Source organism: Paracoccus aminophilus JCM 7686, assembly GCF_000444995.1.
Lineage (GTDB): Bacteria > Pseudomonadota > Alphaproteobacteria > Rhodobacterales > Rhodobacteraceae > Paracoccus > Paracoccus aminophilus.
On the sequence record NC_022041.1, the window covers coordinates 546419 to 600393 of the forward strand.

General features: G+C 64.4%; 59 protein-coding genes (2 of these 59 running past the window's edge). 42 read left to right on the forward strand and 17 right to left on the reverse strand.

Translation table 11 applies throughout. The features are described from left to right. From JCM7686_RS02725 to JCM7686_RS02735, 3 genes are all read right to left on the reverse strand, one after another. Nucleotides 1-776, reverse strand: partial view of an SPFH domain-containing protein gene (locus tag JCM7686_RS02725; protein WP_020949334.1) — the 5' portion only. Its footprint begins 403 nt before the window's first position; 776 of the gene's 1179 nt are visible here — the first part of the coding sequence; the start codon lies at nt 774-776; its stop codon lies beyond the left edge, outside the window. Between the two features lie 90 nt (nt 777-866). Next, nucleotides 867-1973, reverse strand: a complete 1107-nt coding sequence (locus tag JCM7686_RS02730) for a DUF2927 domain-containing protein (protein ID WP_236635865.1) — start codon at nt 1971-1973, stop codon at nt 867-869. After that, nucleotides 1970-3151 carry a toxic anion resistance protein gene (locus JCM7686_RS02735; protein WP_020949336.1) on the reverse strand — a complete coding sequence of 394 codons (1182 nt, stop codon included), beginning with the start codon at nt 3149-3151 and terminating at the stop codon, nt 1970-1972. Before JCM7686_RS02735 ends, JCM7686_RS02730 begins: the two co-directional genes overlap by 4 nt. Before the next feature lie 172 nt (nt 3152-3323). Here JCM7686_RS02735 and fabF point away from each other — a divergent pair, with 172 nt between their 5' ends. The 21 genes from fabF (at nt 3324) to cysE (ending at nt 21719) form a co-directional block, all read left to right on the forward strand. Beyond that, complete coding sequence (gene fabF, locus JCM7686_RS02740; RefSeq protein ID WP_020949337.1) at nt 3324-4586, forward strand: beta-ketoacyl-ACP synthase II; 1263 nt, start codon at nt 3324-3326, stop codon at nt 4584-4586. After that, nucleotides 4586-5767, forward strand: a complete 1182-nt coding sequence (gene mltG / locus JCM7686_RS02745) for an endolytic transglycosylase MltG (RefSeq protein ID WP_020949338.1) — start codon at nt 4586-4588, stop codon at nt 5765-5767. Before fabF ends, mltG begins: the two co-directional genes overlap by 1 nt. Before the next feature lie 352 nt (nt 5768-6119). After that, complete coding sequence (locus tag JCM7686_RS02750; RefSeq protein ID WP_148292567.1) at nt 6120-6485, forward strand: permease; 366 nt, start codon at nt 6120-6122, stop codon at nt 6483-6485. Then, nucleotides 6436-7776 (forward strand): DNA-packaging protein, encoded by a 1341-nt coding sequence (locus JCM7686_RS02755; protein WP_051201504.1) that lies wholly within the window; start codon nt 6436-6438, stop codon nt 7774-7776. Before JCM7686_RS02750 ends, JCM7686_RS02755 begins: the two co-directional genes overlap by 50 nt. Before the next feature lie 143 nt (nt 7777-7919). Continuing rightward, entirely contained in the window at nt 7920-9104 is a 1185-nt protein-coding gene (locus JCM7686_RS02760; protein WP_020949341.1) for a phage portal protein, read from the forward strand. A 3-nt stretch (nt 9105-9107) separates the two neighbouring features. After that, entirely contained in the window at nt 9108-9341 is a 234-nt protein-coding gene (locus JCM7686_RS02765; RefSeq protein WP_020949342.1) for a GTA head formation protein, RCAP_rcc01685 family, read from the forward strand. A 1-nt stretch (nt 9342) separates the two neighbouring features. After that, nucleotides 9343-9876, forward strand: a complete 534-nt coding sequence (locus JCM7686_RS02770; RefSeq protein WP_020949343.1) for an HK97 family phage prohead protease — start codon at nt 9343-9345, stop codon at nt 9874-9876. Between the two features lie 39 nt (nt 9877-9915). Further along, nucleotides 9916-11079 (forward strand): phage major capsid protein, encoded by a 1164-nt coding sequence (locus JCM7686_RS02775; RefSeq protein ID WP_020949344.1) that lies wholly within the window; start codon nt 9916-9918, stop codon nt 11077-11079. Nucleotides 11080-11208: 129 nt separating this feature from the next. After that, nucleotides 11209-11823 carry a head-tail connector protein gene (locus JCM7686_RS02780; protein ID WP_020949345.1) on the forward strand — a complete coding sequence of 205 codons (615 nt, stop codon included), beginning with the start codon at nt 11209-11211 and terminating at the stop codon, nt 11821-11823. Next, nucleotides 11820-12158 (forward strand): head-tail adaptor protein, encoded by a 339-nt coding sequence (locus tag JCM7686_RS02785; protein WP_020949346.1) that lies wholly within the window; start codon nt 11820-11822, stop codon nt 12156-12158. Before JCM7686_RS02780 ends, JCM7686_RS02785 begins: the two co-directional genes overlap by 4 nt. Then, nucleotides 12155-12574, forward strand: coding sequence for a DUF3168 domain-containing protein (locus JCM7686_RS02790; protein ID WP_020949347.1), 420 nt, complete (start codon nt 12155-12157; stop codon nt 12572-12574). Before JCM7686_RS02785 ends, JCM7686_RS02790 begins: the two co-directional genes overlap by 4 nt. 12 nt (nt 12575-12586) lie before the next feature. Then, nucleotides 12587-13000 (forward strand): phage major tail protein, TP901-1 family, encoded by a 414-nt coding sequence (locus tag JCM7686_RS02795; protein WP_020949348.1) that lies wholly within the window; start codon nt 12587-12589, stop codon nt 12998-13000. Beyond that, nucleotides 13000-13317 (forward strand): gene transfer agent family protein, encoded by a 318-nt coding sequence (locus JCM7686_RS02800; protein WP_020949349.1) that lies wholly within the window; start codon nt 13000-13002, stop codon nt 13315-13317. Before JCM7686_RS02795 ends, JCM7686_RS02800 begins: the two co-directional genes overlap by 1 nt. A 5-nt stretch (nt 13318-13322) precedes the next feature. Beyond that, entirely contained in the window at nt 13323-13601 is a 279-nt protein-coding gene (locus JCM7686_RS02805; RefSeq protein WP_407946431.1) for a phage tail assembly chaperone, read from the forward strand. A gap of 13 nt (nt 13602-13614) precedes the next feature. Further along, the gene (locus JCM7686_RS02810; RefSeq protein ID WP_020949351.1) at nt 13615-14280 is read left to right on the forward strand and encodes a phage tail tape measure protein; all 666 of its coding nucleotides are present in this window, start codon (nt 13615-13617) and stop codon (nt 14278-14280) included. A gap of 2 nt (nt 14281-14282) precedes the next feature. Further along, complete coding sequence (locus JCM7686_RS02815) at nt 14283-14915, forward strand: DUF2460 domain-containing protein (protein ID WP_020949352.1); 633 nt, start codon at nt 14283-14285, stop codon at nt 14913-14915. Beyond that, nucleotides 14915-15745 (forward strand): DUF2163 domain-containing protein, encoded by an 831-nt coding sequence (locus tag JCM7686_RS02820; RefSeq protein ID WP_041527541.1) that lies wholly within the window; start codon nt 14915-14917, stop codon nt 15743-15745. Before JCM7686_RS02815 ends, JCM7686_RS02820 begins: the two co-directional genes overlap by 1 nt. Further along, nucleotides 15742-16197, forward strand: a complete 456-nt coding sequence (locus JCM7686_RS02825) for a C40 family peptidase (protein WP_020949354.1) — start codon at nt 15742-15744, stop codon at nt 16195-16197. The genes JCM7686_RS02820 and JCM7686_RS02825 overlap by 4 nt, the downstream gene beginning before the upstream one ends. Before the next feature lie 23 nt (nt 16198-16220). Beyond that, nucleotides 16221-20111, forward strand: a complete 3891-nt coding sequence (locus JCM7686_RS02830) for a baseplate multidomain protein megatron (protein ID WP_020949355.1) — start codon at nt 16221-16223, stop codon at nt 20109-20111. Beyond that, the gene (locus JCM7686_RS02835; protein ID WP_020949356.1) at nt 20104-20817 is read left to right on the forward strand and encodes a DUF2793 domain-containing protein; all 714 of its coding nucleotides are present in this window, start codon (nt 20104-20106) and stop codon (nt 20815-20817) included. Before JCM7686_RS02830 ends, JCM7686_RS02835 begins: the two co-directional genes overlap by 8 nt. Before the next feature lie 65 nt (nt 20818-20882). Then, the gene (gene cysE, locus JCM7686_RS02840; protein WP_020949357.1) at nt 20883-21719 is read left to right on the forward strand and encodes a serine O-acetyltransferase; all 837 of its coding nucleotides are present in this window, start codon (nt 20883-20885) and stop codon (nt 21717-21719) included. 53 nt (nt 21720-21772) lie between these two features. On the opposite strand, the gene JCM7686_RS02845 is transcribed toward cysE, so the two are convergent. Further along, nucleotides 21773-22843: a quinone-dependent dihydroorotate dehydrogenase gene (locus JCM7686_RS02845; RefSeq protein ID WP_020949358.1), complete on the reverse strand. Its 1071-nt coding sequence runs from the start codon at nt 22841-22843 to the stop codon at nt 21773-21775. Continuing rightward, nucleotides 22840-23172 carry a DUF952 domain-containing protein gene (locus JCM7686_RS02850; protein WP_041527085.1) on the reverse strand — a complete coding sequence of 111 codons (333 nt, stop codon included), beginning with the start codon at nt 23170-23172 and terminating at the stop codon, nt 22840-22842. The genes JCM7686_RS02845 and JCM7686_RS02850 overlap by 4 nt, the downstream gene beginning before the upstream one ends. A gap of 245 nt (nt 23173-23417) precedes the next feature. Between JCM7686_RS02850 and JCM7686_RS02855 the strand changes: the two genes are divergently transcribed. Both JCM7686_RS02855 and JCM7686_RS02860 read left to right on the forward strand, forming a co-directional pair. Continuing rightward, a complete protein-coding gene (locus tag JCM7686_RS02855; RefSeq protein WP_020949360.1) occupies nt 23418-24203 on the forward strand; it encodes a prephenate dehydrogenase in 786 nt (261 codons plus the stop codon). 71 nt (nt 24204-24274) lie between these two features. Continuing rightward, nucleotides 24275-25948, forward strand: a complete 1674-nt coding sequence (locus tag JCM7686_RS02860; RefSeq protein ID WP_020949361.1) for a bifunctional metallophosphatase/5'-nucleotidase — start codon at nt 24275-24277, stop codon at nt 25946-25948. A gap of 8 nt (nt 25949-25956) precedes the next feature. Here the strand turns inward: JCM7686_RS02860 and JCM7686_RS23820 are convergent, their stop codons facing one another. Together JCM7686_RS23820 and JCM7686_RS02870 are read right to left on the reverse strand one after the other, a co-directional pair. After that, complete coding sequence (locus tag JCM7686_RS23820) at nt 25957-27093, reverse strand: Hint domain-containing protein (RefSeq protein ID WP_020949362.1); 1137 nt, start codon at nt 27091-27093, stop codon at nt 25957-25959. Nucleotides 27094-27234: 141 nt separating this feature from the next. After that, entirely contained in the window at nt 27235-27612 is a 378-nt protein-coding gene (locus JCM7686_RS02870) for an ArsR/SmtB family transcription factor (protein WP_051201505.1), read from the reverse strand. Nucleotides 27613-27799: 187 nt separating this feature from the next. Between JCM7686_RS02870 and JCM7686_RS02875 the strand changes: the two genes are divergently transcribed. From JCM7686_RS02875 to JCM7686_RS02895, 5 genes are all read left to right on the forward strand, one after another. Then, nucleotides 27800-28144: an AtpZ/AtpI family protein gene (locus JCM7686_RS02875; RefSeq protein WP_020949364.1), complete on the forward strand. Its 345-nt coding sequence runs from the start codon at nt 27800-27802 to the stop codon at nt 28142-28144. 2 nt (nt 28145-28146) lie between these two features. Further along, nucleotides 28147-28896: a F0F1 ATP synthase subunit A gene (locus JCM7686_RS02880; RefSeq protein ID WP_020949365.1), complete on the forward strand. Its 750-nt coding sequence runs from the start codon at nt 28147-28149 to the stop codon at nt 28894-28896. 62 nt (nt 28897-28958) lie between these two features. Then, the gene (locus tag JCM7686_RS02885; RefSeq protein WP_020949366.1) at nt 28959-29192 is read left to right on the forward strand and encodes a F0F1 ATP synthase subunit C; all 234 of its coding nucleotides are present in this window, start codon (nt 28959-28961) and stop codon (nt 29190-29192) included. A 76-nt stretch (nt 29193-29268) separates the two neighbouring features. Continuing rightward, nucleotides 29269-29904, forward strand: a complete 636-nt coding sequence (locus JCM7686_RS02890; protein WP_020949367.1) for a F0F1 ATP synthase subunit B' — start codon at nt 29269-29271, stop codon at nt 29902-29904. Then, nucleotides 29901-30455, forward strand: a complete 555-nt coding sequence (locus JCM7686_RS02895) for a F0F1 ATP synthase subunit B (protein ID WP_020949368.1) — start codon at nt 29901-29903, stop codon at nt 30453-30455. Before JCM7686_RS02890 ends, JCM7686_RS02895 begins: the two co-directional genes overlap by 4 nt. A gap of 57 nt (nt 30456-30512) precedes the next feature. Here JCM7686_RS02895 and JCM7686_RS02900 read toward each other — a convergent pair whose 3' ends face one another. The 3 genes from JCM7686_RS02900 to JCM7686_RS02910 all read right to left on the reverse strand — a co-directional run bounded on the left by JCM7686_RS02900 (nt 30513) and on the right by JCM7686_RS02910 (nt 32459). Then, nucleotides 30513-31004 carry a GNAT family N-acetyltransferase gene (locus tag JCM7686_RS02900; RefSeq protein WP_158442334.1) on the reverse strand — a complete coding sequence of 164 codons (492 nt, stop codon included), beginning with the start codon at nt 31002-31004 and terminating at the stop codon, nt 30513-30515. Nucleotides 31005-31058: 54 nt separating this feature from the next. Beyond that, complete coding sequence (locus JCM7686_RS02905; protein ID WP_020949370.1) at nt 31059-31700, reverse strand: OmpA family protein; 642 nt, start codon at nt 31698-31700, stop codon at nt 31059-31061. A 162-nt stretch (nt 31701-31862) separates the two neighbouring features. Then, on the reverse strand, nt 31863-32459 hold the full coding sequence (locus JCM7686_RS02910) for a methylated-DNA--[protein]-cysteine S-methyltransferase (RefSeq protein ID WP_020949371.1): 597 nt from the start codon (nt 32457-32459) through the stop codon (nt 31863-31865). Between the two features lie 90 nt (nt 32460-32549). Here JCM7686_RS02910 and nth point away from each other — a divergent pair, with 90 nt between their 5' ends. Then, entirely contained in the window at nt 32550-33224 is a 675-nt protein-coding gene (gene nth / locus JCM7686_RS02915; RefSeq protein WP_020949372.1) for an endonuclease III, read from the forward strand. Beyond that, entirely contained in the window at nt 33221-34222 is a 1002-nt protein-coding gene (locus tag JCM7686_RS02920) for an adenosine kinase (RefSeq protein WP_020949373.1), read from the forward strand. Before nth ends, JCM7686_RS02920 begins: the two co-directional genes overlap by 4 nt. 92 nt (nt 34223-34314) lie before the next feature. Here JCM7686_RS02920 and JCM7686_RS02925 read toward each other — a convergent pair whose 3' ends face one another. The 6 genes from JCM7686_RS02925 to JCM7686_RS02950 form a co-directional block, all read right to left on the reverse strand. After that, nucleotides 34315-36501 carry a 3-hydroxyacyl-CoA dehydrogenase NAD-binding domain-containing protein gene (locus tag JCM7686_RS02925; protein WP_020949374.1) on the reverse strand — a complete coding sequence of 729 codons (2187 nt, stop codon included), beginning with the start codon at nt 36499-36501 and terminating at the stop codon, nt 34315-34317. A 14-nt stretch (nt 36502-36515) separates the two neighbouring features. Next, nucleotides 36516-37727 (reverse strand): acetyl-CoA C-acetyltransferase, encoded by a 1212-nt coding sequence (locus JCM7686_RS02930; protein ID WP_020949375.1) that lies wholly within the window; start codon nt 37725-37727, stop codon nt 36516-36518. After that, nucleotides 37724-38365, reverse strand: coding sequence for a glutathione S-transferase family protein (locus tag JCM7686_RS02935; RefSeq protein WP_020949376.1), 642 nt, complete (start codon nt 38363-38365; stop codon nt 37724-37726). Before JCM7686_RS02935 ends, JCM7686_RS02930 begins: the two co-directional genes overlap by 4 nt. A 303-nt stretch (nt 38366-38668) precedes the next feature. After that, on the reverse strand, nt 38669-40447 hold the full coding sequence (locus JCM7686_RS02940; RefSeq protein WP_020949377.1) for an acyl-CoA dehydrogenase C-terminal domain-containing protein: 1779 nt from the start codon (nt 40445-40447) through the stop codon (nt 38669-38671). Beyond that, entirely contained in the window at nt 40444-40860 is a 417-nt protein-coding gene (locus tag JCM7686_RS02945; RefSeq protein ID WP_020949378.1) for a MerR family transcriptional regulator, read from the reverse strand. The genes JCM7686_RS02940 and JCM7686_RS02945 overlap by 4 nt, the downstream gene beginning before the upstream one ends. 103 nt (nt 40861-40963) lie before the next feature. After that, nucleotides 40964-41383 (reverse strand): MerR family transcriptional regulator, encoded by a 420-nt coding sequence (locus tag JCM7686_RS02950; RefSeq protein ID WP_020949379.1) that lies wholly within the window; start codon nt 41381-41383, stop codon nt 40964-40966. A gap of 232 nt (nt 41384-41615) precedes the next feature. Here JCM7686_RS02950 and JCM7686_RS02955 point away from each other — a divergent pair, with 232 nt between their 5' ends. The 3 genes from JCM7686_RS02955 to JCM7686_RS02965 are packed head-to-tail and all read left to right on the forward strand — an operon-like array spanning nt 41616 to nt 43898. Beyond that, on the forward strand, nt 41616-42059 hold the full coding sequence (locus tag JCM7686_RS02955) for a PaaI family thioesterase (protein ID WP_020949380.1): 444 nt from the start codon (nt 41616-41618) through the stop codon (nt 42057-42059). 2 nt (nt 42060-42061) lie between these two features. Further along, nucleotides 42062-42577 carry a PaaI family thioesterase gene (locus tag JCM7686_RS02960; RefSeq protein ID WP_020949381.1) on the forward strand — a complete coding sequence of 172 codons (516 nt, stop codon included), beginning with the start codon at nt 42062-42064 and terminating at the stop codon, nt 42575-42577. 1 nt (nt 42578) lies between these two features. After that, on the forward strand, nt 42579-43898 hold the full coding sequence (locus JCM7686_RS02965; protein ID WP_020949382.1) for an MATE family efflux transporter: 1320 nt from the start codon (nt 42579-42581) through the stop codon (nt 43896-43898). A 109-nt stretch (nt 43899-44007) separates the two neighbouring features. On the opposite strand, the gene JCM7686_RS02970 is transcribed toward JCM7686_RS02965, so the two are convergent. Then, nucleotides 44008-44322, reverse strand: a complete 315-nt coding sequence (locus tag JCM7686_RS02970) for a DUF1476 domain-containing protein (protein ID WP_020949383.1) — start codon at nt 44320-44322, stop codon at nt 44008-44010. Between the two features lie 221 nt (nt 44323-44543). Between JCM7686_RS02970 and purC the strand changes: the two genes are divergently transcribed. From purC to rnr, 9 genes are all read left to right on the forward strand, one after another. Then, nucleotides 44544-45308: a phosphoribosylaminoimidazolesuccinocarboxamide synthase gene (gene purC / locus JCM7686_RS02975; protein WP_020949384.1), complete on the forward strand. Its 765-nt coding sequence runs from the start codon at nt 44544-44546 to the stop codon at nt 45306-45308. Nucleotides 45309-45319: 11 nt separating this feature from the next. Continuing rightward, complete coding sequence (gene purS / locus JCM7686_RS02980; RefSeq protein ID WP_020949385.1) at nt 45320-45559, forward strand: phosphoribosylformylglycinamidine synthase subunit PurS; 240 nt, start codon at nt 45320-45322, stop codon at nt 45557-45559. Between the two features lie 170 nt (nt 45560-45729). Beyond that, nucleotides 45730-46602, forward strand: coding sequence for a LysR family transcriptional regulator (locus JCM7686_RS02985; RefSeq protein ID WP_020949386.1), 873 nt, complete (start codon nt 45730-45732; stop codon nt 46600-46602). A gap of 77 nt (nt 46603-46679) precedes the next feature. Further along, nucleotides 46680-47171, forward strand: coding sequence for a formate dehydrogenase subunit gamma (locus JCM7686_RS02990; protein WP_236635866.1), 492 nt, complete (start codon nt 46680-46682; stop codon nt 47169-47171). After that, the gene (locus tag JCM7686_RS02995) at nt 47168-48730 is read left to right on the forward strand and encodes a formate dehydrogenase beta subunit (RefSeq protein WP_020949388.1); all 1563 of its coding nucleotides are present in this window, start codon (nt 47168-47170) and stop codon (nt 48728-48730) included. Before JCM7686_RS02990 ends, JCM7686_RS02995 begins: the two co-directional genes overlap by 4 nt. Then, nucleotides 48727-51618, forward strand: a complete 2892-nt coding sequence (fdhF, locus tag JCM7686_RS03000) for a formate dehydrogenase subunit alpha (protein WP_020949389.1) — start codon at nt 48727-48729, stop codon at nt 51616-51618. Before JCM7686_RS02995 ends, fdhF begins: the two co-directional genes overlap by 4 nt. Before the next feature lie 6 nt (nt 51619-51624). Continuing rightward, entirely contained in the window at nt 51625-52440 is an 816-nt protein-coding gene (gene fdhD / locus JCM7686_RS03005) for a formate dehydrogenase accessory sulfurtransferase FdhD (protein WP_041527087.1), read from the forward strand. 2 nt (nt 52441-52442) lie between these two features. Further along, nucleotides 52443-52673 (forward strand): formate dehydrogenase subunit delta, encoded by a 231-nt coding sequence (locus JCM7686_RS03010; protein ID WP_020949391.1) that lies wholly within the window; start codon nt 52443-52445, stop codon nt 52671-52673. A gap of 66 nt (nt 52674-52739) precedes the next feature. Beyond that, nucleotides 52740-53975 carry the 5' portion of a ribonuclease R gene (gene rnr, locus JCM7686_RS03015; RefSeq protein ID WP_020949392.1) on the forward strand. It continues 1008 nt past the right edge of the window, so the window shows 1236 of its 2244 coding nt (coding positions 1-1236); its start codon is at nt 52740-52742; its stop codon lies beyond the right edge, outside the window.

Genomic DNA, 53975 nt, shown 5'->3' on the forward strand with positions numbered 1-53975 from the left:
GGCTGGGTCGAGGCGTTCAGCATCGCCTCGGAGGCGGCATATTGGCCAAAGCGGTTCAGATCGCCGACGATGCCCATCGAGGTGCGCTTGTCGAGCATCTTTTCCACCTCATCGGGCAGGCTGATGTTCTCGATATAGAATTCGGGCAGGGTGAGGCCGTATTGGCTGATCGTCGGCGCGATGGCCTTGGCGACCAGACCGCCGAGCTCTTGCGTATTGCCCGCCATGTCGAGCACCGGGATGCCCGAACCTGCGATCATGCGGGAAAACTCTTGCACGATGATGTTGCGCAGCTGGTCGCTGATGTCATCGCTGGTGAAATGGCCGTCGGTGCCCACGATCTCGCGCATGAAGACGGCGGGATCGGTCACGCGCATCGAATAGGTGCCGAAGGCGCGAAGGCGGACCGGGCCGAATTCCGGGTCGCGCAGGATGATCGGATTTTTCGTGCCCCATTTCAGATCGTTGAAGCGGGTGGTGTTGACGAAATAGATTTCCGACTTGAAGGGCGAGCGGAAGCCGTGATCCCAGTGCTGAAGCCGGGTCAGGATCGGCATGTTGTTGGTTTCGAGCATGTAAAGGCCCGGACCGAAGACATCGGCGAGCTGGCCTTCATGGATGAAGACCGCCGCCTGACCTTCGCGCACGGTCAGCTTCGCGCCGTATTTGATCGCATGGCCGACGGTCGGGAAGCGGTAGACCATCGTGTCGCGGGTGTCGTCGGTCCATTCGATGACATCGATGAACTCGCCGGACAGGAAATCGAAAATGGCCATGGGGTCCTCGCAAGGGGCTGGGCGGATGCCCGTCAGACGGATAAGCCTTCCCGGACCTGCGGGGTTCCGTCAAGGTCCGGGGCGCTTGGTTCAGCTTGCGCCAGCCGCGGTGGCGACAAGCGCGGGCGTGTTCTGATATTCGGCGGCAAGCAGCTCTGTGGCGATCTGGGTCAGGACCGGGCGGGCTTCGGCCTCGGACATGCCGGGGCGCAGGCGCGGATCATAGAGCATTTTCAGCAGCAGCTCGTCATGGCGGGTCAGAAGCGCGAATTCCTCGTCATCATTGAAGATCGAGGGGCGCGCGGTCGGGCTGTCATTGGCCAGACCCAGCCCCTGCGACAATTCTTCGTGATAGCACGAGATCCGCATCTTCTGCGGCAGCTCCGAACGGATCAGCGCCACGGCCTGCACATAATGCGCCGATTTGCCGCGCGAATAGGCGAAGACCGTGCAGTAGTTCTGCGGCGCGAGATCGGCCAGGGCCTGCACATCCGCCGCAGGAATGCCCGGCACCAGCGCATTGAGGCGCGGCCCGAAGGCGCGGCGCTCGTCTTCCGAGAGGATCAGGACGTGGAAATTGCCCTGACCTTCGGTGACCGAGACCGGATGGCCCGAGACCTGTTGCAGCCGTGAAGCATAGGCCGCGATATCCTTGCGATCGCGGGCGCGCTGGACCGGGTTGACCGAGGCGCCATAGGTGATGTCCATGCGCACCGGCACTTCCCAGCGGCGCAAGGGCGCGGGGGTGGCGCGGGGGATGAGCTTGCCGCCCTCGCGGCTATATTCGTCGTAAAGCGCGACCTCGACGAAATTGTTGACCAGCTGCTCGACCGTCAGAGGTCCAAGCGCGCTGCCGTCATCGGTGCGCATCTTGCCCTTTTGCAGCAGGGCATCCTGAATATTGGCCAGATAGCCGCGCATGTTCTGGCTGGCCGGGGTGGCCGCAGCCGCTTGGGCGGCGGCATTCGCGGCCTTGGTGTCGGCGGCGCGCTGACGGCGCAAGGCGGCCTTATCGAGCGCGGTCGTATTCGGGCGCGGAGCGGGGGCGGCCGCGGTGATCGGCGCACTGGCCGTCGTCGCGGGATTGTCAGAGCAGGCCGAGACCAGCGCCACGCCAAGGCAGGCGGCGATCAGGGAGGGGCGGAGCCTGCCGGCGCGAACCGGCAGGGCCAAAGGCAGGGAGAGAGTCTGGGTCACGATCGCGAATTGCCCGCGTTTTGAGGGATTTGGCGTGCCTGAGAGGCGGAGAGGGTTTTCTTGAGCTCGGCCTCCATCGCCTGCAGATCCTGCTCGGCGGCGGCGCGGCGGGTCTTGCCTTCATCGGCGATGCGCAGGCTGTCCTCGATCGTCGCGATCAGCTCGGCATTGGCGGTCTTGACCGCTTCGATGTCGAAGACGCCGCGCTCCATCTGGGTGCGGATGGTCTGGTTCGCCTGACGCAGGTTCTTGGCATTGGCGGTCAGCAGATCATTGGTCAGATCGTTGGCCTGTTTCACCGCCTGCGCCGCTTCCGACGACCGCTGGATGGTCACCGCCTGCGCCAGCTGGGTTTCCCACAGCGGCACGGTATTGACCAAGGTCGAGTTGATCTTGGTGACCAGCGACTTGTCGTTTTCCTGAACCAGCCGGATCGAGGGCAGCGATTGCATCGTCACCTGACGGGTCAGCTTGAGATCATGGACGCGGCGTTCCAGATCGTCGCGGGCCGAGCGCAGATCGCGCAGCTCTTGCGCGCCCATCACCTGTTCGTTTTCCGGCAGGGCCTGAATGGCGGCTTCCTTGGCCGGGATCTCGGTCGTGTCGATTTCCTTCAGCTTTTCCTCGCCCGCCGCGATGTAAAGCGCGAGCTCGTCATAGAAGGCCAAGGTGCGGTCATAGAGCACATCAAGCGATTTGATGTCCTTCAAAAGCGTGTGCTGGTGCTGGTCGAGATCCATCGAGATCTTGTCGATCTGGCTTTGCACATTCTCGTAATTGGCAACGAATTTCGCGAAGGGCGCGGCGCGGCCGGTCAGACGCTCCCACCAGCTGCGCTGGCGGCGCACATCGAGTTCCGAGGCGGAAAAGCCGCGGATGGTCGAGACGATGCTGCGCAGGGATTCACCCGCCGGGCCGACATCCTTGTTCTTCACATCGGCGAGCATCGCCTGGCTGATCTCTTGCAGCTCATTTTGCGCGCGCGCGCCGAAATGAATGATCGAGCCGGTGTCCTTCATGTCGAGCTCGGAAATGCGTCTGCGGATTTCCTCGGCAGCGGGTAGATCGGCCTTGGCGAGCGGGACGACCTCGGTCGACGGCTCGGGCAGGATGGTGGCGGTGACGTTCTGGATTTCGTCAAGCGCGGCCTGAGCGTTGCGCTGCGTTTCGGTGGTCATCCGATTGTTCCCTTCTGCCATAAGCGGCCCAAACAATAGGCCGAATCAACGTCAGTTCAACGACAGGGCGCAAGCGAAAAGTTTGGTGTTGCGCTCTTGCCGCCGCCTCGACGTTGCGCGCCCACGGGCTCACGTGTAGAAACTGCGGATCGAACCGCAGGAAGGAACACTAATGCGCAGAGTAGTCGTCACCGGTCTGGGGATGGTCACACCGCTGGCCTCGGGCGTCGAGGAAACCTGGACCAGACTTCTGGCCGGCGAATCCGGGGCGGGTCCGATTACCCGTTTTGACGCGAAAGACGTCGTGACGAAATATGCCTGCGAGATTCCGTATGGCGACGGCACTGAGGGCACGTTCAATCCCGACGATTGGATGGAGCCGAAAGACCGCCGCAAGGTCGATGATTTCATTCTTTACGGCATGGCCGCCGCGACGCAGGCCGTGCGCGATTCCGGCTGGGAGCCCCAGACCGAGGAAGAGAAAGAGCGCACCGGCGTTCTGATCGGCTCGGGCATTGGCGGGCTGAATTCCATCGCGGAAACCGCCGTGCTGATCAAGGAACGCGGCCCGAAGCGGGTGTCGCCCTTCTTCATCCCGGGCGCGCTGATCAACCTCGTCTCGGGCCAGGTTTCGATCCGTTTCGGCTTCAAAGGCCCGAACCATGCAGTTGTGACCGCCTGTTCGACCGGCGCCCATGCGATTGGCGATGCGGCGCGTTTGATCATGTGGGGCGACGCCGATGTCATGGTCGCAGGCGGCACGGAATCGCCGATCTGCGAAATCGGCATCGCGGGTTTCAACGCTTGCAAGGCGCTCTCGACCGCGCGCGGCGACGAGCCGAGCAAAGCCAGCCGCCCCTGGGACGGCGACCGTGACGGGTTCGTCATGGGCGAAGGCGCGGGCGTCGTCGTGCTCGAAGAATACGAGCACGCCAAAGCACGCGGCGCCAAGATCTATGCCGAGGTGCTGGGCTATGGCCTGACGGGCGATGCCTATCACATCACCGCGCCCTCGGATGACGGCGATGGCGGCTTCCGCTCGATGCAGGCGGCGCTGAAGCGTGCCGGGATCGAACCGGGTCAGCTTGACTACATCAACGCGCATGGCACCTCGACCATGGCCGATACGATCGAGCTGGGCGCGGTCGAGCGGATGCTGGGCGATGACGCTAAAAATGTCGTGATGTCGTCGACGAAATCCTCGATCGGCCACCTTCTGGGCGCTGCCGGGGCGGTTGAGGCGATTTTCTGCATTCTCGCGATTCGCGACCAGATCTGCCCGCCGACGATCAACCTCGATGCGCCGGCGCGGGAAACTCCGGTCGATCTGGCCGCGAATGCCGCCGTGCGTCGCAAGGTTGATTATGTGCTCTCGAACAGCTTCGGCTTTGGCGGCACCAATGCCAGCCTTGTCCTTGGCAGGGTTGCAGACTGATGTGGCGTAACCTGGCGTCCAACCTGCTGACCCTTCTGGTCTTGGCGCTCGTCGCCGCGGCCGGAGCGATTGCCTGGGCCAAACATGCGTATGTCGCGGAAGGCCCAAGCAAGATTCAGGCCTGTGTGCAGGTTCCGCCGGGGGCAAGTCTCAGCGCGGTCAGCCAAAGGCTGGCCGAGCAGGGCGTTGTGTCCAATGCCTATATCTTCCGCGCCGGGGCCGATTATTCGGGCAAGGCGCGGGATTTGAAATATGGCTCGTATCTTGTGCCCGCGGGCGTGAGCATGGAGCAGGTCGCGGCGATGATCACCGCAGGCGGGCCGAGCACCTGCGGCACCGAAGTGACCTTGCGCATCGGTGTGCGCGAGAACTCGATCCTTCTGCGCGACATGGACCCGGCGACGGGGCAATATGCCGAGCTGATGAAATACGATCCCGCCACCATGCCCGAGCCGGTGGGCATCGCCAATGCGGTCGAAAAGCCCGACGCCCGTCTGCGCATCACCATCGCCGAGGGCGTGACCAGCTGGCAGATCGTCGAAGGGTTGAAAGCGGCCTCGTTTCTTGCGGGCGATGTTGCGAAGATCCCGGCCGAGGGCTCGCTCGCGCCCGATACCTATGAGGTCAAGAAGGACGACGCTCGGCAGGCTCTGCTGGACGCGATGGCGAACAAGCAGTCGGTGATCTTGCAAAACGCCTGGGACGGCCGCGCGCCGGATCTGCCTTACAAGACGCCCGCCGAGGCTTTGGTCATGGCCTCGATCGTCGAGAAGGAAACCGGGGTCGCCGCCGAGCGTCCGGTCGTCGCCTCGGTTTTCGTGAACCGGCTCAATCAGGGCATGAAGCTCGAGACCGACCCGACGGTGATCTATGGCGTGACCAAGGGGCAGGCGGTGCTTGATCGCGGGCTGCGCCGGTCCGAGCTGCGCACGCGCACGGCCTATAACACCTATGTCATCCAAGGCCTGCCGCCGACGCCGATCGCCAATCCGGGCAAAGCCGCCATCGAGGCGACGCTGCATCCGGCGGCGACGGATTACATCTTCTTCGTGGCTGACGGCACGGGCGGTCATGCCTTTGGCCGCACGCTGGAAGAGCATAACGCCAATGTCGCGCGTTGGCGCGAGATCGAGGCGCAGCAGGGCCAGCCCACCGACAGCCCGGTGCAAGGCGCGAATTGAGGCGGAAACCGGGCTGGTCCCGGTGACTTCGCGATGTCGACAAAGGCCCGGACCCCGTGATGGTCCGGGCCTTTTTTATGCGGATTCGCGGGGTGATTCCCGTGGAACAGGCAGGCTGCGCAACAGCTGGGATGCAGCGCCCGCAAGCAGTGTTGCGTCATTTAGGTATTTGAAATGATGAATAAATACCATGTTGCACCGCCTCGCACCGCTGAAAACTTTGACTTGGCGAACGGTCGAAAGTAGATTTTAGACATGCTGGGAGAAATGGGCGAGCGGCCGGGTCACTGACCTTGGGCCGCTTTTTCATGGCTCGCTCGTGCGGACAGGCACCGAGGGCAGGGCAGCACGCATGACAATGACTTTCGATCCGGGGGCCATGCCCTTGGGAGAACCGGTCGGCCAGAGCGCCGCAACCGGCGAGGCCGCGATGGATGTGGTGAGCATCGCGGATGAGTTGTTCCATTCATTCGCCTCGGATCTGACGCGGCTCAGGCTGCGCATTCAGGCCGGGGCCACTGACGACATCAAGGAAAGCGCCAAGCTTGTCCGCGACCTGCGGGCGGCGACGCAGCTTGTTCTGGAAGAGAGGAACCGCGTTGACAAGTTACGCAAGGACGCTGCCGGAAGCGTCGGGGGCGGGGCTCTCGACCTTGACGCGGCACGAGATGAAATCGGGCGCAGGCTGGCTCGCCTCCGCCGAGCCTCAGGAGGTTGACGCTTTTCTGGGGGGCTTGTCGGACAATGCTCTGGCAAGCCTGCCCTGGCTGTTCGATTTCTGGGCGCTGCCGCATCAGCTGCCGCCCGAGGGGGATTGGAAGAGCTGGGTGATCATGGGCGGGCGCGGTGCGGGCAAGACCCGCGCCGGGTCCGAATGGGTGCGTCGGCAGGTCGAGGGGGCAAGCGCCGACGCACCCGGGCGGGCAAAGCGCGTGGCTTTGGTCGCCGAGACCTTCGATCAGGGCCGCGATGTGATGGTCTTTGGCGATTCCGGGATCATCGCTTGCTCTCCGCCCGATCGTCGTCCGATCTGGGAGGCGGGGCGGCGCCGGTTGGTCTGGCCGAATGGCGCGGTGGCGCAGGTCTTTTCCGCCCATGAGCCCGAGGCATTGCGCGGGCCGCAATTCGATGCGGCCTGGGTCGATGAGCTCGCGAAGTGGAAGAAGGCAGAAGAGACCTGGGACATGCTGCAATTCGCATTGCGTCTGGGCGAGCATCCTCAGCAGGTCATCACGACGACGCCGAAGAATGTCGGCGTCTTGAAGGCGATCTTGCGCAATCCCTCGACGGTCGCGACCCATGCGCCCACTGAAGCGAACCGGGCCTATCTGGCCGAGAGCTTTCTGGCCGAAGTGCAGGCGCGATATGCGGGCACGCGGCTGGGGCGGCAGGAGCTCGAGGGGGTGCTGCTTGAGGATATCGAGGGCGCGCTCTGGACGACGGCGATGATCGAGGGGGCGCGGGTAGAGGCCGCGCCTGCGCTGGATCGGATTGTCGTGGCGGTCGATCCTTCGGTGACGGGCGGCAAGGCGAGCGATGCCTGCGGGATTGTCGTCGCGGGCGTCGTCACGGCGGGCGCGCCGCAGGAGTGGCGGGCCTATGTGCTTGAGGATGCAACGGTGCGGGGCGGGCCTTCGGATTGGGCGCGGGCGGCGATTGCAGCCATGGCGCGGCATGGTGCCGAGCGGCTGGTCGCTGAGGTCAATCAGGGCGGCGATCTGGTTGAGAGTGTCATTCGCCAGATCGATCCTTTGGTGCCCTTCCGCGCCTTGCGCGCGGGCCGCGGCAAGGGGCTGCGCGCCGAGCCGGTTGCGGCTTTGTATGAGCAGGGCCGCGTCCGGCATCTGCGCGGTCTGGGCGCGCTCGAGGATCAGATGTGTCGCATGACCGTGCGGGGCTTTGAGGGCAAGGGCTCTCCTGACCGGGTCGATGCTCTGGTCTGGGCCATCCATGAGCTGATGATCGAGCCTGCGGGCAGTTTCCGGCGACCGCAGGTACGCGGGCTTTAGCTTCGGTCGTTTCGGGAGGCCGGGGGCTGCGCGCCCCCGGACCCTGCGGGATATTTCGGCATGAAAGACGGGGTGGATGTCCGCGGATGTCCCTCGAGGGTCGCGGGTGTCGCGGCCCTTTTTCTTTGCAAGAGGAGGGACGGATGGGATTTTCATGGTTCGGGCGTGGGGCCAAGGCCGCGGGCATTCCCGAGAGCAAGGTGAGCGCCACCGGGCGGATTGTGGCGATGGCAGCGGGATCGGGGCGGGTCGTGTGGTCTCCGCGTGATACGGGCTCGATGGTGCGGCAGGGGTTCATCGGCAATCCGGTCGGCTTTCGCGCGGTCAAGCTGATCGCGGAAGCGGCGGCGGCGGTGCCTTTGCTCTGTCAGGATCGCGAGAGCCGCTATGACACACATCCGGTTCTGGATCTGCTCCGCCGTCCCAATCCGGGGCAAGGGCGGGCGGAGCTGTTCGAGGCCTTGTTCGGTCAGATGCTGCTGAGCGGGAACGGTTATCTTGAGGCAGTGGGCGAGGGCGCGAAGGGGTTGCCTTCGGAGCTGCATGTGCTGCGCTCGGATCGGATGAGCATTGTCGCGGGCGAGGATGGTTGGCCGATTGCCTTTGATTATGCGGTGGGCGGGCGCAAGCATCGTTTTGACATGACGGGGTCTCCGGATCCGATTTGCCATATCCGCAGCTTTCATCCTTTGGACGATCATTATGGGCTGTCGCCGATGCAGGCGGCGGCGGTGGCGGTGGATGTGCATAATTCGGCCTCGAGCTGGTCGAAGGCGCTTTTGGACAATGCCGCGCGGCCCTCGGGAGCGATTGTCTATAAGGGCGCGGATGGGCAGGGGAGTCTCTCGCCCGATCAATATGACCGGCTGGTGAGCGAGATGGAGATCCATCATCAGGGTGCGCGCAACGCCGGGCGGCCGATGCTGCTCGAGGGCGGGCTTGATTGGAAGCCCATGGGGTTCTCGCCCTCGGATATGGAGTTTCACGAGACGAAACTTGCGGCTTCGCGCGAGATTGCCATCGCCTTTGGCGTGCCGCCGATGATCCTCGGGATTCCGGGGGATGCGACCTATGCCAATTATGCCGAGGCCAACCGCGCTTTTTACCGGCTGACCGTGCTGCCACTGGCCACGCGGGTTGCGGCGGCGGTGGCTTGGTGGCTCTCGGAGCATCTGGGCGTCGAGGTCGATCTGCGGCCCGATCCCGATCAGGTGCCCGCCTTGGCCGAAGAGCGCGATCAGCATTGGCGGCGGGTCGATCAGGCAAGCTTCCTGACGGTTGCGGAAAAGCGCGTGGCGCTGGGCCTGCCGCCTCTGGCCGAGGGCTGAGGCATGGAGGGCTCGCGTTTCGTCAAGGAGCCTTTCGGCTGGCAGGACCAGCGGTTCGAGACGCAGGAGCGGATCATGGCATTGCAGTTTCAGCAGGTCGAGCGGCGGCTCGAACGCATCGAGGCCTTGATTGAGGGCCTCGAGCGGCGGCTGTGGATGACGGTTTACGGGGTCGTTGCGGTCATCCTGACGCAAGCGGTGCAGTCGATCCTGCAATTTAGCCCGAAAGGAGGATGAGATGAATTCAGGCGATTACGGGCTTGAGATGAAGTTTCTGGGGGCTCAGGGTCTCAAGACCGAGGGCGCCGAGATCGAGGGCTATGCGAGCCTTTTTGGCTTGAGCGATCAGGGCGGCGATATCGTTCGCGCCGGGGCTTTCGCGGCCTCGCTGGCGCGGCTGGCCGCCAAGGGCGACCGAGTGCGGATGCTGTGGCAGCATGATCCCTCGCGCCCCATCGGGGTCTGGGACGAGATCCGCGAGGATGGTCGTGGCCTTTGGGTCAAGGGCCGGCTTTTGCCCGAGATCGCCCAAGCGCGCGAGGCGATTGCGCTGATCGAGGCGGGCGCGATTGATGGGCTCTCGATCGGTTATCGCACGATTTCGGCCGAGCGCGACGGTAAGGGGCGCCGCCTTTTGACCGAGGTCGAGCTGTGGGAGGTGTCTCTGGTCACGTTCCCGATGCTGCCTGACGCCCGCGTTGGGCGCAAATCAGAGGATTTGGCTTTGGCCGCCGCCTTCCGCGCGGGTGCCGAGGCTTTGCGTCAGGGCTGAGGCCCGGCGCGTCACGTTTCACCATCAAGGGAGAGGATGATGACCGAGGTGAAAGCCACGGCCGGGACAGACATGCCCGGCGATCTGGCGCGAGAGGTTCTGGGGTTCGTCGGTGAACTCAAGGCCTTTCGCAAAGACATTCAGGATCAACTTGTGAAGCAGGAAGAACGCATGAACATGATCGACCGCAAGACCGCCCTTCGTGGCCGCGCCCCTTTGTCGACCCGCGCCGAGGTCGAAGTGCCGCATCAAAAGGCGTTCAACGCCTATCTGCGCCACGGCGATGATGACGGGCTGCGTGGCCTTGTCATCGAGGAAAAGGGCATGACCACCGTGAGCGACGGCGGTTTTCTTGCCGCGCCGCAGGTGTCCTTGCAGGTCCAGGAGGGGCTCGCGGCCAAGGTCTCGCTGCGTGCCGTCGCCAATGTCGTGACCGTGGAATCGGCGGCCTATGAGGTGCTGGTCGACAAGGGCAATATCGGCTCTGGCTGGGCGGCGGAAACCGTGCTGACCGAGACTGATACGCCGACCGTCGAGCGTGTCGTGATCCCGGTCCATGAGCTTTCGGCCATGCCCAAGGCCAGCCAGCGCCTGCTCGATGATGCGGCTTTCGATATCGAGGGCTGGCTCGCGGGCCGGATCGCCGAGAAATTCGCCCGCGCCGAGGCCGCGGCCTTCATCAACGGCGACGGCGTGAACAAGCCGAAGGGCCTGCTGACCTATCCGTCGGCGCCTTACAAGACCGCGACCGCCAGCCAGATCGGCACGGTGGCCTCGGGCGCGCTGGGCGATTTCGACTCGGCGGCTCCGGGTGGGGCGCTGATCGATCTCGTCTATGCGCTGGGTGCCGAATACCGCGCCAATGCGAGCTTTGTCATGAACTCGAAAACCGCGGCGGCGGTGCGCAAGATGCGTGACAGCGATGGCCGTTTCATCTGGGCGGATTCGCTGGCGGCCGGTCAGCCCGCGCAGCTTCTGGGCTATCCCGTCCTGATCTGCGAGGACATGCCGGATATCGCGGCGGATGCCAAGGCGATCGCCTTTGGTGACTTCCATGCCGCTTACACGATCGTCGAGCGTCCGGATCTGCGCGTGCTGCGCGACCCCTTCTCGGCCAAGCCGCATGTTCTCTTCTATGCGACCAAGCGTGTTGGCGGTGGTCTGACCGAGCCGCGCGCCGTCAAGCTCATGCGCTTCGCCTGATTTCCGGGCGAAGGGGGCGCCGCGCGTGCTCTGCCGATCCGGCATTGCAACTGTCCGCGCGTGCGACGGCAGGCGGCGCGCGCCCCCGCTTGAGCTCGAGCGAACGCATCACGACATCGGAGGATCGCAATGTTGCTAGTCGAAGAAACAGCGCCCCCCGCCGGGGCGCTGCCGGTTTTGCTGTTCCGCGACCATCTGCGGCTGGGCTCGGGATTTGCCGGGGCAGGTGAGGCGGCCGAGGAGGTGGCGCTGGCAGGCTACCTGCGCGCGGCGATTGCCACGATCGAGGCGCGGACCGGCAAGGTGCTCTTGCGCCGCCGCTTCCGGCTTCAGCTGGAGGATTGGCGCGAGGATGAGGGCCAGCCCTTGCCGCTGGCGCCGGTGAACGCGCTTGGCGCCGTCACGGTAAGCGACGGCGCGGGTACGGCCTATCCGGTCGCGCCAGAGCTGCTGCGGCTCGTGCCCGATCACCACCGGCCGCGCCTGATCGCGCGCTCGGGCTTTCTGCCGCTTATTCCGGCGGGCGGCTTTGTCACCGTGATCTTCACGGCGGGCTTTGGCGACAGCTGGGACGAGGTTCCGGCTGATCTCGCCCAGGCGGTGCTGCTGCTGGCCACGCGCTATTTCGAGGAGCGCAGCTTTGACGAGGCCACGCCTGCCTTGCCGCAGGCGGTCAGCGCGCTGATCGAGCGCTGGCGGCTGGTTCGGGTGCTGGCCGGTCGCGGCGGGAGAGCTCGCGGATGAGCGCGCCACGGTTGAATGTCGCGCTGGTCCTGGAAACCGCCGACCGCGTGCCGGACGGGCTCGGCGGGTTCCGCACGGTTTGGCGCGCCGAGGGACGGCTTTGGGCCGAGATGAAGGCGGGCGTCGGCACCGAGAGCTTTGCCGAGGTCGGGCCGAAAAGCGTGGTGCGCTGGCAGATCACCCTGCGCGCGGCCCCTGCCGGAGATCCGCGCCGGCCCCGCGCCGGTCAGCGCTTCCGGCTGGGCGAGCGCATCCTGCGCATTCTGGCGGTGGCGGAACGCGATGCGACCGGGCGCTGGCTTGGCTGCCTCGCCCAAGAGGAGGGACAGGCATGAGCTATCAGGCTTCGGTCGCGCTGCAGGGCGCGCTTTATCAGGCGCTGCGGGCGGATGCGCCTTTGGCAGAGCTGATCGGCGATGCGGTCTATGACGCGATGCCGGTCACGCCGCCCGCCGGGACCTATGTCTCGCTTGGGCCCGAAGAGGTGCGCGACGCCAGCGACGCGACCGCGAAAGGCTCCGAGCATGATGTCGTGATCTCGGTCCTGTCGGGCAGCGATGAAAGCGGCGGTTTCGGTGAGGTGAAAGAGGCCGCTGCGCGGATTGCCGAGCTCTTGGGAACGGCGGCGCTGGTGCTTGGCCATGGCCGGCTGGTGGGAATGTGGTTCCAGCGCGCGAAGGCGCGGCGGGTGGAAACCGGGGCGGGGCGGCGGATCGATCTGACCTTCCGCGCCCGCATTGATCTGGGTTGAGGAGAGAGAAACATGGCAGTTCAGAACGGGCGCGACCTGCTGATCAAGATGGACATGACCGGCAACGGCCAGTTCGAGACCATCGCCGGGCTGCGCGCCTCGCGGATCTCGTTCAATGCCGAGACGGTCGATGTCACGAGCCTCGAAAGCGAGGGGCGTTGGCGCGAGCTTTTGGCCGGGGCGGGCGTGCGCTCGGCCTCGATCTCGGGCTCGGGGGTGTTTCGCGACGACACCACCGACGAGCGCGCGCGACAGGTCTTTTTCGATGGCGAGATCCCGCGTTTTCAGGTGGTGATCCCGGACTTTGGCACGGTCGAAGGGCCGTTTCAGGTCACCGCGCTGGAATATGCGGGCAGCCATAATGGCGAGGCGACCTATGAGCTGACCCTGGCCAGCGCGGGCGCGCTTTTGTTCGTGGCGCTGTGATGGCCAATGCGAAAGCCGGAGAGGTCGCCCTTTGGGTCGACGGCAAGCGCCATGTCGCGAAACTGACCTTGGGCGCGCTCGCGGAGCTGGAAGAGGCTCTGGGCGCGACCAGCCTGATCGCTTTGGTCGAACGCTTCGAGACCGGCGCCTTTGCCAGCCGCGACGTGCTGGCGGTTCTGGCGGCGGGGTTGCGTGGTGGTGGCGGGGCGGGCGAGGAGCTTGCGCTGCACCATGCCGAGATCCGGGGCGGGCCGATGGGCGCGGCGCGGGTCGCGGCCGAGCTCTTGGCGCGTGCCTTTCGCGTGCCAGAGCAATGAGCGGGGTGGCGACGGAGGCGGGCGTCGCGGGGCTCGACTGGCCCGGGCTCTTGCGCGTCGGGCTGGGGCCGCCCGCCAAGGGTGGGCTTGGTCTGAGCCCCGCCGAATTCTGGGCTCTGACCCCGGCCGAGCTTGCGCTGATGCTGGGGGTTTCGCCTGACACCGGCGCGATGACTCGCGACCGGCTGGCTGCGCTGGCGGCCCGTTTTCCCGACCGGAAACCTGACGACCGGAAACCTGAGGATCTGAGGCCAGCGGGCGGCGGCGCGCCCCGGCAGCTATGAAAGGAGGCCCGTGGTGGCGAGCAAGGACGGATTTGATCCGCTGGACGAGGGACCGACCAGCCCGGCAGGCGCAAGCGCGGCCAATCGCGAGGTTGCGGCGCTGGATGCCGAGCTTGCGCGGCTGCGCCAGTCGATGGTCTTCACCAGCCGCGAGGTCGGCAATCTGACCTCGGGCATCGGCGGCGGGCTGCGGCGCGCCTTCGAGGGGCTGGTATTTGACGGGCTGAAGCTCAGCGATGCGCTCAAGGGCGTGGCAGCGAGCATTGCCGAAAGCGTGTTCTCGGTCGCGATGAAGCCGGTCGAGCAGGCGTTCGCGGGGGCGATTGCACAGGGCATGAACGGGCTTGTCTCGGGCGCGCTGCCCTTTGCCAAGGGCGGGGCCTTTGCGCAGGGGCGGGTCATGCCCTTCGCTTTGGGCGGCGTCGTCACGCAACCGACCAGCTTTCCGATGCGCGGCGCGACCGGGCTGATGGGCGAGGCCGGGCCCGAGGCGATCATGCCGCTCCGGCGCGGCGCAGACGGGCGGCTGGGCGTGGCCTCGAGCGGGGGCGGAGCGGGGCGCGGCGTCAATGTCACGATCAATGTCTCGACCCCCGATGTCGCAGGCTTTCAACGCAGCCAAAGCCAGATTGCCGCCCAGATGGGACGGCTGCTGGCGCGTGGCGAAAGGAACGGCTGACCATGGCATTTCACGAAATCAGATTTCCCGCGAACCTCTCTTTCGGGTCGGTCGGCGGGCCTGAGCGGCGCACCGAGATCGTGGCTCTGGTCAACGGCCATGAGGAGCGCCGCACGCCCTGGGCCCATTCGCGTCGTCGCTATGACGCGGGGCTCGGGCTGCGCTCGCTCGAGGATGTGGCCGAGCTCATCGCGTTTTTCGAGGCGCGCGCCGGGCAGCTTCACGGCTTTCGCTGGAAGGATTGGGCGGATTTCAAAAGCGGTCTGCCGAAAGACGCACCGCATTTTCAGGACCAGCTTCTGGGCTATGGCGATGCGCGCCAGACCGAGTTTCAGCTGGTGAAGGCCTATGTTTCGGGGCCGGGGCGCTATCTGCGCCCGGTGCTCAAGCCGGTCGCGGGCTCTGTCGTCATGGGGATCGGCACCGATGACATGCGCGAAGGCGTCGATTTCAGCGTCAACACCGAGACCGGCATCATCACCTTCAACGCGCCTCCGGGCAAGGGGGCGGCGGTGACGGCGGGCTTTGAATTCGACGTGCCGGTGCGGTTTGACACCGACCATATCGCGGTCTCGGTCGCTTCGTTCCGCGCAGGCGATCTGCCGCAGGTGCCGATCATCGAGGTGCGGCTATGATGGCCGAGCGCATGGCGCGGGCCTGGTCGGTCACGCGCAAGGACGGGCTGGTGCTTGGCTTTACCGACCACGACCGCCCGCTGGTTTTTGGCGGTTTGCGCTTTCGCCCCGACACGGGTCTGAGCGCGCGCGCCGTTGTGCAGGGGGCGGGGCTTTCGGTCGATAATACCGAAGCCATCGGGCTTTTGAGCGATGATGCGATCACCGAGATCGACCTGATGGCCGGTCGCTGGGACGGCGCCGAGGTGCGTCTGTGGGAACTCGACTGGGCCCAGCTTGCCGACCGGCGGCTGGTCTTTCGCGGGCATCTGGGCGAGATCTCGCGCGCGGGAGCCGGGTTTCGCGCCGAGTTGCGCGGCCTGTCCGAGCCGCTCAACCGCCCTCAAGGCCGGGTCTATCATCCACGCTGTTCGGCCGCTTTGGGGGATCGGCTGTGCAAGGTCGATCTGGACCGGCCCGGCTATTTCGCCGAGGGGCGCGTGGTTTCGGACGATGAAGGGCTGCGGTTCCAGCTGGACGGGATCGAGGCGCAGGAGCCGGGCTGGTTCGAGCGCGGGCAACTGCTGGTCCTGTCGGGTCCGGCCGAGGGCTTGAGTGGCGTGATCAAGAACGATCTCGCCCCCGGTGTCACGCGCCGCGATGTCGAGCTCTGGGCCGCCTTGGGCATTCGTCCCGAGGCCGGAGACCGCATTCGCCTGATCGCCGGTTGCGACAAGCGGGCCGAGACCTGTCGGCTCAAATTCGCGAACCATCTGAATTTCCGGGGCTTTCCGCATCTGCCCGCCGAAGATTGGCTGATCGCACCTCAGGCGACGCCGGTGCGGCGATGACGCCGGATCTGGGGAGAGCGGATGTGGTGGCCGAGGCGCGGCGCTGGATCGGCACGCCCTATGTCCATCAGGGCTCGGTTTGCGGCGCGGGGGCGGATTGCCTTGGCCTGATCCGGGGCATCTGGCGCGCGCTTCATGGCCACGAGCCCGAGGCTTTGCCCGCCTATACGCCCGATTGGGGCGAGCTTGGGCAGGGTGAACTCGGGCGGAGCGAGCTCTTGCTGGCCGGGCTCATGCGCCATCTGCGCCCGGCCGGGCGGGAAGCTCTGGGCGATGTGCTGGTGTTTCGCATGAGGACCGGCGCGATTGCCAAACATCTGGGACTGCTCACCCAAACCGGCGCGGGCGCGCGCTTCGTCCATGCCTATGACCGGCATGGCGTGGTCGAAAGCCCGCTCTCGGGCCCGTGGCGGGCGCGGATCGCGGCACGCTTCATCTTTCCGCCGCTTTAGCATTTCACGAAAGGACCAATCTCATGGCGACGATACTTCTGGCAGCGGCAGGGGCCTCGATTGGCGCGGGATTTGGCGGCGCGGTGCTGGGCCTCTCGGGCGCGGTGATCGGGCGCGCCGTCGGGGCGACGGTGGGCCATATCATCGATCAGCGCCTGCTCGGGCAGGGCTCGAAAGCGGTCGAGACCGGGCGCATCGACCGCATGCGCATCCAGACCGCTGGCGAGGGCACGCCGGTTGCGCGCCTCTGGGGTCAGATGCGGATGCCGGGCCATGTCATCTGGGCCGCGCCTCTGGTCGAGACGCGCAAGACGCAGGGCGGCGGCAAGGGCTCGGGCCCGCGCGTGACCGAAGTGGGCTATCGGTTGAGCTTTGCCGTGGCGCTTTGCGAGGGGCCGATCCTCGGCATCGGCCGGATCTGGGCGGATGGCGAAGAGGTCTCGCCCGATGATTTCGACCTGCGCGTCTATCGCGGCTCGGAAAGCCAGATGCCCGATCCGGTGATTGCCGCGATCGAGGGCGAGGCGGCTCCGGCCTATCGCGGCATTGCCTATGTCGTGCTGGAGGATCTGGCGCTCGAGCGCTGGGGCAATCGCGTGCCGCAGCTGAGTTTTGAGGTTCTGCGCGCCGCCAAGGGCGGGCGCGGTCTGTCGCGCGAGGTCGAGGCGGTCGCGCTGATCCCGGCGACCGGGGAATATGCGCTGGCCACGACTGCGGTGAGCTATGATCTGGGCGAAGGCGAGGTTCAGGTCGTGAACCAGAACCTGCCTGCGGGCGTCACCGATCTGGGCAACTCGCTGCGCAGCCTGCGGCGCGAACTGCCGCGCGTGGGCTCTGTCTCGCTGGTGGTTGGCTGGTTTGGCGATGACCTGCGCGTCGGCCAGTGCAAGCTGCGTCCGAAGGTCGAGGATGTCAGGCGCGAGGGCCATGAGATGGCCTGGCGCGCGGGCGGGATCGGGCGCGGGGCGGCTCAGGAAGTGGCGCGGGTCAATGACCGTCCGATCTATGGCGGCACCCCAGCCGATGGCGCGGTGATCGAGGCCTTGCGCGCGATTGCGGCAGGCGGGCAAAAGGCGGTCTTCTATCCGTTCATCCTGATGGAGCAGCTTGCGGGCAATGCGCGCCCCGATCCCTGGAGCGGCGCGCCTCATCAGCCGGTCATGCCCTGGCGCGGGCGCATCACCAGCTCAATCGCGGCGGGTCGCGCGGGCAGTCCCGATGGCACGGCGCAGGCGGCGGCAGAGGTCGCGGCCTTTTTCGGCACCGCAAAGCCCGGTGATTTTTCACGCGCGGGCGGCGGCGTCCATTACAGCGGGCCCGAGGAATGGTCCTATCGCCGCTTCATCCTGCATTATGCGCATCTCTGCGCCGAGGCGGGCGGCATTGATGCCTTCCTGATCGGCTCGGAGATGATCGGGCTGACGCAGATCCGGGGCGCGGGCCACAGCTTTCCAGCCGTGGCCGCCTTGCGGGCGCTTGCGGCGGATGTGCGCGGGATTTTGGGCGAGAGCGTCAAGATCGGCTATGCGGCGGATTGGTCCGAATATTTCGGCTATCAACCGGGCGGCGGCGATGTGCATTTCCACCTCGACCCGCTTTGGGCCGATGAGAATATCGATTTCGTCGGGATCGACAATTACATGCCGCTGTCGGATTGGCGCGAGGGCGAGGATCATCTCGACGCCGGTTGGCGCCGCATCACCAACCCGGATTACCTCAAGGCCAATGTCGCGGGTGGCGAGGGCTATGACTGGTATTACGCCCGCGATGAGGATCGGCTGGCACAGCTGCGCAGCCCGATCAGCGATGGCGCTTATGATGAGGCATGGGTCTGGCGCTACAAGGATATCCGCAACTGGTGGGCGAACCCCCATCACGACCGGATCGGTGGCATCCGCAAGGCGCAACCGACCGCTTGGGTGCCGGGCACGAAGCCGGTCTGGTTCACGGAAATGGGCTGCGCCGCGCTTGATCTTGGCACCAACCAGCCGAACAAGTTCCTCGATGCGATGAGCTCGGAATCGCAGCTGCCCCATTTCTCGCAAGGGCGGCGCGATGATGTCATGCAGGCGGCCTATATCCGCGCGATGACAGAGTTCTGGGGCGATCCGGCCAACAATCCTGCGCGACCGGCCTTTGGCCGCACCGGGGCGGGGCGGATGATCGACATGAGCCGCGCCCATGTCTGGTGTTGGGATGCGCGGCCCTATCCGGCCTTTCCCGGGCGCGGGGATCTGTGGTCGGACGGCGCGGCTTGGGAACGCGGCCATTGGCTGAACGGACGTGCCTCGGTGGTGCCTCTGGCGGATGTCGTGGCCGAGATCTGCCGCGAGGCCGGTGTCGCGAGCTTTGATGTGAGCGGGCTTTCCGGTCTCGTGCGCGGCTATGTGCCGGGCGGTGGCGACAGCGGGCGCGCGGCCTTGCAGCCCTTGATGCTCGCGCATGGCTTTGATGCGGTTGAGCGCGACGGCAGTCTGCGCTTTCAGATGCGCGATGCCCGCGTCGCTGCTGAGATCGGGCTGGATGATCTGGCGCTTGCCGATCAGGTCAGTGGGATCGAGGCTTTGCGCGCTGCCGATGCCGAAATCTCGGGCCGGATGCGCGTCACCCATATCGAGGCGGGCGCCGATTATGCCGCCTCGACCGCCGAGACCATGCTGCCGGGCGGCGAGTTTGCCAGGGTTTCGGGCAGCGAGCTTGCCATGGCGCTGACCCGGCCCGAGGGGCGGGCGATGGCCGAGCGTTGGCTCTCCGAGGCGGTGATCGCGCGCGACAGCCTGCGCTTCGCCCTACCGCCCTCGCGGGCCGAGCTTGGGCCGGGCGATGTCTTGCGCGTCGATGAAGGCAAGGGCGAGGCCCGGCGGTGGCGGATCGACCGGGTGGAACGAGGCGCGGCCCAGATCATCGAGGCGGTCCGGGTCGAGCCGGGCGTCTACCGCGCGGCGCGCAGCTCGGAGATCACGCATCCGGTTCGTGCCTATAGTCCGGCAATCCCGCTTTGGCCGGTCTTTCTCGATCTGCCGCTGCTCAGGGGCGACGAGGTGCCCCATGCGCCGCATCTTGCGGTGACGGCGACGCCCTGGCCGGGGCAGGCGGCGGTCTGGATGTCGGAGGAGGCCCTGGGCGGCTATCAGCTGAACTGCCGCGTGCCGCTGCGCTCGGTCATGGGGCGCACGGTGACGCCGCTTGGCCGGGCGCGGCCGGGGGTCTGGGACCGTGGCCCGGCCCTGCGGCTGCGTATGAAGGGCGGCCAATTGAAATCCGCGACTGCGAAGGCGCTGATGGCGGGGGCCAACCTTCTGGCGATCGGCGATGGCACGCCGGAAGGCTGGGAGCTGTTGCAATTCGCCGAAGCGCGGCTGATTGCGCCCAATCTGTGGGAGATCGGCCTGCGCTTGCGCGGGCAGGCGGGCACGGATGCCTTCATGCCCGATGTCTGGCCCGCGGGCAGTCTGGTCGTGCTGCTGGACGGCGCGGCGGTGCAGGTCGATCTGGCACCGAGCGCGCGCAATCAGTCGCGGCATTGGCGGATCGGACCGGCGCTGCGCGGACCCGATGACCCGAGCTACCGCCATCAGCAACAGGCGTTCCGGGGCGCGGGTCTGCGCCCGCTCTCGCCGTGCCACCTTCGCCTTGAGGGACTGGAGGCGCGCTGGTTGCGGCGTGGTCGGATCGCGGCCGATGGCTGGGACGGCCCGGATATCCCGCTTGGCGAGGCCCGCGAGCGCTATCTGGCGCGGCTGGTCCGGGACGGGCGTGTGCTGGGGCAGGAGGTCCTGTCCGAGCCGCGCTGGTCGATCCCGCAAACCCTGTGGTCCGCCGCATTAGGTGGCGGACCCTTCACGCTCGAAGTCGCTCAATTGTCCGATGAATTCGGCCCGGGCCCCTTTGTCAGGAGAGACATCCATGTCTGAGAACGAGACCTCGAACCTCGCCTTGCCGCTGCTTTTGCCCGCTCAGGCGCAAAAGCATGTCACGGTCAATGACGCGCTGCTGCGGCTCGACGGGATGGTCGATCTGGTCCTGCAAAGCCTCAGCCGCACGCAGCCTCCGGCGGGGGTGGTTGACGGCATGTGCTGGGGCGTGCCGCCAGGCGCGGTCAACGCTTGGGAGGGGCGCGGCGGTCAGATCGCTATCGGCGCGAATGGCGGCTGGGTCTTTGTCACGCCGCGTCTCGGTAGCCGCGCCTATATCGCGGATCAGGGCGTGCCCGCCATCCATGACGGCGCTCTGTGGGTGCCGGGCGCGCTGAACATGGGCGCGTTCGGCTCGGGGTTGATTGCGATGCAGGCCAGCGACGAGGTCACGCTGACTGCGGGGGCCTCGAAGGAAGCGACATTGAGCATTCCGGCCGGGGTCATGGTCATCGGGGTGACCGCGCGCGTCACGCAGGCGCTGACAGGCACGCTCACGAGCTGGCGGCTGGGCACGGCGGGGGCCGAGAACCGCTTTGGCGACGGGCTGGGCAAGGGGCTCGGGTCCTGGGGGCGCGGGATCTTGTCGCAGCCGATGACCTATTGGGATGCCGCGCCGCTGCGGCTGACCGCGACGGGGGGCAATTTCGCGGCGGGCAAGGTCCGACTGGTCGCCCATTGGCTGGAGCTGCGCATCCCGAATTGAGCCCGCTCTTTCCGCGCCCGTCCGAATTCGGTAAACTTGTTTCAAACAAGGACGGGTGCTGCGCCATGAACATGCAAAAAATGGATGTCCTGTCATCTCTGAGGTCAGGAAAGCCGCAAGACGAGTTCTGGGACCAGATCCAATGTGAGGCGCGCGTGGCAGTGGCAGATGAGCCGCTGCTGGGCGCGCTGATCCATGCGGGCCTGCTTCACCATGCAAGCTTCGAGGCCGCATTGGCCTATCGCTTCTCGTTGAAGCTGGCCTCGGGCGAGATGAGCGAGCAGATCCTGCGCGAAATCGCCGACAGTGCTTTTGCCAATGCGTCCGAGATTTCCATCGCCGCACGCGCGGATGTCGAGGCGGTGTTCGAGCGCGATCCGGCCACTCACCGCCGGATGCAGCCAATCCTGTTCTTCAAGGGGTTTCAGGCACTTCAGGCCTACCGCATCGCTCATTGGCTGTGGCAACAAGAGCGGCGTGATCTGGCCTATTTTGTCCAGATGCGGTGCTCGGAAGTCTTTGGCGTCGACATCCATCCCGGCGCGCGGATCGGCAAAGGCATTATGATCGACCATGCCCATTCCATCGTCATCGGCGAGACTGCGGTGGTCGGAGATGATGTCTCGATGCTGCATTCCGTGACGCTTGGCGGGACCGGCAAGGACGATGGCGACCGCCATCCGAAGATCGGAAACGGCGTGCTGATCGGGGCCGGGGCCAAGGTGCTCGGGAATATCAAGATCGGCAATCACAGCCGGATCGCGGCGGGCTCGGTCGTCCTCGGCGACGTGCCGCCCGGCAAGACCGTGGCTGGCGTGCCTGCGCGAATCGTCGGGGATGCGGGTTGCGCCGATCCCTCGAATACGATGAACCAGCTGCTTGGCCACGACGATCTGTTCTGAGATCTGATCTAAGGCGAAAGTCATGGCGCGCGACGGATCGCGCGCCAAAGCGGTCAAAGCCAGTCGTTGACGCCGCTGCCGACGAGTTCGGGCAAGGTCAGTTTTTCCTCGGTCAGACGGTCGTCGAGCTCTTTCAGAATGCGGCCGACCAACGAAAAACCCTGATAGATCAGCGCCGAATAGATCTGGAGCGCGGTCGCTCCGGCCCGCAGCTTCTGCCAGGCATCATCAGAAGAGGTAATGCCGCCGACGCCGATCAGCGGAATCTCTCCGCCGGTCTGATGGTAGAGCCGGGCGAGCACGGTGGTGGCGCGCTCGAACAGCGGTGCGCCGGACATGCCGCCCGCCTCGCGCGCCTGCAGATCGGTCAGCCCTTTGCGCGACAGAGTCGTATTGGTCGCGATGATCGCGTCGATGCGCGCATTGAGCGCGACCGCGGCAATGTCGCGGATGCCGGCATCATCGAGATCGGGTGCGATCTTGATGAAGACCGGCGGACGGCGTTTGAGACGATCGCGCGCGGCCAGCACTCCGTCGAGCAGCGCCGCAAGCGCCTCGGGGCCCTGCAGGTCGCGCAGCTTTTCGGTGTTCGGGGACGACACGTTGACGGTCACAAAGTCCGCATATTCGCCAGCCTGTCGCACGACTTCGGCAAAGTCACCGGCACGGTCGGCGCTGTCCTTGTTCGCGCCGATGTTGAGACCGACCGGCACGCCCTCGGGATAGCGGTTCGCCCGCGCGGCCAGCCGCTCGGCAATCGCGGCGACGCCTTCATTGTTGAAACCGAAGCGGTTGATGATCGCGCTTTCGGTCGTTAGCCGGAAGAGCCGCGGCTTGGGATTGCCCGGTTGGGGGCGGGGCGTCGCCGCGCCGACCTCGATAAAGCCGAAGCCCGCGCCCATCAGCGCCTTGAGCGCGCGCGCGTTCTTGTCATAGCCCGCTGCAAGCCCAAGCGGATTGGCAAGCGAGAGGCCGGCAATCGAGGTGCGCAGCCGCTCGGTCCCGAAGGGGACACCGGGAAGCGGCACCAGACCCGTGGCGAGGGCCTTGATCGACAGATCATGCGCGCGTTCGGGCTTGAGGCGGTGCAGCGCCGTCATCCCCAGCTTCTCGATCAGATTCATGCAAGCTCTCCGGTCTGATGACCATCAGGTCCGAGCGGCAGGGGACGGGCCCAGAGCACATCCGCCGCCAGCAGTTCGCGGTAAAGATGCGGGAAGAGCGCGCCGCCGCGCGACACCTCCCATTTCAGGGGGGCGAGCGTCTCGGATTCGAGCGCCAGCAGGTGCAATCCCTCTTCGCCCGCGAAATGCTTGGCAAGCGTGCTCGCAAGCTGCTCGGCGGTCGAGATGTGGATATAGCCATCGGCCAGATCGACCGGGGCGCCCCAGGTGCGGCCCGCTTCGACAAAGGACCGATATTCGGTTTCGCGGAAGACTTTATAGATCAGCATGGCCGTTTCTTGCGCCCGAGGGCCGAAAGGGTCAAGCGTGCGATGCGCTTTGCGCGCCCGGCGTTGACGTTTTTTCCGTGCGGGCGTAAGGCCAAGAGCATGACACGCTTGGTGACCCTTTCCACGGCACTTTATTACCCGCTGCCCTGAGCAGCGGCTGAACTCGTCTTGCCCGCTGCCTTTTGGCCAGCGGATGCAGATCGAGCCTTGCATGACCTCTGGCCCCGTTTTCAAGGATCCGGATCATGCTCTCCTCTCTCCCCTCTGTCTGTATCATCGGCTTTGGAGCCTTTGGCGCGCTCGCAGCCGAGCTGCTTGCGCCGCATGTCGCGGTCTCAGTCATCGACCCCGCGCCCGAGGCGCAGGCGCGTCTACGCGCTGAGGGGCTTGGCGCGACCGAGCTTGCCGGGCTGGCCGAGGTCGATCTCGTGTTGCTGGCGGTGCCGGTGCCCGCGTTGGCGAGCTGCCTGCGCGAGATAGCGCCCCATCTGCGCGCGGGGCAGATCGTGATCGACACCTGTTCGATCAAGGAGGAGCCCGCCCGGCTCATGCGCGATCTCTTGCCCGAATTCGTCGAGATCCTGCCGACCCATCCGATGTTCGGCCCGGCCAGCGCGCGCAGCGGCATCGCCGGATTGCAGATCGTGCTCTGCCCCGAAGGCGGCGACGGCTGGCGCCCGATCGCGGCTTTTCTGCGCCGCGCGCTTGGCCTGAGCGTGCGGCGGGCCACGCCTGTCGAGCATGACCGCCAGGCCGCCGTCACGCAGGGCCTGACCCATCTGCTGGCCCGCGCTTTCGGCGAGCTTGGCCCCAGACCCGCGCTGCGCACGCGCACCTTCGAGATGCTGCTCGCCGCGCTGGATCTGGTGCGCAATGATGCCGCCGAGGTCTATGACGCGGTCACCCTCGGCAACCCGCATTTCGCCCCGGCGCGCGATCGGCTGATTGCGGCTCTGCTCGCGGGCTCCCCGCAGAAAGACGCCGCCCCGCAGAAAGGTGAACATCTCCCCGGGGCGATTTCCGCCGAGTAAGATTGACCCGCGCCGAGGCTTCGCTCAATCTGCGCGAGGCAGGTAAAACATCCGGTTAGATGGGGTTCAAAATGAAACGCTGGTTCCTGATTTCGGCGGCGGCCGTCGCGCTTTCGACAGGCACGGCTTGGGCCGATTACACGTTGCATGTCCTGCATCTGAACGATTTCCACAGCCGCGTCGAATCGATCAACAAATTTGACAGCACCTGCGAGGCCGAGGCGGAGGCGAATGGCGAGTGCTTTGGCGGGATCGCGCGGCTGGCCAGCAAGGTGCGCGAGCTGCGCGATCAGCTGAAAGCCGAGGGCCAGAATGTCATTCTGCTCGATGCGGGCGATCAGTATCAAGGCAGCCTGTTTTATTCGACCTACAAGGGCAAGGATACGGTCGAGTTCATGAACGAGCTTGGCTTTGACGCCATGGCCGTCGGCAACCACGAATTCGACGACGGGCCGGATGGGCTTGCGGTGCTGGCGGGCGGTGCCAAATTTCCGGTGATCTCGGGCAATATCGATGTCTCGGGCTCTGAGGCCTTGCAGGGCAAGGTGAAGGAGATGGCGACGCTCGAGGTTGGCGGCCAGAAAATCGGCGTGATCTCTGCGCTCGCGACCGATACGCCCGAGACCTCGTCGCCCGGTGACAAGGTGGTTTTCCGCGACGATCTCGAAAGCCTCAAGGCCGATGTCGACACGCTGAAGGCCGAGGGCGTGACCAAGATCCTCGCCTTGACCCATGTCGGCTATAAGCGCGATCAAGAGATCGCTCAGGATGTCGCGGGCCTCTCGGCGGTGATCGGCGGGCACAGCCATACGCTGCTCGGGCCGATGGAGGGCGCGCAGGGGCCCTATCCGACCTTGGTGAAAAACCCCAATGGCGCCGAGATCCCGGTCGTGACCTCTTACGCTTACGGCAAATATCTGGGCCATCTCGTCCTGACCTGGGACGACAAGGGCAAGCTGATCAAGGCCGAGGGCGAGCCGATCTTGCTCGATCATTCGGTCGTGCCCGATGCCCAGATCGCGGCCCGGGTCAAGGAATTGTCTGCGCCGATTGACGAGCTGAAGAAGAAGGTTGTGGCCGAAATCGCTGCCCCCATCGACGCCGATCGCAAAGTCTGCCGTCAGCAGGAATGCGAGATGGGCAATGTTGTCGCCAATGCCATGCTGGACCGGGTGCGCGATCAGGGCGTGGTCATCGCGATCGAGAATGGCGGCGGTCTGCGCGCCTCGATCGGGGCGGGCAAGGTGACGCGCGGCGCGGTGCTCAGCGTTCTGCCGTTCCAGAATACGCTCTCGACCTTCGAGCTCAAAGGCGTCGACCTGATCGCCGCGCTTGAAAACGGCGCCAGCCAATATGAGGAGGGGGCCGGGCGTTTCGCGCAGGTGGCGGGGCTGAAATATAAACTCGATCCCAATGCCCGCAGCGGCAGCCGGATCAGCGATGTTCAGGTCAAACAGGGCGGGAATTGGGTGCCGATCGACCCCACCGCGACCTATGGCGTGGTCTCGAACAACTATCTGCGCGCGGGCGGGGACGGCTACAAGATCTTCGAGACCAATGCGATCAACGCCTATGATTTCGGCCCGGATCTCGCCGATGTGCTGACCGATTATCTGGCCAAGCAGGGGCCGGGTTATAAGCCGGTGCTCGATGGGCGCATTACCGTCAAGCCGCTGGTCACCCCGGAGCCTGAGGCGAAACCCGAGGCGGCCACCGGCGAAACCGCGCCCAAGCCTGCGCCGTAATCTGGGGCTCAGGCCGCGGGGGCGACAAATCGGCGGCGCTGACGCAGATGGCGCGAGACAAGCTCACGGCCCTCGCGTCCGCCAAGAAGCGGGCGCAGCGCGGGGTCCGGGCGGATGAGATCGGGGAAAATCGCGCGGATCTCACGCAGCGCAGCGGGGCCGAGGCTGGCGAGTGCCTCTGCGCCGAGATGCAGCGATTCCGTCCAGCATCCCTCGGAGAGCACAAGCTCGTGGCGCTCGAAAAGCAGGTGAAAATAGCTGACCCCGTCGCGGGCCCTTGCGACCTCGATGCCTGGCACGCCAAGCAGATGTTTCGCGGCCAGCAGCACCTCATCTGCCGCAAACATCCGCGCTGCAATCTCCGAGCGAAGCAGCACGCGATGTTGTGGTGAGACGGAGAGGTCGCGGGCAGGCGTGCCGTCACCCAAGGCCCCGGCGCGGATGCGGATCGGGCGCAGATGCGGTTGAAGGTCGAGGCGCAACCCGCAAAGCGTGGCGCCGCCGATCCAGCGCAAGGGTTGCAGCCCATTGTCGCGGGTCAGGATGAGATCGCCCGCGCGAAGCTCTTCGACCAAGCGCGGCCCCCAAAGCGTTTCGATCCGCGTGCCGCGGGTGAAACAGGCGGCAGCCGATGGCCAGTAGGGCGTCGCGGAATTGGTCGAGGTGACCGAATATTTTGCGGAAAATTTGAAGCTTGCCGTCGGATCGAACACCGGCAGGGTGACGACGCCTGCAACAACTTTCGGCACCGGAAAGATCAGCACTGACGAGCCATCGCCCAACAAAGAGGGTGCCGCCTGATTTGGCGAACCTTGCAGCGGGAAGATCACCCGAAACTCATTGCCCGCAGCGTCCCTGATGACCGAGCCGAGATAGTTTGAAAGCTGGATCCCGGCGCGGGCGATCGTTCCGTCATTGCCGATTGCTGTGTCCGAGACCAGCTTTTGCTGAGTCGAGGACGGATAGCCCTCAGTCGACGTGACCATGCCGAACTGGTCGTCGTCGTCTTCGACCGTCAGCTTGCCGATCTGGGCGGTGGCAAAGCTGATGCTGGTTCGGTTGAAGAAGGGCCGGAGCTCATCCACTCCGCTCGATCCGACCGGGACCGGGGTCGTGAAGGTGACCATCAGGATCTGATACTTCATCGACGAATAACACAATCAATGGTTGACATTGATTTAACATCTCAACTTCAGGTCGAATCGTCAGTATTTTCCGAGAATTCTAAGAGTTTCGGCTAAGGTTGAGTTGTATTTTAACAACATTAACAATGTGTTAACCTGAAATTAACCTATTTCTGCGTCGCCCGATGCAGACAGCCCCGCTGCGTCACCCGATTCCAGCTCTGCCTCAAGAAACCGTTCAAAATCATCAAGATCGACCGGATCGAACTGGCCAAAGCCTTGCATCCAGATCGAGGCCGAGCGCAGCCCGTCCGGCTGAAGCATACACCAGATGATGCGACCGCGCCGCTCTTGGCGGATCAATCCGGCATTGGCCAGAACCAAAAGATGCTTCGAAATCGCCGCCAGACTCATCTCGAACGGGCCCGCGACATCGGTCACGGCCATATCATCCTCGAGCAACATGCCAAGGATGGCGCGGCGCGTTGGGTCGGCGAGCGCGGCGAAAATCTGGTCGAGCGAAGCGGTCGGAAGGGTCATTTGCCTATGTTCAACTGTCTGGTTGAATATGCCGGGCGGGGCAGGGGAAGCGCAAGGGGCCCGTTGGTCGCAGAGAGGTGTTGAAATATTTCGTTTAAATACAGTCGATTGTATCGAGATCACGCGCGCTTGACTCACGGTGCCTCGCCACCTATCAACACGCCAACAGAGTCAGGGAGCGAAAGCTTTGGCGGACCCCGAAAGAAGCGAGGCCGAGAAGGCCCGTGATGCGGAGCGGCTGCAAGAGCTTGAGGCCCGGCTGCGGGACAAGGGTGTCGGTGCGGCGCCCTCGCGCGCGGAAGACCATTTTAGTCAGGCGAATATGGCCTGGCGGATGGTGACGGAGCTGGTGGCCGGTTTGGTCCTTGGTTTCGGAATAGGATACGGGCTCGACAAGCTGCTTGGCACCATGCCGATCATGCTGGTCATCTTCGTTCTGGTCGGTCTGGTGGCTGGCGTGAAGACGATGATGCGGACGGCCGCAGAAATTGGAAAGAAGCCGGGGCAGTCCGGCGACCACGAGGGTGAATGACGATGGCGACAGAAGAACACGGCGGCGGTTTGAGCTTCCATCCGATGGATCAGTTCATCGTCAAGCCGCTCTTTGGTAATGGCGAAGTTCACTGGTACACGCCCACCAACGCGACCTTGTGGCTGGCGCTGACCGTTCTGGCGATTATCGCGCTTCTGGTCGTCGGCACCCGTGGCCGCGCGATCGTCCCGAGCCGCGTTCAGTCGACTGGCGAGCTGATGTACGGCATGGTCCACAAGATGCTGGAAGACATCACCGGCAAGGATGGGCTGAAGTACTTCCCCTATGTGATGACGCTCTTCTGCTTCATCCTCTTCGCCAATGGCCTCGCTCTTCTGCCGAAATCCTTCTCGACCACCTCGCATATCGCCGTCACGGCGGTTCTTGCCATCGCGGTCTTCCTCGGCGTCACCATTCTGGGCTTCGTCAAGAACGGCACCCATTTCCTCGGCCTCTTCTGGGTCAAGTCGGCACCGCTCGCTCTGCGTCCGGTTCTGGCCGTGATCGAGCTGATCTCCTACTTCGTTCGCCCGGTCAGCCACTCCATCCGTCTTGCAGGCAACATCATGGCCGGCCACGCAGTTATGAAAGTGTTCGCCGCTTTCGCCGCCGTGCTCGCCATCGCGCCGCTGTCGGTTCTCGCCATTGTCGCGGTCTATGCGCTTGAAGTCATGGTGGTCGTCATTCAGGCCTATGTCTTCACCATCCTGACCTGCGTCTATCTGAAGGACGCGCTGCATCCTGGCCACTAAGGCCGGGACAGCAGGACGGTTCTCTCTCTTTCAACCCTTTCCAAGCCTCAAGGAGCATCAACATGGAAAACCTGGGTCAACTCGGTCAGTACCTCGGCGCGGGCCTCGCTTGCATCGGTATGGCCGGCGCTGCCATCGGTGTGGGCAACGTTGCTGGCAACTACCTCTCGGGCGCCCTGCGCAACCCGTCGGCAGCTGCTTCGCAAACCGCTACGCTGTTCATCGGCATGGCCTTCGCCGAAGCTCTGGGGATCTTCTCGTTCCTCGTCGCTCTGCTGCTGCTGTTCGCAGTCTGATCCTTTGCCATCCTTGCGGTTGGGTGGGGGCGTGATGCGCCCACCCGATTGTGAAACGACCGGCATGGGGTAGGATATGTTCAGCCTGTTACAAGCGGCCGCCGAAACCGCGGTCCAAGAATCTGAAACGGTGTCGATCACCGAATCCGCAGACGCCGCACATGCTGCTGGCGCTGCTGTGGATGCCGCTGCAGCTCACGGCGCTGCGGCAGCCCCCGGGATGCCGCAGCTTGACGTGACCACCTATGGCAACCTGATCTTCTGGTTGGTTGTCGCTCTGGTGGTGATCTACTGGGCGCTCTCGCGGATTGCGCTTCCGCGCATCGGCGGCGTCCTGGCCGATCGTCAGTCCGCCATCACCGGCGATCTGATGTCAGCCGAGGAATTCAAGCAGAAGGCCAAAGAGGCCGGAGCTGCCTATGACAAGGCGCTTGCGGATGCCCGGTCTGAAGCGCAGAAAATCGTCGCGGCCAACAAGGCTGAGATCCAAAAGGAGCTCGATGCGGCCATCGCTCATGCTGATGCCGAAATCGCAGCCCGTGCTGGGGAATCGGAAAAGCGCATTGGCGAGATCCGTGCCTCGGCTCTGGACGATGCCCGCACCGTCGCGCGCGATGTCACGGAAGAGCTCGTGCGTACCTTTGGCGGCAGCGCCGATCAGGCCGCGGTGGCTCAGGCCGTCGACCAGCGTCTGAAGGGGAATGTGCAATGAAACGTTTGAGCGTTCTTCTGGCTCTGATCGCCAGCCCCGCTTTCGCGGCTTCGGGTCCGTTCTTCTCGCTGCGCAACACCGACTTCGTGGTGTTGATCTCGTTCCTGGTCTTCATCGGCATCCTGCTTTATTTCAAGGTGCCGTCGATCATCGGGAAGCTGCTCGACAAGCGTGCTGAAGGGATCCGCAACGATCTCGCCGAGGCCCGCCGTCTGCGCGAAGAAGCTCAGGAGATCTATGCCTCCTATGAGCGTCGTCAGCGCGAAGTCAGCGTCCAGGCCGATGAGATCGTCGCCAATGCCAAGCGCGAGGCGACCCTGCAGGCCGAAAAGGCGAAGGAAGACCTCAAGGTCTCGATCGCCCGCCGCCTGAAGGCTGCCGAAGAGCAGATTGCTGGCGCCGAAAGCGATGCGGTTCGCGCCGTTCGTGATCGTGCCGTGCAGGTTGCTGTCGCTGCTGCTGCCGAGATCCTGCAACAGCAGGGCACCGCGGCTGACCGCAGCGCAGGCATCGACAAAGCGATCGACGATGTCGCCCGCCGCCTGAACTGAGCTGGCGCAAGCTAACAGATTGGCCCTCACTCCCTCGGAGTGGGGGCTTTTTCATATTCAGGCCGAGGGCTCGCCGGGCTGCCAGTGATAAAAGATCACCGGATGGCCGCCGCGCGGATGGGTGTCTTCGCGCAGCACGCTCAGACCCGCGCGCTCATAGAAGCGCCGCGCCCGGGTGTTCGTCGCCGAGGTCAGCAGGGTGAAGCCCTCAGGCATGTCGCGAAAGGCGAGCGCGATCAGCGCCGGGCCAATGCCAAGGCCACGCGCCTCGGGGCGCAGAAACAGCTCGGCCAGCACCTTTTCAGAAGGCTTCAGCGCGATGAAGCCGAGGATCTGATCGCGGCTTTCGGCCAAAGTCACCTGCCACGCGGGCAGTTCGGCCGCGACGCGGGCATTCAAGGTTTCGCGGCTGGGCATGATCGGTGCGCCGACGCCCGGCAGGCTCGCGCTGATATGCCAGATCTCGGCAATGGTTGCGGCATCCTCGGGCAGGGCCGGGCGCAGCGAGAAGGTCGGGTTCATGTCACTGGGCATTGCTTTGGGGTCCATGAAAAAGGCCGGAGCGTTTCCGCCCCGGCCCGATCTGCCCATCTGATCTGACGATTATTTCGTCGGATAGATGTTGATCTCGACGCGCCGGTTCTGGGCGCGGCCCGCGACGGTGTCGTTCGAAGCGACCGGCTGAGCCGCACCGCGACCAACGGTGGCAAGGCGCCCTTGCGCAACGCCAGCGGCGGTGAGGATGCCCGCGACCGAACGCGCACGACGCTCGGACAGGTCCTGGTTATAGGCCTGCGAGCCGGTCGAATCGGTGTGACCGATGACCTGGATCGTCGAGTTCGGATATTGCGTCAGGTTGCGACCGATCGTGTAGAGATCGTTCTGGCCCGCAGCGCCGACCGCGGCCGAATCCGTCGCGAAGAGCGCCGATTCCGGCATGATCACCGACAGGTAGTTACCGCGGTTCACGATCTGGATGTTCGGGTTGGTGATCTGCTGCTTCAGCGCCTTTTCCTGCTGGTCGAGCATCGAGCCGCCGATTGCGCCAATGGCGGTGCCAAGCAGCGCGCCCTTGACGGCGGTCTCTTTGTTCTTGCCCGCGCCGATCAGGCCACCGACCACGGCACCGGCAATGGCGCCCTGTTCGGTCTTGTTGATCTGGCGAGGCTGACCATTGATGTCGGCGCAGGCACCGAGGGCGAACACACCCGTGGTGGCGGCAAGCAGCGCAATGCGGGTCTTCATTCGTTAACCTTTCCTTGGAGGCAGCGCACTGCCCTTGCTGAGATCTCGGGCGCGGTGGAGAGCTGTCATAAGCCGGACCACACGCGCGTGAGGTAAAAACACCGCAAGCCTGTCATAGGTTCCCGCTAAGTGCCAGAGTGCAAAGCAAGTTGGCCGCGCGGCTCAGCGCCCTGTGATCGCCAGAGGCGCCAAAACGGCGCCTTCCCGCGCAAGCAAGATCCGCTTGATCGATTCGCCCCAGTGGTAATTGCCAATCTTGCCGCCACGGAGGGTCACACGGTGGCAGGGCACCGCCCAGGACACCGGGTTCTGCCCGACGGCGGTGCCAACCGCGCGCACCGCGCCGGGTTGACCGATCATATCGGCAATATCGCCATAGCTCGCGAGCTCGCCGAAATGGATGTCCAGAAGCGCGCGCCAGACCTTCATCTGGAACTCGGTCCCGACCAGACGGACCCGGATCTCGCCGCCGCCAGAGATCAGCGCGGTGATAGCGGCTTGCAGCGCCTCGGGAGCCTCGACATAGCGGGCGCGGGGCCAACGGGCGCGCAGATCGGCGCGGACCTCGTCCTCGGACATCTCGCCGATCATGCCAAGCGCCCAGAGCGTGCCCTCGCCGCCGATCGCGATGACCGGGCCGATTGGCGTCTCGAAACGGCCGATGCACAAAAGCGCGCCACGATCATCATCGGGCACCGTCACGACCACGACTTGCAGGCCGGGCTCGGGGAGAGGCAGCGAAAAGAGCGTTCTCGTCATGGCATCCTCACGTTTCGTTAAGCCAATTCCCACCGAGGCGCGGTGGTTCCCTGTCGGGTGCTTGCGTCCTGGGGCGCGGCAAGGCATCAGATGAACATGACAAAAGCCAGTGCATCCCGTCTACCCCCGGCTCTGCCCTATGCCACACAGGTCGCCTTCTTTTCGCGCCTGCGTGAGAGCAATCCGCATCCGGTGACCGAGCTTCATTACTCCAATGCCTTCACGCTTCTGGTGGCGGTCGCTTTGTCGGCGCAGGCGACCGATGTCGGCGTGAACAAGGCGACAAAGGCGTTGTTTGAGCAGGTGACGGCGCCGCAGCAGATGCTGGATCTGGGGCTTGAGGGGCTGACCGAACATATCAAGACCATCGGCCTTTTCCGGCAGAAGGCCAAGAATGTCATGGCGCTGTCGAAGATCCTCGTTGAGGAATACGGCGGCGAGGTGCCGACCTCGCGCGCGGCCTTGATGCTGTTGCCCGGTGTCGGGCGCAAGACCGCCAATGTCGTGCTGAACTCGCTGTTCCATATCCCCGCGCAGGCGGTCGATACCCATATCTTCCGGCTCGGCAACCGCACCCAGATCGCGCCGGGCCGCGATGTCGATCAGGTCGAGCGCGCGATTGAGGACAATGTTCCCGCTGAATTTCAACAGGATGCCCATCACTGGCTGATCCTGCATGGCCGCTATATCTGTCAGGCAAAACGCCCACGCTGCGCGGTTTGCATCGTGGCCGATCTCTGTCCCTATGAGGAGAAGACCATATGACCACCCCCTATGTGATTGGCATCGGCAATGCCGTCATGGATGTGATCGCCGCGACTGAAGACGAGTCGCTGGCACGTCTGGGCATCGAAAAGGGGATCATGCAGCTGATCGACCGCGACCGTTCGGAGCTTCTGACTGCGGCTCAGGCTGAGGGCGGGACCCATCCGCGTCTGGCGCCGGGCGGCTCGGTCGCGAATACGCTCGCCGGGATCGGGATGTTGGGGCTGAAGACCGCCTTCATCGGGCGCGTCGCCGCCGATGCGCTTGGCCTGTCCTATGCCGAACAGACCGAGGCGCAGGGCACGGTTTTCGTCAATCCTCCGGTGGGCGGCGAGGTCGATCCGACCTCGCGTTCGATCATCTTCGTGACGCCGGATGGCGAGCGCTCGATGAACACCTATCTGGGCATCTCGGCAGAGCTGGACGAGGAAGACGTGAACCCGGCGGTCTTTTCCGGTGCGGGCTGGCTGTTTCTGGAAGGTTATCTCTTCGATAAGCCCAAGGGCAAATCGGCCTTCCTCAAGGCGGCTCAGGCCTGTCACGCGGCGGGCGGGCAGGCGGGGATCGCGCTGTCGGATCCGTTCTGCGTCGATCGCCACCGCGCGGATTTCCGCAAACTCGTCGCCGGGCCGATGGATTATGTGATCGGCAATACCCATGAATGGACCTCGCTTTACCAGACCGAGGATCTCGAAAGCGCGCTGGCTCAGGCGCGCGCCGATTGCGGTCTGGTGATCTGCACCCGCTCGGGCGAGGATGCGATCCTGATCCGCGGTGAGGAGCGCGTTTTAGCCCCGGTCCACAAGATCGTCCCGGTCGATGCAACCGGCGCTGGCGATCAATTCGCCGCCGGGCTGATCTATGGTCTGGCGACCGGCGCTTCGCTGGCGGCGGCGGGGCGCATGGCCTGCATCGCGGCCTCTGAGGTCATCAGCCATGTCGGCCCGCGTCCCGAACGCGATCTGCGCGAGGATTTCCGCGCCGAAGGGCTGATCTGAGCGGCGCTGAGCTGCTGCGCCAAAAGAAACGGGGGGCTTTGCGCCCCCCGAACCCCCTGCAAGGTATTTAAGTCAGAACGAAGCGGGCCGGATCAGGCGGCTGCTTTCTGAGCGCCGAAGCGGCCATAGAAGCTTTCGCCTTTTGCCGCCATCTCGCGCAGGAGGCGCGGCGGGGTGAAGCGGTTGCCGTATTTCGCCGCGAGATCATCGGCGATGGCCGTCGCGCGTTCCGCGCCCAGCATGTCGAGCCAGCTGAAGGGGCCACCGCTCCAGGGCGCAAAGCCCCAGCCGAGGATCGCGCCGACATCGCCCTCGCGGATGTCTTCGAGGACGCCTTCTTCGAGTGCGCGGACGGCTTCGAGTGACTGGATGAACATCAGCCGGTTCTGGATGTCGGTGAAGCTTGGCTGGTCCTTGGAGACCGGCCATTCGGTGGCGAGGCCCGCCCAGAAGTCGATGCGTTTGCCCTTGTCGTCATAGTCGTAGAAGCCAGCCTTGGCCTTGCGGCCGAGACGGCCCTGATCGGCCATGCGGAAGACGACCTCATCGACCTCGCCGTCGGGATAGGCATCGCCCATCGCCGCGCGCGTGGCCTTGGCGATTTTCACGCCGAGATCGATCGAGGTTTCATCGACGAGTTGCAGCGGCCCGAGCGGCATCCCCATCATCTTGGCGGCGTTTTCGATCAGCACCGGATCGACGCCTTCGGCCACCATGCGCATCCCTTCGTTGAGATAGGGGATGATGCAGCGATTGGCATAGAAGAAGCGCGCGTCATTGACGACGATCGGTGTCTTCTTGATCTGACGCACGAAATCCAGTGCTTTCGCGACCGCGCGGGGGCCGGTTTCTTTGCCCTTGATGATTTCGACCAGCAGCATCTTGTCGACGGGCGAGAAGAAGTGGATGCCGATGAATTGCTCAGGGCGGGCGCTGGCTTTCGCGAGGTTCGAGATCGGCAGGGTCGAGGTATTGGTCGCGAAGATCGCCTCCTGGGGCAGGACGGCTTCAGCTTTCGCGGTGACCTCGGCCTTGATGGCGGGGTCTTCGAAGACGGCCTCGACCAGCAGATCGCAATCTTTCAGCGCGGCATAATCGGTGGTTGCGGTGATGCGCGCGAGAACCTCGGCCTTCTTCTCTTCGGTCGATTTGCGGCGCGAGATCGCCTTGTCGAGAAGATCGGCAGAATGGGACTTCCCGCGATCGGCGGCCTCTTGCTGGGCGTCGATCAGCACGACCTCGATCCCGGCCATGGCCGAGACATAGGCAATGCCCGCGCCCATCATGCCCGCGCCGAGGATGCCGACTTTCTTAACGGTCTGATCCGGCTCTGCCGGGCGGTTTGCGCCTTTTTCGAGCGCCTCTTTGTTGATGAAAAGCGAGCGGATCATCGCGGTCGAGGAGGGGTTCAGGAGCACATTGGTGAACCAACGCGCCTCGATCTTGAGCGCGGTGTCGAAGGGCACGAGCGCGCCCTCATAGACTGCCGACAAGAGCGCCTTGGCCGCCGGATAGACGCCGAGCGTCTTGCCATGCACCATGGCCGAGGCACCGACAAAGGTCATGAAACCCGCCGGATTATAGGGCGCGCCGCCGGGCATCTTGTAGCCCTTGGCGTCCCAGGGCTTGACCAGATCGGCCTCACCCGCCTGCAAGACCCAAGCGCGCGCGGCCTCGACCGGATCGGCCACGACCTCATCGACGATGCCATTGGCCTTGGCGCCTTTCGGGTCCGACAGCTTGCCTTCGAGCAGCAGGGGCGCCGCGGCCATCACGCCCAGCTTGCGCACGAGACGCGTGGTGCCGCCGCCGCCGGGGAAAATGCCGACCATGATCTCGGGCAGGCCGATCTTGGCCTTGGGATTGTCGGCAGCAAAGACGCGATGCGTGGCCAGCGGCAGCTCGACCCCGATCCCCAAAGCCGTGCCGGGCAGGGCCGCCGCAATCGGCTTGCCGCCCTTCTTGGTCTTGGGGTCCATACCCGCAAGCTCGATCTTGCGCAGCAGGTGATGGAGGCTCATCACGCCGTCAAAGACGCCCTGCGCCCCGCCCGTGTCCTTCAGACCCGCGATGACGTTCAGATCCATCCCGCCGGCGAAATCCTTCTTGCCCGAGGTGATGACGATGCCCTTCACGGCCTGATCGGCCAGAGCATCGTCGATCAGCGCATTGAGATCGGCGGCCCCGGTCATCGAGAGCACGTTCATGGATTTCGAGGGCACATCCCAGGTGATGATCGCGACGCCATCGGCGTCTTTCTTCATGGTGAAATCGGTCATGGTCTTTGCTCCCCTCAGACGCGCTCGATGATGGTGGCGGCGCCCATGCCTGACGCCACGCAGAGCGTCGCAAGGCCGATGGTCTTGTCCTGCCGCTCGAGCTCGTCAAGCAGCGTGCCGATGATGATCGCGCCGGTCGCGCCAAGCGGATGGCCAAGCGCCATCGCGCCGCCATTGGCGTTGACCACGGCGGGATCGACCTCGAAGGCCTGCAGGAAGCGCAGGACGACGGCGGCGAAGGCCTCATTCACCTCGAAAAGGTCGATGTCCTTGATCGAGAGACCCGACTCGCGCAGGATCTTTTCGGTGACCGGAACCGGGCCGGTCAGCATGATCGTCGGATCGGTGCCGATCTTGGCGGTGGCGCGAATGCGGGCGCGCGGCTTCAGCCCGTGCTTTTCGCCGAATTCCTTATTGCCGATCAGCACAGCCGCCGCGCCATCGACGATCCCCGAGGAGTTCCCGGCATGGTGAATGTGGTTGATCGCCTTGAGATGGGGATATTTCAGCATCGCCACCTTGTCGAAACCGGGCATGACCTCGCCCAGATCCTTGAAACTCGCCTTGAGCGCGCCAAGCGATTCAAGCGTCGTGCCCGGGCGCGGATATTCGTCGTGATCGAGGATCACGAGCCCGTTCTGGTCAATCACCGGGACGATGGATTTGGCAAAACGCCCCTCGCTGATCGCCAAAGCGGCGCGGCGCTGGCTTTCGACGGCCAGAGCATCGGCCTCTTCGCGGGTAAAGCCGTATTCAGTCGCGATAATATCGGCCGAAATACCCTGCGGCACGAAATAGGTCTTGAAGGTGAGGCTCGGGTCCACGGCAATCGCCGCGCCATCGCTGCCCATGGCGACGCGCCCCATCATCTCGACGCCACCGGCGATATAGCCAGCGCCCGCACCGCCCTTGATCTGGTTGGCGGCAAGGTTCACCGCCTCCATCCCGCTGGCGCAGAAGCGGTTGATCGAGAGGCCGGGAATGGATTCGTCCAGATCCGAGGCCAGCACCGCCGAGCGCGCCAGACAGCCGCCTTGCTCCATGACCTGCGTGGCATTGCCCCAGATCACATCCTCGACCGCATGGCCTTCGAGCCCGTTGCGGGCCTTGACCGCGTTCAAAAGCCGCGCCGACAGAGCGACCGAGGAGACTTCATGCAGGCTGCCATCCGGGCGGCCCTTGCCGCGCGGCGTACGCGCGGCGTCATAGATATAAGCTTCGGTCATTTTTCCTCCTTCGGCGCCCGGTCCGACGGATTGCCGGGCATCAGATCATAGGGGTGCTTCCAGCCGGGCAGGGCAGAGATCCGGTCGAGCCAGGCATCAATGCCCGGCCAGTCCGCCCGTGTGAAGCCGAAAGGCTCTGGGTAATATAGGTATCCGCAACAGGTGAAGTCAGCGATGCTGGGCGCATTTGCTGCAATCCAGTCGCGGCCGGTCAAATGTCGGTCAAGGACCCGATAGGCGTCTTTGAGGCGGGAGAGATTGAAGGCGATGACCTCGGCCGGACGCTTTTCGGGGCGCAGGAAGTTCATCAGAAAGCGCGTCGTGCCGATCATGCCCGAAAGCTTGTGATTGTCCCAAAACATCCAGCGCAGGACCTCGTTGCGATCATCGGGCAGGAAACGACCGGTCTTCTCGGCGATATGCAGCTGGATCACCGAAGATTGCGTGAGCGTCAGATCGCCCTCGCGAAAAACCGGCGCTTCCGCCATCTCATTGAGATTGCGATAAGCCTCGCCCCGCGCCTCGCCGCCGAAGAAATCGACAAAGACCGGCCGCCAGTCATAGCCCGCAAGCTCCAGCGTCAGCGCCGCCTTGTAGGAATGCCCTGATTCGCCAAAACAGAAGAGTTGTGCGGTCACGATCTGTCCTTTCCCGATCTCATCTTGCGTCCTTCTGACAGAAGATGGGTATTTTTATGATGAAGAAAGCGCGGCGTAAGGAAATCTTAAATCCTCTGTGCGAGCCTCGATCTTGCGGTACAGGCTGGGGAGCCGATGACCGCTGATGGAGAAAGCTCCGGTTCGGTGCCGGGTCCACGGATCACGCCCCGGACCGGAGCAGCTTTCTTTATCACGAAAATACCCCCGCCGGAGGCGGCTCGGCCTGTCCGCCCGGACCGAGGGTGCCCGAAGGCCTGCCTCAGCGCGGGCGGGGAGGGCGGATCAGAATTGATCCGCTGCAAGAGACATGACGGGCTCTGCGCCGGATTCGATCCGGGCAAGATGCGTGCGCGTGATCGGCAGCTGTCGCTTCATATAATAGCGCCCGGTTGCGAGTTTCGTCTCGTAGAAATCGCGTTCCGAACTTCCTGCATCCAGCGCTTTCTGAGCGGCCACGGCCATCCGGCTCCACATCAGGCCGAAGGCGACATGGCCGAAGAGATGGAGGAAATCGTTCGAGCCGGAAAGCGCGGCATTGGGATCCTTCATCGCATTTTGCAGGAAATAGGCGGCCGCCGCTTGCAGGTCTTTCGAGGCGGATTTCAACGGATCGAGGAAATCGGCCTTGAGCGCGGCATTGCTTTCGTTGTCCTTGATCACGCCTTTGACCAGCTCGAAGAAGGCCATGATATGTTTGCCGCCGTCCGAGCCGAGCTTGCGGCCGACGAGATCGAGCGCCTGCACGCCATTGGCGCCTTCATAGATCATGGTGATACGGGCATCGCGGACGAACTGGGACATGCCCTGCTCCTCGATGAAGCCATGGCCGCCAAAGACCTGTTGCGCGAGGACCGTCGAATCAAAGCCTTTGTCGGTCAGGAAGCCTTTGATGACCGGGGTCAGCAGCGAGATCATGCCCTCGGCATCGGCGTCGCCCGTGAGATGGCTTTGATCATAAAGATGCGCGCCCCAGATCGCCAAGGCGCGCGCGCCCTCGACGAAGCTTTTCTGGTCGAGCAGGTTGCGGCGGATATCGGGGTGGACAATCAGCGGATCGGCCGGAAGCTGCGGATCGGCCGGGGTGGGCACGGCGCGGCCCTGCAGGCGATCACGCGCATAGATCGCCGCGTTCTGATAGGCGGCCGAGGCAATCGCATAGCCCTGAGCGCCGACGCCGATCCGCGCCTCGTTCATCATGGTGAACATGGCGCGCATGCCCTTATGCAGTTCGCCGATCAGCCAGCCTTTCGCGCCGTCATAGTTCATCACGCAAGTGGCATTGCCGTGGATGCCCATTTTCTCTTCGAGATTGCCGACCGAGACCGCATTGGCCGCGCCGAGGCGGCCCTCTTCGTCGACGAGGATCTTCGGCACGATGAAGAGGCTGATGCCGCGCGTGCCTTCGCCGCCGCCCGGCGCTTTGGCCAGCACGAGATGGATGATGTTTTCGGCCAGATCATGATCGCCCGCCGAGATGAAGATCTTCTGGCCGGTGATCAGATAGCTGCCATCCTCCTGCGGCTCGGCCTTGGTGCGCAAGAGCCCGAGATCGGTGCCGCAATGGGGCTCGGTCAGGTTCATCGTGCCGGTCCATTCGCAGCTCGCGAGCCGCGGCAGGAAGAGCCGTTTTTGCGCCTCCGAACCATGGGTCTTGATCGCCGAATAAGCGCCATGGGTCAGGCCCGAATACATGTTGAAGGCCATGTTTGCGGCCAGAAACGGCTCGCCCGCGGCCAGTGCAATCGAATAGGGCAGGCCTTGGCCGCCATCTTCGACCGCGCAGTTGAGCGCGGTCCAGCCGCCCTCTTTCATCGCCTCCCAGGCCTTGTCGAAGCCTTTGGGGGTCGTGACCTTGCCATCCTTGAGCGTGCAGCCCTCGCGATCGCCAACTGCGTTCAGGGGCGCGAGCACGTCCGAGGCAAGTTTACCCGCGGCCTCGAGCACGGCTTGGGTGAAATCGGGGTCGAGCTCGTCATGGCCGGGCAGGCCACTGCCCGACAGGTTGAGGACCTCATGCAGCACGAACTGGGTGTCGCGGGTGGGCGCTGTATAAGTTGTCATCTTTCCTCCAGTGACGTGGGCGCCGCCTGACCGGCTTTCAGCCGGGCGAGGGAGGCTTCCCCCTCGACGATCTGCTGGCGCAATTCGAGAATGGCCTGACCGAGTTCGGCCTGCTGGTTTTCCATGTCGGACAGCCGATCACGGGCGGTGGCCAAGGCGGTCTGAGTCTGGGCGAGGTTCTTGTCTTCGGGATTGTAAAGCTCAAGAATTTCGCGGATCTGATCGAGCGAGAAGCCGAACCGCTTGCCGCGTAGGATCAGTTTCAGCCGGGCACGATCGCTGCGGCTGTAAAGCCGCATCTGCCCTTTGCGCAGCGGTGAAATCAAAGCGCCGGCTTCATAGAAGCGCAGGGCGCGCGGCGTGACGCCGAAGGTTTCGCTCATTTCGCGAATGGTCATCAGGTCTTCGGACATCGCTGCTCTTTTCCCCGGCTGCGTGGTCTGAGATCAAACCTATATCAGCTTGACGTGCGCGTAAGGCAGAACGCTGCGTCACCGCTGGCGCCGGGGGCAGAGATCAGGGCTCCTCAGGAGAGGCCGTAGGTTCGGCGGCGTCGGGCGCCATGGTTTCGAGCAGCTTTTGTGTCTCGTCGCGCAGCTCGCGCAACTCGCGCATCGTCACCTCAAGCTCGGCCTTTTGCTGGGCGAGCTGGTCGTATTGGCGATTGGCGAGGTCGATCCAGACGCGATATTGCTCTTGCGTGCCTTTCTGGCCGTAGATCAGCAGCCATTGGCGGATGTCTTCCAGCGAAAAGCCAAAGCGTCGGCCGCGCAGGATCAGCTTCATCCGGGCAAGTTCGCGCGGGCCGTAGAAGCGGCTGCGTCCGGATTTCCTAGGGTTCAGCAACTCGATATATTCGTAATAGCGCAGCGTCCGGGGTGTCACGTCAAAGCGCGAGCACATCTCCTTGAAGCTGATATAACCGTCATCAACCATCAGACTTCTCTATAAAGGAATAGGGGAAAGCTAGCCGAGAGATTGTGTGAACTCAACCTTTTGCTCGTCCTTTCTGATCCGGGCTGTCTGACCCTGAATCGGCGATCTTTTCGGTCTCATCTGGCCTGCTCCTCACGGCCGTCGCTTCGGGTTTTCTCATCTGGGCGGCGGCCCTTGTTCATGTCATCGTGACCAACTAACCCTTGGTCACAGTCAGGACAGGTTCCCAGCCATGCCAGAAACCGCGCCAGAAACCGCGCGAGCCCGCCAAAGCCGGATTGCCCGGCAGTTCATCGAGGCGATCCCGCATGCGCAGGCGCTTGGGATGCATCTCGACAGCGTAGGGCCCGAGGGCGCGGTGATTTCGATGCCCTGGGATGAACGCTTTATCGGCGATCTGCGTTCCCGCGTCATTCACGGCGGGGTGATTTCGGCGCTGATGGACACCTGCTGCGGCGCCGCCGTCATGGGGCATGAAAAGTCGATCAGCGCGACGGCGACGATTGATCTGCGGATCGATTACATGCGCGCGGCGACACCCGGCCAGCGGCTGATCGCCCGGGCCAAATGCTATCACGTCACCCGCTCGGTCGCTTTCGTGCGCGCTTGGGCGATGGATGAGGATGAGAGCAATCCGGTCGCCACCGCCACCGCTGCCTTCACGGTGGAGGGCTGAACATGGCCGAGCGCACCGGATCACGCAACGAACCCTTGGGCGCGATCAAATCGCGCCGCGATGCGACCTTGAAAGCCATCGCCTCCTCGATGCCCTATGCCAATTGGCTCGGCATCTCCTTCGACCGGCGCGGAGACGAGCTGACCGCCATCCTGCCCTTTGACGAAAAGACCATCGGCAATCCGATGCTGCCCGCTTTGCACGGCGGCGCGATCGCGGCCTTTCTCGAGGTGACTGCGGTGGTGGGCCTCGCCTGGCATCAGATCTGGGACGAGATGGAGGAAGGCCGCTTCGCGCCCGATGCCGCTTTGCCGGAACTGACGCCGCGCCTGCCCAAGACCATCGACTTCACGGTTGATTATCTGCGCTCGGGCCTGCCGCGCGACGCCTATGCGCGGGCGCGGGTGGTCCGCTCGGGGCGGCGCTACGCCAGCGTGCAGGTCGAGGCCTGGCAGGACAATCGCGACCGGCTCTTCGCGCAGGCGACCGGCCACTTCCTGATGCCGACCGAGCTCTGACATGAGCGCGGGCCCCGTCGCCGGAGACCGCCTGAGCAATCGCCGCGTGCTCGCCATCGCCGGGCCAATCGTGCTCTCGAATGCCACGGTCCCGCTGCTCGGCGCGGTCAACACCGGCGTCATCGGCCAGCTTGGCCGGCCGGAGCTCTTGGGCGCGGTCGGGATCGGCGCGGTCATCCTCGCCTCGGTCTACTGGATCTTCGGCTTCTTGCGCATGGGCACCTCGGGGCTCGTCGCCCAGTCCCATGGCGCCGGAGACGAGGCCGCAGCCAGCGCCCATCTCGCCCGCGCGCTGGTGATCGGCGCTGTCGCGGGACTTGCGCTCATCCTCCTCCAGTTCCCGCTCTTCAGCGCGGCCTTCCGACTCGCCCCGGCCTCGCCCGAGGTCATCGAGGCCGCGCATCACTATCTCTCGATCCGGATCTGGGGCGCGCCTGCCACCATCTCGCTCTATGCGATCACCGGCTGGCTCATCGCGATGGAGCGGACCCGCGCCGTCCTCGCGCTGCAACTCGTGATGAACGGGCTGAATATCCTGCTCGACATCTGGTTCGTCCTCGGCCTCGGCTGGGGCGTGCCGGGCGTGGCCGCCGCGACCCTGATCGCGGAATGGAGCGGCCTTGCCCTCGGCCTCTGGTTCGCCCGCGCCGCCATCGCGCGTGCCTTGCGCCAAAGCGGGCTCTTCGCGCGGCGAGAGCTCGACCGGCTCATCGGCGTCAATCGCGACATCCTGATCCGCTCGGTGCTCCTGCAAGGCAGCTTCACCACCTTCATGTTCATGGCCGCAGGCGAGGGCGATGTGACGCTCGCCGCCAATCAGGTCCTGCTGCAATTTCTCGAAATCACCGCCTATGGTCTCGACGGCTTCGCCTTTTCCGCCGAAACGCTGGTCGGTCAGGCCGTGGGCGCGCGCCGCCCCGACCGGCTACGCAGCGCCGCCGCGCTCACCATCCGCTGGGGCGTGATCGGCGCCGTCTTGATCAGCGCGGCCTTCCTGATCTTTGGCCCGAATATCATCGATCTGCTGACCACCTCGCCCGAGGTCCGCGCAGAGGCTCGCCACTATCTCCCCTGGCTCGTGCTTGGCCCGCTCATTGGCATCACCGGCTGGATGTTTGACGGCATTTTCATTGGCGCCACCCAGACCCGAGAGATGCGCAATGCCATGCTCCTATCGGTCGCGGTCTATGCGCTCCTCGTCCTCACGCTGCCGCGCTTTCTCGGCAATCACGGGCTCTGGGCAGCGCTGACCGGGCTCAACCTGATGCGCGGGGCGACCATGGCCCTGCGCTACCCCAAAGTGATCGCCGCCGCGCGCTGAGCCCAAAGCCCGCCCGAAGATCTTTCCCGTCTTTCATGCGAAAATATCCCGGGGGAGTCCGCAGGACGGGGGCAGAGCCCCCATCCGCCGCGCCTCAGATCGCCGCGCCTCAGATCTCGGTCATGATCTGATCGCGCGCGGTCTGGCGCAGCTCCGCCATTTTCGCGCGGATTGCCGCGTCGTCGATCTGTCCCGACAGATCGGCGCTGATCTTGCGGAAGACATCTTCCTCGCCTGGTTCTGCGTAATCCGAAGTCACCACGCTCAGCGCATAAGAGCGCGCCTCATCGCCGCTTTTGCCCAGCAATCCCGCGGCCCATTCGCCGAGCAGGCGGTTGCGGCGGGCCTCGGCCTTGAAGACAAGGTCGGCATCATGGACGAATTTGGCCTCAAAAGCGTGTTCGCGATCATCAAAGGTCGTCATCCGGGTCTCCTCAGGTTTCGCCTTGGGTGTTTGACTTCGGGTCGCTGACTGCGGTTAGTTGATTGCGGGCGTTCGGCCACGGGATTTGCGCAGAGAAAGCGCGTCTCGTGCAGACCAGATATGAATATCCTGCCGCGAGCCCGCAAGCCTGTATTGCCGAGCCCACCCATTCTGGCCTATAGCGCCATTTGACACGCACTTGCTGACGGGAGACGCGCATCATGGCACCACGGCGCAAGAAAATCTACGAAGGCAAGGCAAAGATCCTTTACGAAGGCACCGAGCCGGGCACGCTCATCCAGTATTTCAAGGATGATGCGACTGCATTCAATGCGCAGAAAAAGGCCACGATCGAAGGGAAGGGCGTGCTGAACAACCGCCTTTCCGAATATTTCATGCAGGGCCTGACCAATATCGGCGTGCCGAACCACTTCATCCGCCGCATCAATATGCGCGAGCAGTTGATCCGGCAGGTCGAGATCATCCCGCTTGAGGTGATCGTGCGCAACTTTGCCGCCGGTTCGATCGCGAAACGGCTGGGCATGGAAGAGGGCACGCCGCTGCCGCGTCCGATCGTCGAATATTCCTTCAAGAATGACGAGCTCGGCGATCCCTTCGTCTCGGAAGAATATATCATCGCTTTCGGCTGGGCCTCGCAGCAGGATCTCGACGATATCGTCAGCCTCGCTTTGCGGGTGAACGATTTCCTGTCGGGCGTCTTCTTCGGCGTCGGCATCAAGCTGATCGACTTCAAGATCGAGATCGGTCGGATCTGGGATGGCGATTTCATGCGCCTGATCGTCGCCGACGAGATCAGCCCCGACAGCTGCCGGCTCTGGGACGTCAAGACCGGGCAGAAGCTCGATAAAGACGTCTTCCGTCGCGATCTGGGCAGCCTCACGGATGCCTATACCGAAGTCGCTCGCCGGTTGGGCCTGATGCCCGCCAATACCACCAGCCTCACGAAGCCCACGCTGATCAACTGAAAGGCCCGTCCATGAAAGCTCGCGTCACCATCATGCTGAAAGATGGCGTTCTCGATCCGCAAGGCGAGGCGGTTCGTCACGCGCTCGGCGGTCTCGGCTTTGCGGGCGTCAATGGCGTGCGTCAGGGCAAGGTGATCGAGCTGGATCTGGCCGCGACCGAAAAGGCCGGGGCCGAGGCCGAAGTGGCGCGCATGTGCGAAAGCCTGCTCGCCAATACGGTGATCGAGAAATATTCGGTCGAGATCCTCTGATTGCAGCGGGGTCGGGGGCGCTGCCCCCGGTCCTGCGGACCTCCCCCGGGATATTTCGGCATGAAAGACTGGGCCCGAAAGGACCGGGCCCGAAAAAACCGGGTGGGAGGCGACCTTTCTCTGACCGAGGGAGGAATTGACGCGGCTCAGAATTCTGGCAGGCTCGCGCCATGATTGATCGTCTCAATATGTTCATGGTTCTGGCGCGCGAAGAGCATTTCGGGCGCGCGGCCGAGGTTTTGGGGATTACCCAGCCGACACTGTCCTCGGCCATCCGGGCCTTGGAGGATCAGCTCGGCGTTCAGCTGGTCCGGCGCGGTTCGCGCTTTCAGGGGCTGACGCCCGAGGGCGAGCGGGTTCTGGGCTGGGCGCGCCGGATCGTTGCCGATGCCCGTGCGCTTCAGGCTGAGATGAAAGCCTCGCGCGAGGGGGTTTCGGGGCGGCTGCGCATCGGCGTCATTCCGACCGCCATGCCGCGGATTGCCGAGTTGACCGGGCCGTTTTTGCAGCGTCATCCGAATGCGGCGGTCTCGATCCTGTCGCGCTCCTCAGATGAGATCCGCGAAGAGATTGATGCGCTGGAGCTCGATGCCGGGGTGACTTATCTCGACAGCGAGCCTTTGGGGCGGGTCCAGACTCTGGCGCTTTACCGCGAGACCTATTGCCTGGTCGATCGCAGCGAGAGCGAGGGGCCGGTGAGCTGGGCCGAGGCGGCGCGGCGGCCCTTGTGCCTGCTGACGCCCGATATGCAGAACCGCCGCATTGTCATGCGCCATCTGACCGCCGCTGGGGTCGATACCGAGCCACGGGTCGAATCCACCTCGATGCTGGCCATTCTGGCGCATGTCGCGACCGGCGATTGGGCGGCGATTCTGCCGCAGGGTCTGGCGGAGGGTCTGCCCCTACCGCATGGCGTGCGGGCGCGGCCGTTGCAGGGTGAGGGCCATCTGGTTGGACTGGTCATTGCGGCGCGTGAGCCGCATCCTCCTTTGGTCGATGCTTTGCTCAAATCGCTGCGCTTGATAGAGAAAGCCAATCAATGAACGGAAGATTGCATTTGTAATGGCTATCAACGGGCCGTAATCTGATTTGAATGAGAATAGCCCGGAATGATCCAGCCATGACTCGAATGACGCCGCATGTGGCCTTCGACAAAGACGCAGAAGAGCATCTGAACAAGATCATCGCGCGCCATGTGGACCGCGAAGGTCCTTTGTTGCCGATTTTGCACGATATTCAGGCGGATTGGGGCATGATCCCCGAAGCGGCCCAGCCCATTCTGGCGCAGGCATTGAATGTCACCCGCGCCGAGATTTACGGCGTCGTGAGCTTTTATCACGACTTTCGCGACCATCCGAGCGCGCCGCATGTGCTGCGTCTCTGCCGGGCGGAATCCTGTCAGTCGATGGGCGCGGACGAGCTCGCCGACCAGATCTGCAAGGCTTTGGGGATTTCCTGGCATGAGACGACGGCGGATGGCAAACTGACGCTGGAGCCGGTCTTTTGTCTGGGGCTTTGCGCTTGCGCGCCCTCGGCCGAGCTTGATGGCAAGCTGATCGGGCGGGCCAGCAAGGGCAAGATCGAACGGTTGGTGGCGGGGGTGCGCGCATGAAGATCTATGTTCCGATTGATGCCGCCGCCCGTGCGCTTGGCTCCGATGAGGTTGCCGAGGCTTTGGCTGTTGCGCTGAAGGCGCAGGGCGTTGAGGCGCAGATCGTGCGCAATGGCACGCGCGGCATGATCTGGCTGGAGCCGCTGGTCGAGGTTGATCTGGACGGCACCCGCGTCGGTTTCGGGCCCTTCGAGGTCGAGGACGTGCCCGCTCTGGTCGCCGAGATTGCTTCGGGTCTGACCGTCGAGAGCCGCCAGCATCCGCGCGCTTTGGGTCCGGTCGAAGAGCTGGACTGGATGAAGGGTCAGCAGCGTCTGACCTTCGCCCGCGTCGGCGTCATCGATCCGGTCGATATTCACGATTACGTCGCCCATGGCGGTCTCGCCGGGCTGAAAGCCGCAATTGCGGCGGGGCCGGAAAAGATCATCGAAGAGGTGATGGCTTCGGGTCTGCGCGGTCGCGGCGGTGCGGGTTTCCCGACCGCGATCAAGTGGAAGACCGTGGGCGGCGCCGCTGGCCCGCAGAAATACATCGTCTGCAATGCGGATGAGGGCGACTCGGGCAGCTTTGCCGACCGCATGCTGATGGAGGGCGATCCGCTCTGCCTGATCGAAGGCATGGCGATTGCTGGGGTCGCGGTTGGCGCGACCATGGGTTACGTCTATATCCGCAGCGAATATCCCGATGCGATCCGCGCGATGAATGACGCGATCAAGGCCGGGCGCGAATATGGGATGCTGGGCAAGTCGATGCTCGGCTCGGACTACGCCTATGACATGGAGGTCCGCGTCGGTGCGGGCGCCTATGTCTGCGGCGAGGAAACCAGCCTGCTGAACAGCCTTGAAGGCAAGCGCGGCATCGTCCGCGCCAAGCCGCCGATCCCGGCTCTGGTCGGCTTCATGGGCCGTCCGACCGTGGTCAACAACGTGCTGTCGCTGGGTGCGGTGCCGTGGATCCTCGAGCATGGCGGTGCGGCCTATGGCGCGCTTGGCATTGGCCGCTCGAAGGGCACGATCCCGATCCAGATCGCGGGCAATGTCAAATTCGGCGGGCTTTACGAGGCCGCGTTTGGCATGAAGCTCGGTGACATCATTGATGTGATCGGCGGCGGCACGCTCTCGGGGCGTCCGGTCAAATTCGCGCAGGTCGGCGGCCCGCTTGGTGCCTATATCCCGGTCAAGAACTTCGACCTGCCCTTCGGCTATGAAGAGCTAGCGACGAAAGAGGGCCTCTTGGGCCATGCCGGGATCACGGTTTTCGACGACACCGCCGATTCGCTGAAACTCGCGCGGTTCGCGATGGAGTTCTGCGCGGTCGAGAGCTGCGGGAAATGCACGCCTTGCCGCATCGGCTCGACCCGGGGCGTCGAGACCATCGACCGCATCGCCGAGGGCGATGTCGAGGCGATCGAGATCCTGAAAGACCTGTGCAATACGATGAAATGGGGCTCGCTTTGTGCGCTGGGAGGCTTTGCGCCTTTCCCGGTCATGTCGCTTCTGACCCATTTCCCTGAAGATTTCACCAACCGGGGCCATGGCCGCAGGGAGGCAGCAGAATGAAAGACTTCATTATCCCCGCCAAGGACGATGGGCGCGACATGGGCACGCCTGCGGTCCGTTCGGATGTCATGGTCTCGCTGAAGATCGACGGCATTGCGGTGACGGTGCCCGCGGGCACCTCGGTGATGCGCGCAGCCGCGCAGGCCGGGATCACCGTGCCGAAGCTCTGCGCGACCGACAATCTCGAGGCCTTCGGCTCGTGCCGGGTCTGCGTCGTTCAGGTTGACGGGATGCGCGGCACGCCGGCCTCCTGCACCACGCCGGTCTTTGAGGGCATGAATGTCCACACCCAGACCGACGATCTCTCGGCGATCCGTCGCGGGGTGATGGAGCTTTATATTTCGGACCACCCGCTCGACTGCCTGACCTGCGGCGCCAATGGCGATTGCGAGCTGCAGGACATGGCCGGTGCGGTCGGTCTGCGCGAAGTGCGCTACGATTCGGGCAAGAACCACTTCGCCAAACGCTCGGCGGTGGGCACCAACCCGGAATGGCGTCCGAAAGACCAGTCGAACCCCTATTTCACCTTCGATCCGGCGAAATGTATCGTCTGCAACCGCTGCGTTCGCGCCTGCGAGGAAGTGCAAGGGACCTTTGCGCTGACCATCGAGGGCCGGGGCTTTGACAGCCGCGTCTCGCCGGGCCTTGGCTCGGACAGCTTCCTCAGCTCGGATTGCGTGAGCTGCGGCGCCTGCGTGCAGGCCTGCCCGACCGCCACGCTGATCGAGAACACCGTGCTCGATATCGGCACGCCCGATTATATCGTGAAAACCACCTGCGCCTATTGCGGCGTCGGCTGCTCGTTTGATGCGCATATGCGCGGCGAGGAAGTCGTCAAGATGGTGCCCTCGAAGGACGGCAAGGCCAACCACGGCCACAGCTGCGTCAAGGGCCGCTTCGCCTGGGGTTATGCGACGCACCAGGACCGTATCCTGCATCCGATGATCCGCGAAAAGATCACCGATCCCTGGCAGGAAGTGACCTGGGACGAGGCGCTCGATTTCGCCGCGAGCCGCCTGCGCGGCACGCAGGAGAAATATGGCAAGGATTCGATTGGGGTCATCACCTCGTCGCGTTGCACCAACGAAGAGACCTATCTAGTTCAGAAGCTGACCCGCGCGGTTTTCGGCAACAACAACACCGATACCTGCGCCCGCGTCTGCCACTCGCCGACCGGTTATGGTCTGGGCAAGGCCTTCGGGACCTCGGCCGGGACGCATGACTTCGACTCGATCGAAGACACCGATCTGATGCTGATCATCGGCTGCAACCCGACCGATGGCCACCCGGTCGTCGGCTCGAAACTGCGCGCCCAGCTGCGCAAAGGCGCCGGGCTGATCGTGATCGACCCGCGTGAGACCGATATCCTGAACTCGCCGCATATGGGCGACAAATGGCACCTGCCTTTGCGTCCGGGCACCAACGTCGCGGTCGTGACGGCGCTGGCCTATGTCATCGTCACCGAGAAACTCTATGACGAAGAGTTCATCCGCGAGAAATGCGACTGGGATGAGTTCCTGCAATATATGGAATTCGTTTCGGATCCGCGCCATTCGCCCGAAGAGGTCGAGAAGGTCTCGCAGGTTCCGGCCCATCTGATCTATGAAGCCGCCCGCGCCTATGCCGCGGCGCCGCGCGCCTCGATCTTCTACGGCCTCGGCGTGACCGAGCATTCGCAAGGCTCGACCACGGTCATGGCGATCGCGAACCTCTCGATGCTGACCGGCAACATCGGCAAGCCGGGCACCGGCGTGAACCCGCTGCGCGGCCAGAACAACGTGCAGGGTTCGTGCGATATGGGCTCGTTCCCGCATGAATATCCGGGCTACCGCCATGTCAGCGACAAGGCCACGCGCGAGCTTTACGAGCGCGTCTGGGGCGTGCCGCTGTCCGAAGAGCCGGGCCTGCGCATCCCGAACATGTTCGACGGCGCGCTGCATGGCACCTTCATGGGGCTTTATTGCCAGGGCGAGGACATTGTCCAATCCGACCCGGACACCAAACATGTGACCTCGGCGCTGACGGCGATGGATATCGTGATCGTGCAGGATCTCTTCCTGAACGAAACCTCGAACTACGCTCATGTGCTGCTGCCGGGTTCGTCCTTCCTCGAAAAGAACGGCACCTTCACCAATGCCGAACGCCGCATCAACCGCGTGCGCCGGGCGATGACGCCGAAGAACGGTTACGAGGATTGGGAAATCACCCAGATGCTCGCGAACCGCATGGGCGCGAATTGGGACTACAAGCATCCCTCGGAAATCATGGACGAAATCGCCATGACCACCCCGAGCTTCGCGCTGGTCAGCTATGACCTGCTCGAGCGTGAGGGTTCGGTGCAATGGCCGTGCAACGAGGCTGCGCCGACCGGCACGCCGGTGATGCATATCGACGGCTTCGTGCGCGGCAAGGGCAAGTTCATCCACACCGAATATGTCGCGACCGATGAACGCACCGGTCCGCGCTTCCCGCTGCTGCTGACGACGGGCCGGATCCTGTCGCAGTATAACGTGGGTGCGCAGACCCGGCGGACCGAGAACTCGGTCTTCCACTCCGAGGATATCCTCGAGATCCATCCGTCCGATGCCGAAATGCGCGGCGTCCGCGAGGGGGATTGGGTGCGGGTTGCCTCGCGCTCGGGCGACACCAGCCTGCGCGCGCATATCACCGAGCGCGTGGCGCCGGGCGTGGTCTATACGACCTTCCACCATCCGACGACGCAGGCCAACGTCGTGACCACCGACAACTCGGATTGGGCGACCAACTGCCCCGAGTTCAAGGTGACCGCGGTTCAGGTCAGCCCGTCGAACGGGCCGAGCGAATGGCAGGAAGAGTATCAGGCCCATTCCGACCTCTCGCGCCGGATCATTCCGACGGCCGCCGAGTAAGGCCGCATGAAGGACATGGTGCGGCAGATGCCGATGCGCTGGCGCGATGGCGGCTGGGTGACGGGGGAAGCCCCCCCGAGCCCGGAAGAGCTGCCGGTCGCCATCGTGATCGACGGTATGTCGCAAGCGGTGCTGATGGCATCGCCCCATGATCTTCAGGATTTCGCGACGGGCTTTGCCCTGACCGAAGGCATGATTGCCGATCCCGCGGATGTTACCGGCTTCGAGACGGCCGAGGTTTCGGCGGGCGGAATGCCCGGGATCGAGGCGCGGCTTTGGCTGCGCCCCGGCCTGTCGGTGCGGTTGGTCGAGCGCAAGCGCTCGATGATCGGGCCGGTCGGCTGTGGGCTCTGCGGCGTCGACAGCATCGAAGCCGCTTTGCCCGAGATCGTGCCGGTCTCCAGCGACCTGACCCTTGCCCCGACCGAGATCGGTCGCGCGATGGAGGCTTTGTCGCAAGGCCAGATCCTGCGCCGCGCCACCCCCGCCATTCACGGCGCGGGCTTCTGGGATGGCGAGAGGGCGCTGGTGCGCGAAGATGTCGGGCGGCACAATGCGCTGGACAAGCTCGCCGGAGCGATGGCGCGGCAGGGCATCGACGGGACGCAAGGCGCGATCGTCATGTCCTCGCGCCTCTCGGTCGATCTGGTCCAGAAAGCCGCGCGGATCGGTGCGCCGATCCTGATCGGGGCCAGTGCTCCGACCGAGCTGGCGTTGCTTTGGGCCGAAGCCGCGGGCATCACCCTGATTGCGCGGGCGCGCGGTCAGGATTTCGATCTTTTCACGCATCCCGAGCGGATTGCAGCAGAGCTGAGGAACTGAAGATGGCAACCGACAGGCTGATCCGGATGGCGACCCAGATGGCGGATTTCTTCCGCAGCCAGCCGGATGAACCGCCGGCTGAGGGCGTGGCTGGTCACATTAACCAATATTGGAGCTATCCGATGCGCCAATCGCTGATCGACCAGATCAAGGCGGGCGCCGAGGCTGATCCGATCGTGCGCGATTGCATCGCCTTCATTCAGCTGCCGGAAAACTACGCGAAAGCGGGCTGACCGGCCGGGGCCGGGCGGCGCGTTTTGCCTCTGCCGCCCGTCCGGGAATGCTGATATTGTCGCGCCATGGCACAAATTCCCTCCCGACAGCAGATTCTCGACTGGGTAGCAGAGCACCCGGAAGCGACCGCCAAACGTGACATTGCAAAGGCTTTTGGCATCAAAGGTGCCGAGCGGATCGAGCTCAAGCGTCTTTTGAAAGAGCTTGAAGCCGAGGGTATGCTCGAACGCCGCCGTCGCCATTACCTCGACGCCGAAAAACTGCCGCCGGTCTCGGTGATCCAGATCCTCGGGCCGGACGGGCAGGGCGATCTCTGGGCCAAGCCGATGGAATGGGAGGGCGAGGGGCTTTTGCCGAAGATCCTCTTCATCCCGCGCAAGGCCGATCCTGCCGTTGGCGAGGGCGAGCGTATTCTGGCGCGGCTGACCGAGGTCCATGCCGAAGATCACCAATATGAAGCCCGGTTGATCCGGCGCATCAGCCACAGCGCGCTGAAGATCGTCGGCATCTTCCGCAAGGGTGCCGATGGTGGCCGCATCGTGCCGATCGACAAGGGCGCCGACAAGGAATGGCGCGTGCCCGCCGGAGCCATGCAGGGCGCCGAGGATGGCGAGCTGGTCGAGGCCGAGCAATCCGCCCCGCGTGGCCGGATGGGGCTGCCGCTGGCGCGGATCGTCGAGCGTTTGGGCGATCCTTCCGCGCCGCGCTCGGTCAGCCTGATCGCGATCCACCAGCATGGCATTCCCGACGAATTCCCCGAGAAGGTGATCGACGAGGCCGAAGCCGCCGAACCCGCGACGATGAAGGGCCGCGAGGATCTGCGCGATCTGCCCTTGGTCACCATTGACCCGGTCGATGCGCGCGACCACGACGATGCCGTCGCCGCGATCACCGAAGAGGACGGCGGCGCGACGATCTGGGTCGCGATTGCCGATGTCGCCTATTACGTCCGCCCCGGCAAGCCGCTGGACCGCGAGGCGTGGAAGCGCGGCAACTCCAGCTATTTCCCCGACCGCGTCGTGCCGATGCTGCCCGATGTGCTGTCGGGCGATCTGTGCTCGCTGCATGAAGGCGTTGACCGTCCGGTTCTGGCCGTGCGGATGCGCTTGGACGGCGAGGGCAATAGGGTCTCGCATAGCTTCCATCGCGGCATGATGCGCTCGCTCGCCTCGCTGTCTTATGAGCAGGCGCAGGCGGCGGCGGATGGTCAGCCCGATGAGGTCGCAGCGCCTCTGGTCGATTACGTCATCAAGCCGCTGTGGCACGCCTATGCGCTGCTGAAAAAGGCGCGCGATCGGCGC

What these genes read in the sequence shown, in the direction of transcription:
- JCM7686_RS02735 (WP_020949336.1), bottom strand. Translation starts at nt 3,151, where the DNA reads ATGACCACCGAAACGCAGCGCAACGCTCAGGCCGCGCTTGACGAAATC.
- fabF (WP_020949337.1), top strand. Translation starts at nt 3,324, where the DNA reads ATGCGCAGAGTAGTCGTCACCGGTCTGGGGATGGTCACACCGCTGGCC.
- mltG (WP_020949338.1), top strand. Translation starts at nt 4,586, where the DNA reads ATGTGGCGTAACCTGGCGTCCAACCTGCTGACCCTTCTGGTCTTGGCG.
- JCM7686_RS02750 (WP_148292567.1), top strand. Translation starts at nt 6,120, where the DNA reads ATGACAATGACTTTCGATCCGGGGGCCATGCCCTTGGGAGAACCGGTC.
- JCM7686_RS02755 (WP_051201504.1), top strand. Translation starts at nt 6,436, where the DNA reads ATGAAATCGGGCGCAGGCTGGCTCGCCTCCGCCGAGCCTCAGGAGGTT.
- JCM7686_RS02760 (WP_020949341.1), top strand. Translation starts at nt 7,920, where the DNA reads ATGGGATTTTCATGGTTCGGGCGTGGGGCCAAGGCCGCGGGCATTCCC.
- JCM7686_RS02765 (WP_020949342.1), top strand. Translation starts at nt 9,108, where the DNA reads ATGGAGGGCTCGCGTTTCGTCAAGGAGCCTTTCGGCTGGCAGGACCAG.
- JCM7686_RS02770 (WP_020949343.1), top strand. Translation starts at nt 9,343, where the DNA reads ATGAATTCAGGCGATTACGGGCTTGAGATGAAGTTTCTGGGGGCTCAG.
- JCM7686_RS02775 (WP_020949344.1), top strand. Translation starts at nt 9,916, where the DNA reads ATGACCGAGGTGAAAGCCACGGCCGGGACAGACATGCCCGGCGATCTG.
- JCM7686_RS02780 (WP_020949345.1), top strand. Translation starts at nt 11,209, where the DNA reads ATGTTGCTAGTCGAAGAAACAGCGCCCCCCGCCGGGGCGCTGCCGGTT.
- JCM7686_RS02785 (WP_020949346.1), top strand. Translation starts at nt 11,820, where the DNA reads ATGAGCGCGCCACGGTTGAATGTCGCGCTGGTCCTGGAAACCGCCGAC.
- JCM7686_RS02790 (WP_020949347.1), top strand. Translation starts at nt 12,155, where the DNA reads ATGAGCTATCAGGCTTCGGTCGCGCTGCAGGGCGCGCTTTATCAGGCG.
- JCM7686_RS02795 (WP_020949348.1), top strand. Translation starts at nt 12,587, where the DNA reads ATGGCAGTTCAGAACGGGCGCGACCTGCTGATCAAGATGGACATGACC.
- JCM7686_RS02800 (WP_020949349.1), top strand. Translation starts at nt 13,000, where the DNA reads ATGGCCAATGCGAAAGCCGGAGAGGTCGCCCTTTGGGTCGACGGCAAG.
- JCM7686_RS02815 (WP_020949352.1), top strand. Translation starts at nt 14,283, where the DNA reads ATGGCATTTCACGAAATCAGATTTCCCGCGAACCTCTCTTTCGGGTCG.
- JCM7686_RS02820 (WP_041527541.1), top strand. Translation starts at nt 14,915, where the DNA reads ATGGCCGAGCGCATGGCGCGGGCCTGGTCGGTCACGCGCAAGGACGGG.
- JCM7686_RS02825 (WP_020949354.1), top strand. Translation starts at nt 15,742, where the DNA reads ATGACGCCGGATCTGGGGAGAGCGGATGTGGTGGCCGAGGCGCGGCGC.
- JCM7686_RS02830 (WP_020949355.1), top strand. Translation starts at nt 16,221, where the DNA reads ATGGCGACGATACTTCTGGCAGCGGCAGGGGCCTCGATTGGCGCGGGA.
- JCM7686_RS02835 (WP_020949356.1), top strand. Translation starts at nt 20,104, where the DNA reads ATGTCTGAGAACGAGACCTCGAACCTCGCCTTGCCGCTGCTTTTGCCC.
- cysE (WP_020949357.1), top strand. Translation starts at nt 20,883, where the DNA reads ATGAACATGCAAAAAATGGATGTCCTGTCATCTCTGAGGTCAGGAAAG.
- JCM7686_RS02845 (WP_020949358.1), bottom strand. Translation starts at nt 22,843, where the DNA reads ATGAATCTGATCGAGAAGCTGGGGATGACGGCGCTGCACCGCCTCAAG.
- JCM7686_RS02850 (WP_041527085.1), bottom strand. Translation starts at nt 23,172, where the DNA reads ATGCTGATCTATAAAGTCTTCCGCGAAACCGAATATCGGTCCTTTGTC.
- JCM7686_RS02855 (WP_020949360.1), top strand. Translation starts at nt 23,418, where the DNA reads ATGCTCTCCTCTCTCCCCTCTGTCTGTATCATCGGCTTTGGAGCCTTT.
- JCM7686_RS02860 (WP_020949361.1), top strand. Translation starts at nt 24,275, where the DNA reads ATGAAACGCTGGTTCCTGATTTCGGCGGCGGCCGTCGCGCTTTCGACA.
- JCM7686_RS23820 (WP_020949362.1), bottom strand. Translation starts at nt 27,093, where the DNA reads ATGAAGTATCAGATCCTGATGGTCACCTTCACGACCCCGGTCCCGGTC.
- JCM7686_RS02870 (WP_051201505.1), bottom strand. Translation starts at nt 27,612, where the DNA reads ATGACCCTTCCGACCGCTTCGCTCGACCAGATTTTCGCCGCGCTCGCC.
- JCM7686_RS02880 (WP_020949365.1), top strand. Translation starts at nt 28,147, where the DNA reads ATGGCGACAGAAGAACACGGCGGCGGTTTGAGCTTCCATCCGATGGAT.
- JCM7686_RS02885 (WP_020949366.1), top strand. Translation starts at nt 28,959, where the DNA reads ATGGAAAACCTGGGTCAACTCGGTCAGTACCTCGGCGCGGGCCTCGCT.
- JCM7686_RS02890 (WP_020949367.1), top strand. Translation starts at nt 29,269, where the DNA reads ATGTTCAGCCTGTTACAAGCGGCCGCCGAAACCGCGGTCCAAGAATCT.
- JCM7686_RS02895 (WP_020949368.1), top strand. Translation starts at nt 29,901, where the DNA reads ATGAAACGTTTGAGCGTTCTTCTGGCTCTGATCGCCAGCCCCGCTTTC.
- JCM7686_RS02900 (WP_158442334.1), bottom strand. Translation starts at nt 31,004, where the DNA reads ATGGACCCCAAAGCAATGCCCAGTGACATGAACCCGACCTTCTCGCTG.
- JCM7686_RS02905 (WP_020949370.1), bottom strand. Translation starts at nt 31,700, where the DNA reads ATGAAGACCCGCATTGCGCTGCTTGCCGCCACCACGGGTGTGTTCGCC.
- JCM7686_RS02910 (WP_020949371.1), bottom strand. Translation starts at nt 32,459, where the DNA reads ATGACGAGAACGCTCTTTTCGCTGCCTCTCCCCGAGCCCGGCCTGCAA.
- nth (WP_020949372.1), top strand. Translation starts at nt 32,550, where the DNA reads ATGAACATGACAAAAGCCAGTGCATCCCGTCTACCCCCGGCTCTGCCC.
- JCM7686_RS02920 (WP_020949373.1), top strand. Translation starts at nt 33,221, where the DNA reads ATGACCACCCCCTATGTGATTGGCATCGGCAATGCCGTCATGGATGTG.
- JCM7686_RS02925 (WP_020949374.1), bottom strand. Translation starts at nt 36,501, where the DNA reads ATGACCGATTTCACCATGAAGAAAGACGCCGATGGCGTCGCGATCATC.
- JCM7686_RS02930 (WP_020949375.1), bottom strand. Translation starts at nt 37,727, where the DNA reads ATGACCGAAGCTTATATCTATGACGCCGCGCGTACGCCGCGCGGCAAG.
- JCM7686_RS02940 (WP_020949377.1), bottom strand. Translation starts at nt 40,447, where the DNA reads ATGACAACTTATACAGCGCCCACCCGCGACACCCAGTTCGTGCTGCAT.
- JCM7686_RS02945 (WP_020949378.1), bottom strand. Translation starts at nt 40,860, where the DNA reads ATGTCCGAAGACCTGATGACCATTCGCGAAATGAGCGAAACCTTCGGC.
- JCM7686_RS02950 (WP_020949379.1), bottom strand. Translation starts at nt 41,383, where the DNA reads ATGGTTGATGACGGTTATATCAGCTTCAAGGAGATGTGCTCGCGCTTT.
- JCM7686_RS02955 (WP_020949380.1), top strand. Translation starts at nt 41,616, where the DNA reads ATGCCAGAAACCGCGCCAGAAACCGCGCGAGCCCGCCAAAGCCGGATT.
- JCM7686_RS02960 (WP_020949381.1), top strand. Translation starts at nt 42,062, where the DNA reads ATGGCCGAGCGCACCGGATCACGCAACGAACCCTTGGGCGCGATCAAA.
- JCM7686_RS02965 (WP_020949382.1), top strand. Translation starts at nt 42,579, where the DNA reads ATGAGCGCGGGCCCCGTCGCCGGAGACCGCCTGAGCAATCGCCGCGTG.
- JCM7686_RS02970 (WP_020949383.1), bottom strand. Translation starts at nt 44,322, where the DNA reads ATGACGACCTTTGATGATCGCGAACACGCTTTTGAGGCCAAATTCGTC.
- purC (WP_020949384.1), top strand. Translation starts at nt 44,544, where the DNA reads ATGGCACCACGGCGCAAGAAAATCTACGAAGGCAAGGCAAAGATCCTT.
- purS (WP_020949385.1), top strand. Translation starts at nt 45,320, where the DNA reads ATGAAAGCTCGCGTCACCATCATGCTGAAAGATGGCGTTCTCGATCCG.
- JCM7686_RS02985 (WP_020949386.1), top strand. Translation starts at nt 45,730, where the DNA reads ATGATTGATCGTCTCAATATGTTCATGGTTCTGGCGCGCGAAGAGCAT.
- JCM7686_RS02990 (WP_236635866.1), top strand. Translation starts at nt 46,680, where the DNA reads ATGACTCGAATGACGCCGCATGTGGCCTTCGACAAAGACGCAGAAGAG.
- JCM7686_RS02995 (WP_020949388.1), top strand. Translation starts at nt 47,168, where the DNA reads ATGAAGATCTATGTTCCGATTGATGCCGCCGCCCGTGCGCTTGGCTCC.
- fdhF (WP_020949389.1), top strand. Translation starts at nt 48,727, where the DNA reads ATGAAAGACTTCATTATCCCCGCCAAGGACGATGGGCGCGACATGGGC.
- fdhD (WP_041527087.1), top strand. Translation starts at nt 51,625, where the DNA reads ATGAAGGACATGGTGCGGCAGATGCCGATGCGCTGGCGCGATGGCGGC.
- JCM7686_RS03010 (WP_020949391.1), top strand. Translation starts at nt 52,443, where the DNA reads ATGGCAACCGACAGGCTGATCCGGATGGCGACCCAGATGGCGGATTTC.